At 52.4% G+C, this 56,436-nt stretch carries 62 protein-coding genes (1 of these 62 only partly in view); 21 read left to right on the top strand and 41 right to left on the bottom strand.

Going from position 1 to position 56,436, the window contains the following annotated elements:
* From A7P96_RS08995 to dcd, 8 genes are all read left to right on the top strand, one after another.
* On the top strand, positions 1–152 hold the end of the coding sequence (locus A7P96_RS08995) for a DNA ligase (RefSeq protein ID WP_067526456.1). The gene continues 655 nt to the left of window position 1, outside the view; 152 of the gene's 807 nt are visible here — the last part of the coding sequence; the start codon falls outside the window, past its left edge; it ends in the stop codon at positions 150–152.
* A gap of 178 nt (positions 153–330) precedes the next feature.
* Positions 331–1,926, top strand: a complete 1,596-nt coding sequence (locus tag A7P96_RS08990; RefSeq protein ID WP_067526804.1) for a glycosyltransferase family 39 protein — start codon at positions 331–333, stop codon at positions 1,924–1,926.
* Positions 1,927–2,136: 210 nt separating this feature from the next.
* Complete coding sequence (locus A7P96_RS08985) at positions 2,137–2,973, top strand: hypothetical protein (protein WP_067526455.1); 837 nt, start codon at positions 2,137–2,139, stop codon at positions 2,971–2,973.
* 78 nt (positions 2,974–3,051) lie between these two features.
* Complete coding sequence (locus A7P96_RS08980) at positions 3,052–3,408, top strand: hypothetical protein (RefSeq protein ID WP_067526453.1); 357 nt, start codon at positions 3,052–3,054, stop codon at positions 3,406–3,408.
* A gap of 812 nt (positions 3,409–4,220) precedes the next feature.
* A complete protein-coding gene (locus A7P96_RS08975; RefSeq protein WP_082887967.1) occupies positions 4,221–7,574 on the top strand; it encodes a PilC/PilY family type IV pilus protein in 3,354 nt (1,117 codons plus the stop codon).
* Between the two features lie 535 nt (positions 7,575–8,109).
* Complete coding sequence (locus A7P96_RS08970; protein ID WP_067526450.1) at positions 8,110–9,009, top strand: recombination-associated protein RdgC; 900 nt, start codon at positions 8,110–8,112, stop codon at positions 9,007–9,009.
* A gap of 64 nt (positions 9,010–9,073) precedes the next feature.
* The gene (locus tag A7P96_RS08965) at positions 9,074–9,484 is read left to right on the top strand and encodes a hypothetical protein (RefSeq protein ID WP_067526448.1); all 411 of its coding nucleotides are present in this window, start codon (positions 9,074–9,076) and stop codon (positions 9,482–9,484) included.
* A gap of 36 nt (positions 9,485–9,520) precedes the next feature.
* Positions 9,521–10,087, top strand: a complete 567-nt coding sequence (gene dcd, locus A7P96_RS08960; RefSeq protein WP_067442755.1) for a dCTP deaminase — start codon at positions 9,521–9,523, stop codon at positions 10,085–10,087.
* Between the two features lie 71 nt (positions 10,088–10,158).
* Here the strand turns inward: dcd and pncC are convergent, their stop codons facing one another.
* Genes pncC through A7P96_RS08945 form a run of 3 tightly spaced genes read right to left on the bottom strand, consistent with a single transcriptional unit; the run spans position 10,159 to position 12,630 of the window.
* Positions 10,159–10,632, bottom strand: coding sequence for a nicotinamide-nucleotide amidase (gene pncC / locus A7P96_RS08955; protein ID WP_067526446.1), 474 nt, complete (start codon positions 10,630–10,632; stop codon positions 10,159–10,161).
* Positions 10,633–10,669: 37 nt separating this feature from the next.
* Positions 10,670–11,155 carry a dihydroneopterin triphosphate diphosphatase gene (nudB, locus tag A7P96_RS08950; protein ID WP_067526444.1) on the bottom strand — a complete coding sequence of 162 codons (486 nt, stop codon included), beginning with the start codon at positions 11,153–11,155 and terminating at the stop codon, positions 10,670–10,672.
* Complete coding sequence (locus A7P96_RS08945; RefSeq protein WP_067526442.1) at positions 11,152–12,630, bottom strand: mechanosensitive ion channel family protein; 1,479 nt, start codon at positions 12,628–12,630, stop codon at positions 11,152–11,154. Before A7P96_RS08945 ends, nudB begins: the two co-directional genes overlap by 4 nt.
* Positions 12,631–13,068: 438 nt before the next feature.
* On the opposite strand from A7P96_RS08945, the gene A7P96_RS08940 reads away from it, so the two are divergent.
* The 4 genes from A7P96_RS08940 to A7P96_RS08925 all read left to right on the top strand — a co-directional run bounded on the left by A7P96_RS08940 (position 13,069) and on the right by A7P96_RS08925 (position 18,262).
* Complete coding sequence (locus A7P96_RS08940; RefSeq protein WP_067526440.1) at positions 13,069–14,637, top strand: serine/threonine-protein kinase; 1,569 nt, start codon at positions 13,069–13,071, stop codon at positions 14,635–14,637.
* Positions 14,638–14,715: 78 nt separating this feature from the next.
* Complete coding sequence (locus tag A7P96_RS08935) at positions 14,716–15,864, top strand: PP2C family serine/threonine-protein phosphatase (protein WP_067526438.1); 1,149 nt, start codon at positions 14,716–14,718, stop codon at positions 15,862–15,864.
* A 31-nt stretch (positions 15,865–15,895) separates the two neighbouring features.
* Complete coding sequence (locus tag A7P96_RS08930; protein WP_067526436.1) at positions 15,896–17,593, top strand: FHA domain-containing protein; 1,698 nt, start codon at positions 15,896–15,898, stop codon at positions 17,591–17,593.
* Positions 17,594–17,605: 12 nt separating this feature from the next.
* Positions 17,606–18,262 carry an FHA domain-containing protein gene (locus tag A7P96_RS08925; RefSeq protein WP_067526434.1) on the top strand — a complete coding sequence of 219 codons (657 nt, stop codon included), beginning with the start codon at positions 17,606–17,608 and terminating at the stop codon, positions 18,260–18,262.
* 221 nt (positions 18,263–18,483) lie between these two features.
* On the opposite strand, the gene A7P96_RS08920 is transcribed toward A7P96_RS08925, so the two are convergent.
* Together A7P96_RS08920 and A7P96_RS08915 are read right to left on the bottom strand one after the other, a co-directional pair.
* Positions 18,484–19,173, bottom strand: a complete 690-nt coding sequence (locus A7P96_RS08920; protein WP_067526433.1) for a pseudouridine synthase — start codon at positions 19,171–19,173, stop codon at positions 18,484–18,486.
* Positions 19,174–19,375: 202 nt separating this feature from the next.
* On the bottom strand, positions 19,376–20,200 hold the full coding sequence (locus A7P96_RS08915; protein WP_067526431.1) for a pyruvate, water dikinase regulatory protein: 825 nt from the start codon (positions 20,198–20,200) through the stop codon (positions 19,376–19,378).
* A gap of 271 nt (positions 20,201–20,471) precedes the next feature.
* Between A7P96_RS08915 and ppsA the strand changes: the two genes are divergently transcribed.
* The 5 genes from ppsA to A7P96_RS08890 all read left to right on the top strand — a co-directional run bounded on the left by ppsA (position 20,472) and on the right by A7P96_RS08890 (position 27,548).
* Complete coding sequence (ppsA, locus tag A7P96_RS08910) at positions 20,472–22,865, top strand: phosphoenolpyruvate synthase (RefSeq protein ID WP_067526429.1); 2,394 nt, start codon at positions 20,472–20,474, stop codon at positions 22,863–22,865.
* Positions 22,866–23,121: 256 nt separating this feature from the next.
* Positions 23,122–23,565, top strand: coding sequence for a hypothetical protein (locus A7P96_RS08905; RefSeq protein WP_067526427.1), 444 nt, complete (start codon positions 23,122–23,124; stop codon positions 23,563–23,565).
* Positions 23,566–23,612: 47 nt separating this feature from the next.
* Positions 23,613–24,695 carry a TerC/Alx family metal homeostasis membrane protein gene (locus tag A7P96_RS08900; protein ID WP_067526425.1) on the top strand — a complete coding sequence of 361 codons (1,083 nt, stop codon included), beginning with the start codon at positions 23,613–23,615 and terminating at the stop codon, positions 24,693–24,695.
* Positions 24,696–24,783: 88 nt separating this feature from the next.
* Positions 24,784–26,901 carry a methionine--tRNA ligase gene (gene metG / locus A7P96_RS08895; RefSeq protein WP_369799159.1) on the top strand — a complete coding sequence of 706 codons (2,118 nt, stop codon included), beginning with the start codon at positions 24,784–24,786 and terminating at the stop codon, positions 26,899–26,901.
* A gap of 140 nt (positions 26,902–27,041) precedes the next feature.
* On the top strand, positions 27,042–27,548 hold the full coding sequence (locus tag A7P96_RS08890; protein WP_067526423.1) for a hypothetical protein: 507 nt from the start codon (positions 27,042–27,044) through the stop codon (positions 27,546–27,548).
* A gap of 76 nt (positions 27,549–27,624) precedes the next feature.
* On the opposite strand, the gene A7P96_RS08885 is transcribed toward A7P96_RS08890, so the two are convergent.
* The 32 genes from A7P96_RS08885 to rplC all read right to left on the bottom strand — a co-directional run bounded on the left by A7P96_RS08885 (position 27,625) and on the right by rplC (position 45,175).
* Entirely contained in the window at positions 27,625–28,200 is a 576-nt protein-coding gene (locus A7P96_RS08885) for a hypothetical protein (RefSeq protein WP_156496316.1), read from the bottom strand.
* A 132-nt stretch (positions 28,201–28,332) separates the two neighbouring features.
* Positions 28,333–29,652: a deoxyribodipyrimidine photo-lyase gene (locus tag A7P96_RS08880; protein WP_067526417.1), complete on the bottom strand. Its 1,320-nt coding sequence runs from the start codon at positions 29,650–29,652 to the stop codon at positions 28,333–28,335.
* Positions 29,649–30,704, bottom strand: coding sequence for a lipopolysaccharide heptosyltransferase II (gene waaF, locus A7P96_RS08875; protein ID WP_067526413.1), 1,056 nt, complete (start codon positions 30,702–30,704; stop codon positions 29,649–29,651). Before waaF ends, A7P96_RS08880 begins: the two co-directional genes overlap by 4 nt.
* A 182-nt stretch (positions 30,705–30,886) precedes the next feature.
* Entirely contained in the window at positions 30,887–31,078 is a 192-nt protein-coding gene (locus A7P96_RS08870; RefSeq protein ID WP_067526412.1) for a zinc-finger domain-containing protein, read from the bottom strand.
* A 634-nt stretch (positions 31,079–31,712) separates the two neighbouring features.
* Positions 31,713–32,099: a 50S ribosomal protein L17 gene (gene rplQ, locus A7P96_RS10465; protein WP_067444105.1), complete on the bottom strand. Its 387-nt coding sequence runs from the start codon at positions 32,097–32,099 to the stop codon at positions 31,713–31,715.
* Between the two features lie 27 nt (positions 32,100–32,126).
* Positions 32,127–33,104 (bottom strand): DNA-directed RNA polymerase subunit alpha, encoded by a 978-nt coding sequence (gene rpoA, locus A7P96_RS08865; protein ID WP_067442718.1) that lies wholly within the window; start codon positions 33,102–33,104, stop codon positions 32,127–32,129.
* 30 nt (positions 33,105–33,134) lie between these two features.
* On the bottom strand, positions 33,135–33,755 hold the full coding sequence (gene rpsD / locus A7P96_RS08860; protein WP_067526411.1) for a 30S ribosomal protein S4: 621 nt from the start codon (positions 33,753–33,755) through the stop codon (positions 33,135–33,137).
* 17 nt (positions 33,756–33,772) lie between these two features.
* Entirely contained in the window at positions 33,773–34,168 is a 396-nt protein-coding gene (rpsK, locus tag A7P96_RS08855) for a 30S ribosomal protein S11 (protein WP_067447428.1), read from the bottom strand.
* Between the two features lie 13 nt (positions 34,169–34,181).
* A complete protein-coding gene (rpsM, locus tag A7P96_RS08850; RefSeq protein WP_067447427.1) occupies positions 34,182–34,547 on the bottom strand; it encodes a 30S ribosomal protein S13 in 366 nt (121 codons plus the stop codon).
* Between the two features lie 59 nt (positions 34,548–34,606).
* Complete coding sequence (gene rpmJ, locus A7P96_RS10460) at positions 34,607–34,720, bottom strand: 50S ribosomal protein L36 (RefSeq protein ID WP_049259016.1); 114 nt, start codon at positions 34,718–34,720, stop codon at positions 34,607–34,609.
* 19 nt (positions 34,721–34,739) lie between these two features.
* Positions 34,740–34,958: a translation initiation factor IF-1 gene (gene infA / locus A7P96_RS08845; RefSeq protein WP_049259017.1), complete on the bottom strand. Its 219-nt coding sequence runs from the start codon at positions 34,956–34,958 to the stop codon at positions 34,740–34,742.
* A gap of 24 nt (positions 34,959–34,982) precedes the next feature.
* A complete protein-coding gene (gene secY / locus A7P96_RS08840) occupies positions 34,983–36,254 on the bottom strand; it encodes a preprotein translocase subunit SecY (RefSeq protein ID WP_067526410.1) in 1,272 nt (423 codons plus the stop codon).
* 49 nt (positions 36,255–36,303) lie between these two features.
* Positions 36,304–36,744: a 50S ribosomal protein L15 gene (gene rplO / locus A7P96_RS08835; RefSeq protein ID WP_067526408.1), complete on the bottom strand. Its 441-nt coding sequence runs from the start codon at positions 36,742–36,744 to the stop codon at positions 36,304–36,306.
* Between the two features lie 6 nt (positions 36,745–36,750).
* On the bottom strand, positions 36,751–36,936 hold the full coding sequence (gene rpmD, locus A7P96_RS10455) for a 50S ribosomal protein L30 (protein WP_082881547.1): 186 nt from the start codon (positions 36,934–36,936) through the stop codon (positions 36,751–36,753).
* A gap of 1 nt (position 36,937) precedes the next feature.
* A complete protein-coding gene (rpsE, locus tag A7P96_RS08830) occupies positions 36,938–37,444 on the bottom strand; it encodes a 30S ribosomal protein S5 (RefSeq protein ID WP_067526406.1) in 507 nt (168 codons plus the stop codon).
* Positions 37,445–37,474: 30 nt separating this feature from the next.
* Positions 37,475–37,828 (bottom strand): 50S ribosomal protein L18, encoded by a 354-nt coding sequence (gene rplR / locus A7P96_RS08825; RefSeq protein WP_067442706.1) that lies wholly within the window; start codon positions 37,826–37,828, stop codon positions 37,475–37,477.
* 16 nt (positions 37,829–37,844) lie between these two features.
* A complete protein-coding gene (gene rplF / locus A7P96_RS08820) occupies positions 37,845–38,378 on the bottom strand; it encodes a 50S ribosomal protein L6 (protein WP_067447422.1) in 534 nt (177 codons plus the stop codon).
* Positions 38,379–38,411: 33 nt separating this feature from the next.
* Complete coding sequence (gene rpsH / locus A7P96_RS08815) at positions 38,412–38,804, bottom strand: 30S ribosomal protein S8 (RefSeq protein WP_067526404.1); 393 nt, start codon at positions 38,802–38,804, stop codon at positions 38,412–38,414.
* Positions 38,805–38,822: 18 nt separating this feature from the next.
* Positions 38,823–39,128, bottom strand: coding sequence for a 30S ribosomal protein S14 (gene rpsN / locus A7P96_RS10450; RefSeq protein WP_049259020.1), 306 nt, complete (start codon positions 39,126–39,128; stop codon positions 38,823–38,825).
* Between the two features lie 2 nt (positions 39,129–39,130).
* Positions 39,131–39,670, bottom strand: coding sequence for a 50S ribosomal protein L5 (rplE, locus tag A7P96_RS08810; protein ID WP_067442703.1), 540 nt, complete (start codon positions 39,668–39,670; stop codon positions 39,131–39,133).
* A 22-nt stretch (positions 39,671–39,692) separates the two neighbouring features.
* The gene (gene rplX / locus A7P96_RS08805) at positions 39,693–40,013 is read right to left on the bottom strand and encodes a 50S ribosomal protein L24 (RefSeq protein WP_067526402.1); all 321 of its coding nucleotides are present in this window, start codon (positions 40,011–40,013) and stop codon (positions 39,693–39,695) included.
* Positions 40,014–40,024: 11 nt separating this feature from the next.
* On the bottom strand, positions 40,025–40,393 hold the full coding sequence (gene rplN, locus A7P96_RS08800) for a 50S ribosomal protein L14 (protein WP_067442699.1): 369 nt from the start codon (positions 40,391–40,393) through the stop codon (positions 40,025–40,027).
* 190 nt (positions 40,394–40,583) lie between these two features.
* On the bottom strand, positions 40,584–40,847 hold the full coding sequence (rpsQ, locus tag A7P96_RS08795) for a 30S ribosomal protein S17 (protein WP_067442697.1): 264 nt from the start codon (positions 40,845–40,847) through the stop codon (positions 40,584–40,586).
* Complete coding sequence (rpmC, locus tag A7P96_RS08790; protein WP_035573964.1) at positions 40,840–41,037, bottom strand: 50S ribosomal protein L29; 198 nt, start codon at positions 41,035–41,037, stop codon at positions 40,840–40,842. Before rpmC ends, rpsQ begins: the two co-directional genes overlap by 8 nt.
* Positions 41,037–41,453 (bottom strand): 50S ribosomal protein L16, encoded by a 417-nt coding sequence (gene rplP, locus A7P96_RS08785; protein ID WP_003823806.1) that lies wholly within the window; start codon positions 41,451–41,453, stop codon positions 41,037–41,039. Before rplP ends, rpmC begins: the two co-directional genes overlap by 1 nt.
* Positions 41,437–42,132 (bottom strand): 30S ribosomal protein S3, encoded by a 696-nt coding sequence (gene rpsC / locus A7P96_RS08780; RefSeq protein ID WP_067444103.1) that lies wholly within the window; start codon positions 42,130–42,132, stop codon positions 41,437–41,439. The genes rplP and rpsC overlap by 17 nt, the downstream gene beginning before the upstream one ends.
* A 9-nt stretch (positions 42,133–42,141) precedes the next feature.
* Positions 42,142–42,471, bottom strand: coding sequence for a 50S ribosomal protein L22 (rplV, locus tag A7P96_RS08775; RefSeq protein WP_064083613.1), 330 nt, complete (start codon positions 42,469–42,471; stop codon positions 42,142–42,144).
* A gap of 8 nt (positions 42,472–42,479) precedes the next feature.
* Positions 42,480–42,755, bottom strand: a complete 276-nt coding sequence (gene rpsS, locus A7P96_RS08770) for a 30S ribosomal protein S19 (protein ID WP_003823801.1) — start codon at positions 42,753–42,755, stop codon at positions 42,480–42,482.
* Between the two features lie 5 nt (positions 42,756–42,760).
* A complete protein-coding gene (gene rplB / locus A7P96_RS08765) occupies positions 42,761–43,594 on the bottom strand; it encodes a 50S ribosomal protein L2 (protein ID WP_003823800.1) in 834 nt (277 codons plus the stop codon).
* 5 nt (positions 43,595–43,599) lie between these two features.
* Positions 43,600–43,914: a 50S ribosomal protein L23 gene (gene rplW, locus A7P96_RS08760; protein ID WP_023887662.1), complete on the bottom strand. Its 315-nt coding sequence runs from the start codon at positions 43,912–43,914 to the stop codon at positions 43,600–43,602.
* Positions 43,911–44,531, bottom strand: a complete 621-nt coding sequence (gene rplD, locus A7P96_RS08755; RefSeq protein ID WP_067442694.1) for a 50S ribosomal protein L4 — start codon at positions 44,529–44,531, stop codon at positions 43,911–43,913. Before rplD ends, rplW begins: the two co-directional genes overlap by 4 nt.
* On the bottom strand, positions 44,531–45,175 hold the full coding sequence (rplC, locus tag A7P96_RS08750) for a 50S ribosomal protein L3 (RefSeq protein WP_067442691.1): 645 nt from the start codon (positions 45,173–45,175) through the stop codon (positions 44,531–44,533). Before rplC ends, rplD begins: the two co-directional genes overlap by 1 nt.
* 311 nt (positions 45,176–45,486) lie before the next feature.
* On the opposite strand from rplC, the gene A7P96_RS11315 reads away from it, so the two are divergent.
* From A7P96_RS11315 to lysS, 3 genes are all read left to right on the top strand, one after another.
* Positions 45,487–45,822 (top strand): class II glutamine amidotransferase, encoded by a 336-nt coding sequence (locus A7P96_RS11315; protein WP_067526400.1) that lies wholly within the window; start codon positions 45,487–45,489, stop codon positions 45,820–45,822.
* Between the two features lie 69 nt (positions 45,823–45,891).
* Complete coding sequence (locus A7P96_RS11535; protein WP_369799158.1) at positions 45,892–46,170, top strand: class II glutamine amidotransferase; 279 nt, start codon at positions 45,892–45,894, stop codon at positions 46,168–46,170.
* Positions 46,171–46,547: 377 nt separating this feature from the next.
* Positions 46,548–48,068, top strand: coding sequence for a lysine--tRNA ligase (gene lysS / locus A7P96_RS08740; protein WP_067526398.1), 1,521 nt, complete (start codon positions 46,548–46,550; stop codon positions 48,066–48,068).
* Positions 48,069–48,141: 73 nt separating this feature from the next.
* Here lysS and secA read toward each other — a convergent pair whose 3' ends face one another.
* Positions 48,142–50,886, bottom strand: a complete 2,745-nt coding sequence (secA, locus tag A7P96_RS08735; protein WP_067526396.1) for a preprotein translocase subunit SecA — start codon at positions 50,884–50,886, stop codon at positions 48,142–48,144.
* A gap of 313 nt (positions 50,887–51,199) precedes the next feature.
* On the opposite strand from secA, the gene A7P96_RS08725 reads away from it, so the two are divergent.
* Positions 51,200–51,667: a DciA family protein gene (locus A7P96_RS08725; RefSeq protein WP_082887965.1), complete on the top strand. Its 468-nt coding sequence runs from the start codon at positions 51,200–51,202 to the stop codon at positions 51,665–51,667.
* 127 nt (positions 51,668–51,794) lie between these two features.
* On the opposite strand, the gene bioB is transcribed toward A7P96_RS08725, so the two are convergent.
* From bioB to mnmE, 3 genes are all read right to left on the bottom strand, one after another.
* Entirely contained in the window at positions 51,795–52,883 is a 1,089-nt protein-coding gene (gene bioB, locus A7P96_RS08720; protein ID WP_082887964.1) for a biotin synthase BioB, read from the bottom strand.
* A gap of 239 nt (positions 52,884–53,122) precedes the next feature.
* On the bottom strand, positions 53,123–54,442 hold the full coding sequence (locus A7P96_RS08715; RefSeq protein ID WP_067526393.1) for an MFS transporter: 1,320 nt from the start codon (positions 54,440–54,442) through the stop codon (positions 53,123–53,125).
* 424 nt (positions 54,443–54,866) lie between these two features.
* Positions 54,867–56,234 carry a tRNA uridine-5-carboxymethylaminomethyl(34) synthesis GTPase MnmE gene (mnmE, locus tag A7P96_RS08710; RefSeq protein WP_067526391.1) on the bottom strand — a complete coding sequence of 456 codons (1,368 nt, stop codon included), beginning with the start codon at positions 56,232–56,234 and terminating at the stop codon, positions 54,867–54,869.
* Positions 56,235–56,436 lie beyond the last annotated feature (202 nt).

The following is a 56,436-nucleotide window of genomic DNA, read 5'->3' as shown; positions in this document are numbered from 1 at the left end:
ACGAGACCGGCGAATTCCGCATCGGCTCCGGTTTCAAAGACGCCGACCGTCGCAACCCACCGCCAATCGGCAGCCACATCACCTATAAATACCGCGGCTTCACCGCCAAAGGCACTCCCCGCTTCGCCACCTACCTGCGCCGCGCCAACTGAACCCGGCAGGCTACCTGAAAGCCGGTAAACGCAGCCAAACGGCAGCACAGCACCACCCTGCTCTGCTATATGTTCACTTCGTAGCCGCTCCATTTTCAGGTAGCCTCCCGCCTATCCACCCCCACCCCGCACTTTGCTATACAATAGCGCCCAATTTGAATTTCCTGCCAAACATCCCATGCTAACCTACGTTCCGCCCAAGCAACGCCCCGCCCCGCCCACTTACGAGCGGCCCTGGCTCTTGCTGCTGCTGGCTTTTGTCTGGCTGTGGCCGGGCGTGTTTGCGCACGATTTGTGGCAAGACGAAATCTCGGTGTATGCGGTTATCCGGCAGGCGGCGGAGGGCGGGCAGTGGTGGCTGCCGCAGGATGGCGGGGCGCTGTTTTGGGATGTGCCGCCGCTGTATATGTGGCTTTCCCTGCTGTTTTTGAAACTGTTCGGCCATTTGCCGCCGTATGAGGCGGTGCGCATGGTGAACGCCTTGCTCGCGGCGGTGTCGCTCGCGGCCATGGGCGGCGCGGGGCGGATGCTTTTGGGGCGGCGCAACGGGCGTACGGCGGTGCTGGTGCTGATCGGCTGCCCGGGCCTGCTGATGATGAGCCACTTCATCGGCGGGCAAATCGTTACCCTGTGCGGCTTAAGCCTGAGTTTCTACGCGCTGGCGATGGCGCGGCAGAAAACGGTGAAGGCGATTGTACTCACGCTCTTGGGTTGGACGGTATTGTCGCTTTCAGGTAGCCTGCTGCCGCTGTTGGGCGTGATGCTCACCACGGCGCTGTTGCTGCTGGATTCACATTGGCACAATAAGCGCTTCTGGCTCACGCTGCTGGCGGCGGCAGGGCTGACGCTGCCTTTGCTGTTTGTATGGCCGCTGGTGCTCAATGGTTTGTCGCACGAGGCCTTCCTGCAATGGTGGCGGTATCACGCGCTCGCGCCGTTCGGCGGCTTTGCCCGCTTGGATTTCGGTTTTTCCGCCGCTTATTATCTGAAAAACCTGCTGTGGTTTGCCTTCCCGGCCTGGCCGCTGGCCTTGTGGACGCTCTACCGCCAACGCCGCCTGCCGCGCCAGGGCTGGAACAGCCTGTGCCTGATTTGGCTGGCTGTGTTCGGCCTCGTGCTGGCCGCCTCGCCGCAGCACATGGAAGACAATTTAATGCTGCTGTTGCCGCCTTTGGTGTTGGCGGCAGCGGCACAGGCCGACCAGCTGCGGCGCGGCGCGGCGGCATTTTTCAACTGGTTCGGCATCATGACGTTCGGCTCGCTGGCGCTGTTTGTGTGGCTCGGCTTTTTCGCCATGAACTTCGGCTGGCCGGCCAAGCTGGCTGAACGTGCAGCTTATTTCAGCCCGTATTATCAGCGGGATATCGATTACTTCCCGGTTATCGTGGCCGTATTGTTCACGCCGGTGTGGCTCTTGGCGATTACGCGCAAATATGTGCGCGGCCGGCAGGCGGTTACCAATTGGGCGGCCGGGCTCACGCTGTGCTGGTCGCTCATCCTCACCCTGTTCCTGCCCTGGCTGGATGCGGCCAAAAGCTACCGCCCCGTGGTGCGGCGGCTGGAAGCCGAGCTGCCGGCCGATGCCTGCGTTTCCGCGCAGCACGCTGTGGTACGCCACGCCTGGCAGGAATATGGCCGCTATCCCTTAGGCGAAAACTGCCGCTTCGTCGCTACCCTGCGCCATGAATCCGTGCCCGATGCCGCCGAACTCGCCAGCGCCAACCGCCCGCGCGAGAAGCACGAGGCATTTGTGTTGTGGCAGCGGCAAGAATAATTTAAAGGCTACCTGAAAATTCAAACGGACACAGCCATCATAACTATCGCCTTCTCATCTGCCTTGCGCTATGATTCGACATCCTGCCCGGCCGTAGCCAGATATATGCCTTCCCGCGCCCAATCCGGTAGATTAGGGGGCAGCCAAATAGCTGACAGGCTACCTGAAACCCATCAAACCCATTTCCCACAACGCCATAAAGCAAACTCCATGAAACTCAAAACCATCGCCACCCTCGCCGCCATCCTTCCCGCACTCGCCATCGCCGCTCCCGCCAAACCCTCATCCGGCCGTGCATCCCAATCCAAACCCGCGCAGAGCAGGTCTCAGGAGCGCGCCTCCTCCGGCAGAAACTCATCTTCCAAACCGCAAGACAACAAACCCCAGCACGGCCGCAACAGTCAAAACAGAACCCAAGACAGCAACAAACCAGCCAACGGCCGCGCCAATTCACGTCAGCAGCAGGATGCCAAACCCGCCCGCGGGCGCAACAGCCAAAGCAGGGAGCACGACAACAAGCCTGCTAACGGCCGTACACACTCACGCCAACAACAGGAAACAAAACCTGCCAACACCCGCACCAACGCCCGCCAGCAGCGCGATACCGGACACAACGCCACCCAATCCCCAATCCGGCACAGCCGGCCAACCCGCCGGCAAGATAACGAACAAGCTGCCTACACCCAAGAGCGCCCGCAGCCTAACCCCGAGCCACAAGACAACAGCCCGCAAGACAGCAACCAAGCTGCCGAACACGCCGCCGTAAAAGCCCAATGCCTGCGCTACGTTGTCGATGGCAACAACCTCTCCGCCTTCACCCAGGCCTGCCGTCCCGATGCCGCCACCGAGGAGCGCTACCAAACCGCCTTCAAAAACACCCAGACCCAATTTGAGCACGACAGCTGCCTAGACATCGTCAGCGAAGACGAAGCCCAAGCCGCCATCAATCTTGAACTCAAGCGGCTCGGTCAGACCAGCCGCCTGTTCTGCCCAGCCGTCAAAGACGAACTGCCAAGCATTGCCCACCGCTACCGCAACGTCAAATAACTCACAGGCTACCTGAAAAACTGAAAAGCAATTTTCAGGTAGCCTCTTCTTCCTAGCCACATACAAGGAACTCCTCCAATGAAACTCCGTACCCTAGCCCTCCTTACTGCCACTCTCCTCCCCGCCCTTGCCCAAGCCGAGCCCGTCCAAGCCAGCAAACAGCAATGCCTGGGCTACCTGAAAGATGGTTTCCAAATCACCATCCACACCTTTGCCTGCGACAGCACCGCCGCCCAAGACGAACGCTATAAAAACGCCTTCTTCGCCGCTATGAAACAGTTTGAGCAAGGCAGCTGCGAAAGTCTGGTGAGCAAAGCCGAAGCCCGCGCCTTCCTCAACAGCCAAACTGCAGGCAAAGACCACGAACAATACTGCGCTTCCATCAAAACCCCCGTACAGCGCAGCCTGCAACGCTACAACAGCAGCAACCGATAAACGTCTTGCCACCGCATTTTTCAGGTAGCCTCCACACTTGAATGAGGCTACCTGAAACCCCTTTGGGGAGAAAAAATGAACCCTGGTGCCCCAAATGTCGATGCCGCCCGATTGGCACAGTTTGAACTCGGCACTATCTGGCAATCAAGAATCAAGGCTGCCCAAAACCGGTAAGAATGGTTTCAGGCAACCTGTTCACCGCCTCTCCACCCCGCCCTTTCTGACAAACAACGGCAGGCAATCTTTGCAATATCCGCCATACGCCGTTTGCTAACAGCAAATTGGGCAAACCCACAGGTCAGAGTGACTCAATAAACAACCACAACACTCAGGCTCTCCGGCAATGGACAAAAAATCCTGACGCCCAAGAAAGGCAAAAACAGCAGATAACCAGAAAAGTTACCTATTAACCAAACTATTGCAACAACAACCCCGCCAAGCCTCAGCCGGTGGGTGAAGCGGGTTCGTAAACTTCCCAAGCCATCAGGCAATCTCCCAATCCTCCTGATTTTCTATACCTTACAAGTTTCCTAATTTAAGCCAACTTGCCAAAAAGACCAAGAACGCTTTATCATACTACTTATGTACCAGTTATTTTTAAAAATTTGTTAATCCTTCTATCCGCAAGCAGCATGGTATCGAAATTGCTTGCCATACAAGGTAGCGCATTCCGTTCTCGGTATGGCAGTTATTGGCTAAATTTAACAAAAATTCAATCAATCAAAATATAACGTGTTTACAGGACGCGCCGAATTCGCCCAGTAAGACTAGGGCTTACACGGTGTCTATATATATCCGCGGGAGTTTTAAAAATGAAAACCACAACGAGAAAACAGCAAGCCAACGTCGGAAAAAGAATCACCCCGACTTATCAGGCATTGGTAGCCGCCCTGATGGCGGTTTATATACCACAAGTGCATGGTGATACCCCTTTTAACGGCGTAATTGAAGAAAACTTTTCCGGCGGAACAACTACTAATAAATGGTTGATGCCGCTGCCGGGCGATGGCTTTAAAAATCCTTGGGATCCGTCCTCTCCCTCACCCACAGTAATTAATAGCGCTTGTCTGACTGCGGGAACTCAATCATCCAAACCTACAGCTACAGTTGCTGGCTCTCCTCCTAGATGTACTGGGGTTCAAGATAATCTGGGCAAAGGAGTCTTGCGCCTAACTCCTGCGCAAAACCAAGTAGTTGGCGGCATTGTTTCAGATTTCACTTTTGGCACCCAAGAAGGTGTGGAAATTACTTTTATTACCTACACATGGGGCGGTAGTGGTGCCGACGGCATGACCTTCTTCTTGGCCGATGGTAGTAAACCGGCTACGTTAGGGGCATCAGGGGGTTCAATTGGTTATTCATGTACCAATGAAAACCCGATTTTTAGTGGTGTTTATGGCGGATACATGGGTATCGGTATTGATGAGTGGGGTAACTTTGTTTACAAGCATGATAATACTACTACTGGTGCGCCAGGCTTGAGCCAACGGTTGCCAAATACGATTGGTATTCGCGGTGCGGGCTCCATTAATCATACCTATATCAGTAAACATTTGTTGCAGGAGATTTATACTAAGTTTGGGTGGGGTACTGTACCTGCATCCGTACAAAACAACTGGACTAACTTATGGACTTCTAAAGCTGGATTCGGGCAGTGGGCTATTAATGCTCCGTCTTATCGTAGATTTGTCAATGTATGCAAAACCGGTCAATTAACCATTGATTCCGCATACCTGCCTTCAGGCCAAGGGGCTCTTGTATTAAGTGATAAAGCAACAGATCCAAGATTAAAATTATATAATTATCAGTATTTTGCCCATAAACAACTACCTCGGCGATTTGCCACAGAATCTGCCCGTTCGCGTGACCAAGCAGTTCCAATGTTATATAAAATCCGTATCACGCCGAACGGCAAAGCTAGTGTATGGATTAGCTATAACGGTGGTGACTTCCAACCGGTAATGACAGATTTTGATATTGTGGCCGCAAATGGTCCATTGCCAAAAAGTTTCCGCTTTGGATTTATGGGGGCAACAGGTGGCGCTCATAACAACCACGAAGTCTTGTGCTTCAAAGCCACCCCGGCCACTCAATCTGAAGGTTCTGCAGACGTAAATCTGCCTGATGCAAAATTAGCATCTGATTCACAGGTTTATCTATCTTTCTTCAACAAAGTGCACTGGTATGGCAACTTAACGGCACAAAACATTCTCCGTAAACCCAATGGAACTTATGCGGTGCAGCCTGGTGCCAACTGGGATGCTGCGTGCGTTCTAACCGGCGGCCCATGCGAGAGAAAAGGTAACCGAATTGTTAATAAACAGCCCGTGCGTAAATTCTTTACTTGGACTGGTACAGCGGGTGCCGCATTGGAGTGGTCAAACATCAGTCCTTCGCAACAGGCTGCCTTGTCATCCCCTGGTGAGCCTGCCGGCATGGGCGAAGCCAGATTAGCCTATCTGAAGGGCGATACAAGCCGGGAAGTCGGTCAGCCCAACGGCGTCTTCCGTCCCCGCAAAAAACTGTTAGGCGATATCATCAACTCCAGCCCGGTATGGTTAGGGTATCCGAATAACAAGAATTATCTATCTGCTCCCCGTTGGCGCGATTCGCGTTATCTAGGTGCAGCCATGCAGGAAAACAATGGTCAACCTTACACCACCTTTGCCAATTCGAACCGCACACGCACCAATATTGTGTATGCGGGTTCGAATGACGGTTTCCTGCATGCCTTCCGCAGCGGTAGCTATAACGCAGCCGGGCAATTCCAGACCGCAAACAATGACGGTCAAGAAATGTTTGCCTACATCCCCGGTGCTGTACTATCACGGATTCACAATAAAACCAATGCAGGCTTGGATCTCTTCAGCCCACAATATGCCCACAACTACTATAACGATGCCCCTGTAGGCACTGGAGACGTGTTCTACGGAGGCTCATGGCACACTTGGGTTATGGGTGGCTTGGGAGCCGGTGGCGATACCATCTATGCTCTGGATGTTACCAACCCCGATTCCTTCAATGCATCCAATGTAATAGGCGAATGGTCTCGCTCTTCCGGAGGAGAATGGAACAATTTGGGTAACACCTACGGCACACCCGTCTTCGGCCGTTTCCATGATGGCAACTGGGGCGCTGTGTTCGGTAATGGCTGGTGTTCTACCACTGATGCTGCTAACGGTAACTGTACCGCCTCCAACGGTCCGGCTGGTATTTATGTAATGTCCATCAACCAAAGTACTGGTAAGCCTTCTTTCAAATTCATCAGTACGGGAGAAGCAGGCACACCTGATGCTCCCAACGGTATTGCTTATGTTACCCCTGTGGATTTGGATGGGGACAACATTTACGATTATGCTTATGCAGGTGACATAAAAGGCAATGTGTGGCGCTTTAACCTTCTATCCCAAAATAGTAATGATTGGACTGTGCAACCGCAGAAGCTCTTTACTGCCCCCCCTGTTCAACCAATTTCCACCAAAATTATTGTAACTCGCATGGGACGAAATGGTGCTTCTGGCGACGTTATTCTGAACTTTGGTACAGGCATGCGCAAAGAGGGTTACTTGGGTACAAAAACCACTTACGCCACCGGCCAACAAAGTATCTATGGTATCCGCGACAAAACGGCTTTGGCTTTTAATCCTGCTGCTGGAACCACTGTGGCTCAAGTAAATCATAGCCAAATGCAAGCACAAGTAATACATGAAGGTGGTAAAAAAGATCAGTTGAGTAATATGAACGTTGATTGGAATACCAAATCAGGTTGGTATTTAAACTTAACTCGAGTAACTATCAATGGCAAAGTTGAATATGAGCAAGTAATTTACAACCCCTACCTGGAGAGAGGTAAATATTTGATTGTAAATACTTTCATTGATGGTAGTAACCCGGCTTTATCTTGTAACGTAATTCAATCTTCTGGTTATACTTATCCGCTGAATGCGGTAACTGGCTCCGGCTTGAGAGGCTTCTTCGATGGCAACTTTAACGGCTCCTCATACCGCAAACAGCTGAATGCAGTGGGTTCTCCTCTCTTGTTGAAAACAACCGACGGTAAATTGCTGCTCTTAACAAAAGATAGCCAGGGTAATGTGAACTTACACGAAGTTTACTTGCCAGAAACCCCCTCAATCCGCCGTATCTCTTGGCGCGAGATTTTCTAAGGCTGTAGTAGTAGCAAAGCCGTCTGAACTATTCAGACGGCTTTTTTATATGGGAGGATACTTAAAATTACTGGGAGCATTAGCTAGCCTTGCCTGATTCTGCACTACTGCGGCTTGCCGTATTGTATGAAAAATTAGTTCAATGGACAAAAGGATGGGTTTTCCATCTCTTTTGTCCTTTCTCTAGCCATAAAATAAAATTATTATAAATAGTCTTTTAGTACATAATTTCATCCCAGCCTGATAGTGATTTTAGCCTTTATTTTCACTAAATTTTCTCTCCAATATATTGATAACGTTAGGCATCATCAGTTCCTTACTCTTTGCAAAATCACCCAGATACGGCAGGTTGCGTTTCAGGCTGCCATAAGCACCTCCCTCAGATTTTTGTAGGTGTAGCACCACTCTTCTTCCCCCGTTTTCACTTTGGTTTTTCTTCTCTTGCCGGTCTTAGTAATCATCGTTCCAAATAGCTTTCTAAGCCTGCTTGGCAGTATAATGCCGCGTTTTGAAACAAACTGAAACAGCAAGCAAAATGTGGTTTAAACAAGTCAGCTTTTATCCCCTAAACAAAGACAAACTGCCGGATTTGGAAACCTTGTCCTCCAAGCTGCAAGAGGCCGAATTTGCCCCGCCGCAGGGTTTGGACTGGTTTGGCGAAGGCTTTGCCCCACCGGAAGGGTTTTCGCCGGAATTGGTGTTTCCCGCCGATTTCACTTGGAGCGTGGCGCTGAAGAAATCCGAAAAAGTGCTGCCTGCCGGCGTGATCCGCGAGATTTTGGACGACAAAATCATCGAAATCCAAGAAGCCGAAGCGCGTACTGTGGGGCGTAAAGAAAAACAGGAGCTCAAAGAGCAAATTACGGACGACCTGCTGCCCCGCGCCTTCACCCGCAGCAGCAAAACGCAGGCCGTGTGCAACACGCGCAGCGGCTTCCTGCTAGTAAACCAAGCCTCAGCCACCCGTGCGGAAAACCTGCTGGCCAAGCTGCGCGAAGCCTTGGGCGGGCTCGAGGCCAAGCTGCCGAACACCAAACAATCGCCCTCCTCCCTGATGACCGAATGGCTACTCGCCGGCGCATGTGGCGGCGGCTTTGAGCTCGATGATATGTGTGAACTCAAAGGCACAGGCGATGCCGCACCCACCGTGCGCGTGTCAAAACAGGACTTGACCGCCGATGAAGTGGTGCAACACGTAAAAACCGGCAAAACCGTTACCCAGCTCGGCCTCGTGTGGCGTGATCAGATTGCCTTTGTGCTCACCCAAGATTTCACTCTCAAACGCATCCAGTATTTAGACGTATTGCAGGAAGAAGCCGAAAGCCACGGCGACGATGCCGCCAGCCTGGCCTTTGCCTCGCAAATCCTGATGGCCGAAGCGTTCTCCACTCTGCTGCAGGAATTGGTATCGCTTCTAGGCGGCTGGCAGGATTAAACACCCATTTTTCAGGTAGCCTGCTGCGCCAAAAGGCTACCTGAAAATAAAGAAGGGATCCGCTATGAGCTACTACACCCACGTTGAATGTACTTGGGACGATAGCAACTATGTGCAAGGCAATTTGTCGGTAGACGATATTCTGCCTGTGGCCGAAAAATGGCTGGAGCAAATGGATATCCACCCCGATGTGCTGGATGATGTAGCAGCCGCTGTTAATCAACCGATGGAGGCTGGCTTCAACGGCCTCTATTCTGGCCTGATTATCGACTTTGTTCGCCCACATCGCCCAAACCTTCCCCCGTATACATTTCTTCGTGCGCGGCGTGGGCGAAGAGTTTGGCGACATGCGGCTTGTGCGAGCTCAAACAAGGCGAACCGGTGCGGCAGCAGGATTTTTATCCGCCCAGCGAAGAAGCAGACGAAGAATAATAGAATAAGGCTACCTGAAAACTTCAGCAGCACTTTCAGGTAGCCTCCCCTCAAACTAACCCAACCCAGGACAAACACCATGAGCATCAAATCCGACCGCTGGATCCGCCGCATGGCCGAAGAGCACGGCATGATCGAGCCGTTCGAGCCCAAGCAAATCAAAGAGCAAGACGGCCGCCGCATCATTTCCTACGGCACATCCAGCTACGGCTACGATATCCGCTGCGCCAACGAATTCAAAATCTTCACCAACATCAACAGCACCATCGTCGATCCGAAAAACTTCGATCCAAAAAACTTCGTGACCGTGGAAGACGACTGCTGCATCATCCCGCCCAATTCCTTTGCTCTGGCGCGCACGATGGAATACTTCCGCATCCCGCGCAACGTGCTCACCGTGTGCCTGGGCAAATCCACCTATGCGCGCTGCGGCATTATCGTGAACGTGACCCCGTTCGAGCCGGAATGGGAAGGCTACGTTACCCTCGAATTCTCTAACACCACCCCCCTGCCCGCCAAAATCTACGCCGGCGAAGGCGTGGCGCAAGTCCTCTTCTTCGAGAGCGACGAAGTGTGCGAAACTTCCTATAAAGACCGCAAAGGCAAATACATGGGGCAAACCGGCGTTACCCTGCCCAAAGCGTGAGGCCGACGGCATGAATAAAGGCTACCTGAAATTTTCAGGTAGCCTTTTCCATTCCAATCAACCCTGCCGGGCTATCGCTCCAAATACTTTTTCATCAGTATCAGGGCAAAGCGCACGGCTTGGGTGCGGATGGCTTCGCGGTCTCCTTCAAAGTGCTGCTCTTTGGCCCAGATGCGCTGTTTGGTGGCCAGGCTGAACCAAACCGTGCCCACGGGTTTCTCTTCGCTGCCACCGTCGGGGCCGGCGATGCCGGAGATGCTGAGCGCATAGTCGGCTTTGGTGGTGATGAGTGCGCCCAGCGCCATTTCGCGCACGGTTTCTTCACTCACTGCGCCGTAGTGGCTGAGGGTGGCGGCGTTCACGTTGAGGAGCTGCTGTTTGGCGTGGTTGCTGTAGGTCACGAAGCCGGTTTCAAACCAGGCGGAGCTGCCAGGCAGGCGGGTGAGTGCGGCAGCAAGCAGGCCGCCGGTACAGGATTCGGCGCAGGTGATGGTTTCGCCGCGTTGGGCGAGTTGTTGGGTAACTTCTTGCAGCAGGGTATCCATAACAGGGCTCGTTTGGGGTGATGACTGCCATCATCTATCAAAGCGGTGGGGCAGTCAATTTTTCAGGTAGCCTGCCCTTGGTTTCGGCGGCCAGACGCAACAATGCTTCGCAGTTGGAAGGGGAAAAGGCAAGACTGGCGGCTTCGACCAGCGGCAGCCAGCGGTGGGCGCGGTGTTCGCGCGCGGAAAGACACACAGGGCTGGCAGCGGGAATGCGGGCGGAGAAGACGTGTTCGGTGTTGCGGGTAACGCCGGGGGCGTAGCGGTGGCGCCAGTGTTCGTAGATTTCGTATTCGTTTTGCGTGTGCCAGTCTTTGAGCTCTTCCGGCGCGAGCAGGATGCCGGTTTCTTCGGCCACTTCGCGCAGGGCGGTGGCAAACGGGGTTTCGCCTTCTTCCAGGCTGCCGGTTACGGATTGCCAGAAGCCGGGCGGAGAAACGCGCTCGAGCATCAGGGCGCAGCCTTGCCCGTCGTGCAGCACCACCAACACGGATTCCGGGCGTTTGTAGGAGGGGCTGCTCATGACTGAGAATCCTCTTGGCTTTCCGATGGCTCGGCAGGATCAGGGTTGGCGTTGGCAAATTCGTCGGAGGCAGTATCGCCCTGCGCCTGATAGCCGGCTTTGAGCAGGGCGGCAGCATCGGGCGAGAGGTCTTGGTTCAAAATGCGCACTTCACGCTGCGGGAAGGGGAATTCGATGCCTTCTTCGTTAAACCGCCGCCACACGGTGAGCAAAATGGCCGAGCTGAGGCCGAGGAAGCCGTTTTCAGGGTCGCGCACCCAAAAGCCGAGCCGCAGATTGATGCCGTTATCCGCAAAATCAATCAAATATGCCTTAGGCGGCGGGTCGGTTTTCACACGCTCCTGCGCGGCGGCGGCTTCTTGCAGAATCTCAATCGCTTGGGTTAAATCGGTATGGTAGGCTACCTGAACGTCTAAACTCTGCCACAGGGATTTGCCGGTGTAGGATTCGTTGATTACGGTGGAGGTGATGAAGGTTTCGTTCGGAATCAGCGCCTCCTGCCCGTTGCCGCTGCGCAGCACCACGAAGCGGGAAGTGATTTGTGTTACATAGCCGGTGAAGCCGTTTACCGTGAGCCGGTCGCCCGGGCGCACCGAGCGGTCGCCCAAAATAATGAAGCCCGACACATAATTGCTGGCAATTTTCTGCAAACCGAAGCCTAAACCTACGCCCAATGCGCCGCCGAACACGGAAAGCACGGTTAAATCAATGCCCACCAGCGGCAGCGCAATCAACACCGACAACACCAAAAGCAGCGAGCGCGTCAGTTTGGAAAGCACGATTTGCAGGTTCGGATCCAGCCGCGTGCTGCCTTTGAGCCGTGCATCGATGTAGCGCGACAGCCACATCGCGCCCACCAGCATCACGCCTACCCACAACAATCCGGTGAGCACGGTATAAAGCGAAAGCCGCGCCGAACCCACTGAAAACTGTAAGCCGCGCAGCCAGGCCAGAATCAAATCGTCAATGCCCGAAGCCCACAGCAGAAACGCGCCCCACAGTGCAGCGGCCAGCGAAGATTCCATCCGCTCGGAAAAACGGTTGGCCGGAATCGCCGAATGAAACACCGCCAGCACCACCCGAATCAAAATCATCCAACGCGCCGCCATCACCAGCAGGCGCAGCCACACCGCCGTTGCCCCGAAAAAGGCAAACCAGCCGCCCAAAGCCAACGCTCCACCCAGCAGCATCAACAGCGGCCAAGCAATGCGGCGCCCGATATGGCGTAAAAAATGCGGCTTGCCGTCTTCCGCCGGCATCTTGCCCAGCAGCCGGCTGGAAAGGAAATACGCCCCCACCAGCAAAGCTAACGCCAACACCAAATCCACCCAACCAAGCGTTTTGGATAAGCTGCCGAGCAGCTGGTTCAGCCCGAATTCCTCACGCGAAAACAGGCTGAGCAGAAAGGTGTGCAGATTAGTACCGAGTTGGTCGAGCCAATCGGCATTGGTGGCAACAGTGAGCAAAGGAAGCATGATGATTTTCCGTGCGGTGTGTGATGGCGTCGATTATATAGGCAACCGGTGGGGCTTCATATGGTGGCAGGATTAGCAGAGAAAGTAATGTTTAACTGAGGCATGAAATGGGAAGATGGGAGCAGGCTACCTGAAAAGTTTCAGGTAGCCATAACAATAATCGCTGCTAAGATGTAAAAACAGGAAACCTTTATCTTACCGCTCTTTCCCAATCAATACGGGGGCAGCATTACTCCTCTCCACAGCACTCCTGATGCCATCTACAGTACTCTGCCCTAATATTGGTCCATTGAGAACCTCTCTGTAGTCATTACCAGTTTCCAACATCCTAAAAATTAACCACTTTGCTTGACAGCGGAAATTGCCTTGTTTCAAGCTTCCTTTATATAATGCTGGGTAATGTGGATTATTTGCAGGTTTTGGTAAAGGATAGTGTTTATGACGCAGCAAAACGTCCAACGGGCAGACGCGCTGGTTGCAGGTAGCCAGCTTCACACTTACATCGTCCTCAAAGTGCTCGGCTCCGGCGCATTCGGCATCACCTATCTGGCCGAACATATCCATTTCGGCTCGCAACACGTTATCAAAGAATACCTGCCCGACAGCGGCGTTCGCGTTCAAGGGCTGACCATTCAAGCTAAAAGCAGCGGTGACCAGGAAATCTTCAACTGGGGCTTAAACGGCTTTTTCAACGAAGCCAAGCTGCTCTACGGCTTAAGCCACCCCAACGTAGTCAAGGTAACCGACCTGTTCGAGGCCAACGGCACCGCCTATTTTGTGATGCCCTATCTGCGCGGTATCACCCTGCACCAATGGATTAAAGAACACCCCAGCCCGAGTGAAAATGAGCTGGCCAGTATTTTTATCCCCTTGCTTGAAGGCCTGAAATATATTCACGAGCGCCAGCTGCTGCACCGTGACATCAAACCAGAAAATATCTTCATCACCGAAAACCAAACCCCGGTATTAATTGATTTCGGAGCCGCCCGGCAGGCTGTCGGCCAAAAAAGCCGACCACTTACCCAAATCCTTACCCCTCCTTTCGCCCCTATCGAACAATACCACTCACGCGATGTTTTCATGCCCGCTCTGGATTTATACAGTATCGGCGCCTGCATTTACCAATCCATTACCCACCAGCTGATTGAAGAAGCCCCCGCCCGCATCGCCGGCGAAGATACCCAACCCAAGCTGGCCGGCAGTCGCTATGAAGGCCGCTACAGCCATCATTTCCTTGCCGCCATCGACTACGCTCTCAACGTGCGTGCCGAAAACCGTTTCCAAAATGCTATGGATATGCAGCAGGCACTGCTTGGACTGGCAGAAATTCCATCTCAGGCTGCCTCCCTCCCCGAAACCGGCAATACCATCCAAGCCTCTTACCCAACACAAACCGCCGTGCACGGGGAAACACTACCCAAACAGCGTAAAACTGCTCCAGCAGCGACCAGCAGCAAATCGAAATGGCTGTTGTGGGGCAGCATCGTTGCAGCAATGTTGGTAGTGCTGGTTATCGCCGCTTCCGTCCTGATGCGCGACAGTGATAAAAACGGCGAACCTGCCTCCCCACCCACCGCCTCAACTGCTGCCGATACGCCGGTAGTACTGCCACCCGCCAGCCAAACCCAGCCTGAGCAGCCCGCTGAAAACGATAGCGGCAAGAATGACGGCACCGGTATCTCGGCTGCTTATCTCGACGAAATTAACAAACAGCTGCCACAAATGATCAGCGACGGCGTGCGTTGGGACAAAACCGTCTATGTCGAGAGTAGCAACGAACTGATAATGCAGATTACCATGACCGACCTGCACCTCCGTGACCTCAACAGCGACCAGCTCAACGAATTGCAGAGTTCTATCGGCCCAGCTATGGCCAAAACCTTCTGTACCGATCCCAATATCAGCCCGTGGCTGATCCAACATAACGGTACCCTTATCATTGCCTTCTACGACAAAAACGGCAAACACCTTGTCGATGGCACAGTATCCGGCAGCGACTGCCCATAAATCAGTCCCTTCTGCCACATAGTTTTCAGGTAGCCTGCCGCCCAATTGCGGTATCAGATGGCCGCTGAAGGAGTACCTATGCAGATCAATTTCCATCAAAGCCAGTACATCGGCCAACGTGAAGAACAGCAAGACGCACTGGGCAACCTGGTGCTTTCTCCCCAGCACAAACTCTATGTACTGGCCGACGGCATGGGCGGGCAGCGCGGCGGGCAAATTGCCGCCAAAACTGTGGTAGCTGCCTTTTTAGACTATTTTCAACAATATGGCCTACACGAAGCTGAGCAGGATTTGCACCGAGCCCTGCACCAAGCCAACCAGACCCTGTCCGACACCCTGCGCCGACAGCCAGAACTCGAAGGTATGGGCACCACCGTTATTGCCGTGGTGGTAGACGAAACCGACAACCGCTACAGCTACATCAGCGTCGGCGACAGCCCTCTCTACACCTACGACCAAGGCAGCCTGCGCCGCATCAATGCCAACCATGCCTTTGCCGAAGATCTCAAACGCATGATCGCTGCGGGGGAAATCAGCAGCGAAGCCGCCGACCGCCACCCCGCCCGTCATGCCGTAACCAGCGCCGTAATGGGCAAAGACATCGCCCATATCGATTGTGCCTCCGGCACACTCTCTCCCGGCGAATTACTGCTCTTGGCCAGCGACGGTGTGCAAACCTTAAGCGATGAGGAAATCGAGCAAACCCTTATAGCTGCTTCAGGTAGCCTCGAAGACAAAGTAAACACCCTACTGGCCCTGGTGCAGGCCAAACGACATCCGCATCAAGACAATACCTCGCTACTTTTGGTACAGGCAACTGCCAAACAAACCTCGCCCGCTACCCAAGTGCACGACCTGTCTACGCAAGCCCTCCCTACCACCGGCGAGTCCACGCTCTCTACCCAAATTTCAGGTAGCCCCCCGCCCGCACCATCCACCCCCAGCTTCCCAGCCAAAGGCCTTATCATTGGCTTTATTTTGGGTGCACTCTTAGTTGGCACCTGGTGGCTCACATCCAACCGCCACACCCAGCACATGCCGCCAAACGAGGATGTTTCCTCCGCATCCGCAACCTCTGCACCGGCCACATCCGAACCTTATACACCGGCCTCTCCTACCCCTGCATCTGAGCCACCCTCTGTCGTATCCAACCCGAAAAATCCACCCGCTGCTTCCGTGCCGCTACCACTGACGCCGCCTGACTCCTCTGCGCCGCAAACCCGATAACACCATCTGCACAATCAATTAAGGAACCTCTATGAAACACTTTTGGCGAAAATTTCTGCTGCTATCCCTTTTGATGCTGCCCTGGCAGGCCAGCGCCAATCAGCCCGATGTTTTGAGCGCGGCCAAATCGGTATACCGCCTATGGATAGGCGTGCCGCTGCCGACGCAAATCGCCTCGCAGCTGGTCAGCCCGCAGATGCTCTCGGAAATCAACAGCAACGGCTATGTGCGCGTTGCCGCACAAAACGGGCAGAACCTTACCCTCTTCAAACAAAACAGCCAAATCTACCTCTTTGCCGGCCACGGTTCGGGCTATTTGGTGTCGACAGAAGGCCACCTCGTAACCAATGACCACGTTGCTAACGCAGATGTGGGTGAGATGGCACAGCTGGGCAAGCCGGAAGTGTTTGTGGTGCGCACCATTGCCCCCCACCTAGAGCTAATTTCCACCCAGCAGATTTTCAGCGACAGTGCCAAAGATCTTAGCCTACTGCAAGTGCACGGCCTCACTGGCAAACCGCTGCCGCTGGCTGCCGAAAAATTCCTCCAACCTACCCTACCGGTGTTTTCCATCGGTTTCCCCGGTGCTTCCGATGATATTACCTCCGGCTTCGGCTTCGGCGACCCCAATGCCTACATCCAGCCGGTAATTGCCGAAGGTACGCTCAAACGCGAATTCAAAAACTACGAAAACCGCAGCTACTGGGAACACCACGCCCCCATCAGCGGTGGCAACAGCGGCGGCCCGCTGGTAAACCGCTGCGGCCAGGTGGTCGGCACCAACGAAGGTGCGCACAAAGAACAGGTTAATACTGTTATTGCCGTTTCCAATTCCGAACTTGTACCGATTCTGCAAAGCCACAACGTCAAATTCACCCAAATCAAGAACGAATGCGTAGACAGCGCCACCGCCAGCACTAAGCGCCAGCTCACCCTGCTTTATAGCGGCATGGGTTTGCTGATATTGCTGGCCGGCGGCGGCGGCGTGTATCTGCTGCGCCTGAAAAAACAGGTGAAAGCCGGCTCCAATCCGCCGATCAACTCCCAGTTGATCCGCCGCATCGTCGGCGCGCAGCAGGTACAACAGGCGCAGCCAGCCCAAGCCGGCATTTCAGGTAGCGTTACACTCTCTGCACTCTGTGGCGGCAGCAATATCGTCTTGCCGGCCGGCAAACCCACGATTATCGGCCGCAGCGCACCTGCCTCTGTCATCATCAATCAAGCGCAGGTATCCGCCCGACACGCACAACTGCTGTTCGACGGCCGCCAAGTACAGGTGGAAGACTTGGGCAGCACCAACGGCACCTATGTAAACGGCAGCAAAATCACCCGTGCCGTTTTGAACGCCGGTGATGTATTGCAGCTGACTGCCGACGAAAACATTGCCCGCTTCAGCATGGGCTCGCCACAAGCCGCCCAAATGCGTATCACCGCCACCCTGCAACCGCTCGGCACCGGCCTGCCCGCCATCGCACTCTACCACGGCCAAACCATCCGCATCGGCCGCAGTAGCGGCAACGACGTGGTGATCAACCGCCAGCAAATCTCCGGCAGCCACTGCCGTATCAGCGTAGACGCAGCCGGCAACGTTGTGTTGGAAGACCTGCAATCCACCAACGGCACCTTTGTAGACAGCCTGGAGCAGCGCATCAGCCGCACCACCTTGCGTTCCGGCCAAACCATCTATCTGGCCAACCGCGATATTGCCTACCAACTCACCCAATCATAAAAGGAACATAGCATGGCAATGACTCTCTGTGCTGCCGGTAAACACTACTACGACTCCGCAATACAGGCCGAGTGCCCCTATTGCGGAGACTCCGGCTTTTCCGGTAGCCCCTACAGTGTAGCCACCCCGGCTCTCGCCAACGAACGCACCCAAATGCTCACTGCCGATTCGCAGGGACTGGCTGCCCAAAGTGCCAAAACCCAAATCCTTGATAACACCGCCACCGAGGCAAGTAGCGCCCCTGCCTTGAAAACCCACATCATCGGCATGAGCAACCAACCCGATGCCGAAGCCCGCGCTAAAGGCATGTGCGAATTCCCCGTGGTCGGCTGGCTGGTTATTACCGAAGGCCAAGGGCGCGGCACAGATTTCCGCCTGATTCAAGGGGAAAACCGAATCGGGCGCAACGCCGACCTCGAAGTCTGCCTCGATTTCGGCGCGCAAAGCGACAACACCGTCAGCCACGAAGCCCATGCCGTCGTGGTGTATGACCATCACGCCAATGAGTTCTTCATCGAGCGCGGCAGCAGCCGCAACCTCGCTATGCTCAACGGCAGCACCATCCGTGGCGAGCCCACCCTGCAATGCAACGACATCATCCAAGTCGGCACCACCAAACTGCTGTTCCTGCCCTTCTGCGATCACAGCTTTAAATGGCAGGCAGACTGATTGAGAAGACGTGAAAAGGCTACCTGAAAAGCAGCACAGCAAGTTTCTGCGAAGCTGAAATTTTCAGGTAGCTTTTATTTACATCCACTTTTCGACACAAGCAGTAGGCCGTCGCGAATACAAGAGTACGGCAAAGCGGGCTAATGCCGTACAGAAGGGAAATACTTTCGTTATATACCCGCCCCAACAATGTTTCAGGTAGCCTCAAATACCCGAGCCACTCAATCCTCGGGCTGGATAAAGCGCCACTGCCCCGGCAGCAAATCATCACACTCCCAATCGCCGAAACGCAGGCGGTGCAGGGCTTCCACGCGGTTGCCGGCAGCGGCCACCATGCGTTTTACCTGGTGGTATTTGCCCTGGGTGATGGTGAGCAGCAGGCTATGCGGATTTTCCAATTCGGCAGCGGCAGCAGATACGGTTTTATTGTCATCGTGCAGCAGCACGCCTTGGCGCAGGGCGGCGCACAGCTCTTCGCCGGCAGGATGCTTGAGCGTGGCGCGGTAGAGCTTGCCCACATGGTGTTTGGGCGAGGTTTGGCGGTGGTTGAACACGCCGTCGTTGGTGATGAGCAGCACGCCGGTGGTGTCGGCATCGAGCCGGCCGATGGCTTGCGGCTCGGTGGCGCGGATGTGGTCGGGTAGCAGGGAAAACACGCTGGGATAGTCGCGCGGTTTGTGCGAAGTTTCGTAGCCGGCGGGCTTGTGCAGCAGGATGTAGTAGTGCGGCAGGGGGATGACAGCGATCTCTTCGCCGTCGATGGCGAGACGCTGCACTTGGTCGGGTTCGATTTCGGCAGCAGGCTGTTCGGCAGTTTCGTCGTTAATCGTAATGCGCCCTTGTTCGACCAGCTGGCGACATTGTTTGCGGCTGCCGATACCTTGGGCTTGCAGGTATTTGGTGAGTTGCATGGTTGGCGAATAGCGGATTGGATGCGGGGATTATAGCAAAGCAAGTTGGAGGCCTAGCTGTACTGCTAGAGGCTACCTGAAACCCAAAGGAACAGACGGAGCCCTATATCGGCATGGTAATGCCGACCTGCCATACAAAAGGCTACCTGAAAACAGTAAACCGTATTTTCAGGTAGCCTCTATCATATTGCAGCAGTGCAGTTTATGTGCGCCGTTGCAGTTTGCAGGCGAGCATAATGCCGGCGGCAAGCTCTTCCACGGATTTATGGGTGGTGCTGGTGTAGGGGATGCCGTGCTGGCGGAACATGGACTCGGCTTCGTGCACTTCGCGCCGGCAGTTTTCGGGGCTGGCATATTGGGAGTTGGGGCGGCGTTCGGTGCGGATATGGTGCAAACGGGCGGGATCGATGGTGAGGCCGAAGATTTTGGATTTGAAGGGCTTAACCATGCGCGGCAGGTCGGTGTTGCCCAAATCGTCGGGGGTGAGCGGGTAGTTGGCGGCGCGGATGCCGTATTGCAGGGCGAGGTAGAGGCAGGTGGGGGTTTTACCGCTGCGGGATACGCCCATGAGGATTACGTCGGCATCGGCAAGATCTTTGGCGGATACGCCGTCGTCGTGGTTGAGGGAGAAGTTTACGGCTTCCATGCGGGCATCGTAGCGCTCTGTGTTTTGGATGCTGTGGGTGCGTCCCACCTGCAATACGGCTTGGGTGCCGAGTTCTTCTTCAAGTTTATTGATAAAGGCATCGAAAAAGCTCAGGTGCAGGCCGTTGCAGTTGCGGATGATGTGGCGGATGTCCTCGCTGACGATACTGGTAAAGATAATGGGGCGCAGGTTGCAGCCGTCGGCAATTTTATTCACTTCGGCCACAATGCGTTCAGCTTTTTCGGGAGTATCAATGAAGGGGTAGGTGAAGCGTTTGAATTCGATGCTGTCGAACTGGTTGAGCAGGGCGTCGCCCATGCCTTCGGCGGTGAGGCCGGTGCGATCGGAAATGAAGATGGCGTGGCGTGTGCAGGGTGGCATTGGTGTTCCTTTCAGCTAGCCTAGTGGGATTCCTAATAAATTTTTGATGCGTAAATATGCTTAAAAACGACTTATTCTAGCAGCTTTTGCGATCCAGGTTTGGGTGTAGTTTTCCTACAAGGCAACGAGCCAACAGTACAGGCAGTACAGCAAGACGAGCCAACGCAGCAGGAAAAAAGCATGTGCTTCAGCTATAGCCCATGACAGAAACCCAGCCAGCGGCTAAAATACTGCCGCTTTCCCTTAACTACCCACAGGACGGAATAGAATCATGTCTGGCAACAATGTAATCTGGTTTGAAAATCTGCGTATGACCAACGTGGAACAGGTGGGCGGCAAAAACGCTTCCCTGGGAGAAATGATCAGCCAGCTGGCTGAAAAAGGCGTGCGCGTGCCCAGCGGCTTTGCCACCACGGCCGAAGCCTACCGCGCATTTTTGTCGCACAACGGCTTGAATGAACGCATTTCCGCCTCGCTGGCTGCGCTGGATGTGGATGATGTAGCCGAGCTGGCACGAGTGGGCGCACAAATCCGCCAGTGGATTCTGGATACTCCGTTTCCGGCTGAACTAGAAGCCGACATCAAAGCCGCTTGGGATAAACTGGTGGCCGACGCGGGCACCGACCAAATCTCCGTGGCCGTACGCTCTTCTGCCACTGCTGAAGACTTGCCGGACGCATCTTTTGCCGGCCAGCAGGAAACCTTCCTGAATATCCAAGGCCTGGAAAACGTGAAAGAAGCGATGCACCACGTATTTGCCTCGCTCTATAATGACCGTGCCATTTCCTACCGTGTGCACAAAGGCTTCGCACATGATATGGTGGCCCTCTCCGCCGGCGTACAGCGCATGGTGCGCTCCGACGCTGGTGCTTCTGGCGTAATGTTTACCATTGATACTGAATCCGGCTTCGACCAAGTGGTGTTCGTAACCGCCTCCTACGGCCTGGGTGAAACCGTGGTGCAAGGCGCGGTAAACCCCGACGAATTCTATGTGCACAAGCCCTCCCTGCGTGCCGACCGCCCCGCCATCCTGCGCAAAACCATGGGTTCCAAACTGATTAAAATGGTGTTCACCGACACCGCCGAAACCGGCAAATCTGTGCAGGTGGTAGACGTGGAAGAAGCCGAACGCAAACGCTTCTCCATCAGCAACGAAGAAATCACCGAATTGGCCAAATACGCGCTGATTATCGAAGAACACTACGGCCGCCCGATGGACATCGAATGGGGCCGCGACGGCTTGGACGGCAAGCTCTACATTCTGCAGGCTCGCCCCGAAACCGTGAAATCGCAGGAAGAGCGCAACAGCACCCTGCGCCGCTACCGCATCGAAAACAAATCTGCCGTATTGTGCGAAGGCCGCGCCATTGGCCAAAAAGTCGGTCAAGGTACCGTGCGCCTGATTAAAAACGCCGCCGAGATGGACCAAGTGCAGCCAGGCGACGTACTGGTGACCGACATGACCGATCCGGATTGGGAACCAGTGATGAAGCGCGCCTCCGCCATCGTTACCAACCGCGGCGGCCGCACCTGCCACGCTGCCATTATCGCCCGCGAATTGGGCATCCCGGCAGTAGTGGGCTGCGGCAACGCCACCGATGTGCTCACTCACGGCCAAAGCGTAACCGTATCCTGCACCGAGGGTGACACCGGCCTGATTTATGACGGTCTGTTAAAAGTAGAAGTAATTGATTTGGCGTTGGATAACATGCCTGCTTCGCCGGTGAAAATCATGATGAACGTTGGCAATCCAGAGCTCTCCTTCGGCTTTGCCAGCCTGCCCAGCGAAGGCATCGGCCTGGCACGTATGGAATTCATCATCAACCGCCAAATCGGTATCCACCCGCGCGCATTGCTCGAATTCGACCGCCAAGATGCCGAACTGCAGGTGCAGATTAACGAGCGCATCGCCGGCTACTCCTCACCGGTAGATTTCTACGTGGACAAACTGGCCGAAGGCATCGCCACCATCGCTGCCTCCGCCTATCCGAAAAAGGTTATCGTGCGGATGTCCGACTTCAAATCCAACGAATATGCCAACCTGCTCGGCGGCAATATCTACGAGCCACACGAAGAAAATCCCATGCTCGGCTACCGCGGCGCCGCCCGCTACATTTCACCCGATTTCAAAGACTGCTTCGCGCTCGAATGCCGCGCCCTGAAATACGTGCGCGACGAAATGGGTCTCACCAACGTGGAAATTATGATTCCCTTCGTGCGCACCCTGCACGAAGCCGAAGCCGTGGTGAAAGCACTAAAAGAAAACGGCCTAGAACGCGGCAAAAACGGCCTGCGTCTGATTATGATGTGCGAGCTGCCTACCAACTCCATCCTTGCCGAACAGTATCTGAAATACTTCGACGGCTTCTCCATCGGCTCCAACGACATGACCCAGCTCACCATCGGCGTAGACCGCGACAGCGGCGGCCCGATTGCCGGTACCTTCGACGAGCGCGATCCGGCGGTAAAAGTGATGCTGCACCTAGCCATCAAAGCCTGCCGCAAGCTGAACAAATACATAGGCATCTGCGGCCAAGGCCCGTCCGACCACCCAGATTTCGCCAAATGGCTGGTTGAACAAGGCATCGAAACCATTTCGTTGAACCCGGATACCGTGATTGAAACCTGGCTCTATCTGGCTAAAGAGCTGCCGCCTAAGCAGTAAGCCCGGCTAGCAAGCTATAGCAAAGGCTACCTGAAACGCCACACAGCAAATTTCTGCGTAGTGGGTTTTCAGGTAGCCTCAATTACATCCTACCCGTACGTAGGCAATCCGTGCTGCATTTTGCAGCAATATGCAAATTTTGCTGCCGCCGCAGGCAGCTTGGATTACAATGCCGCCCTGCGAAAGGCTACCTGAAATTTTCAGGTAGCCTCTGCACACACTCCTCCGGTTAAACACCCTCCCCCAATCCGACGCCATGCACGATTTCATCATCACCCCCTTCGAATCGGTAAACACCGGCTCGGCCGTTTTCCGTTTGGATGCCACGTTCGACAGCATCAACCAAGAATGGAGCGAGGCCTCGAAAATCCTAATCGACAACATCCTGCGCCAAACCACCGAATACCGCTCTGCCTGCGAGCTGGTGTATGAAAATCAGGGCAAGAAATTGAAATCCATCATCTGCAACAAGCACACCAACCCCACGCTAAACAGCCTGGCCGTGTTCTCTGCCGAGAGCATTGCCGCTTGGAAAGAACAATACGATTATGTGGAGAATAAATACTATCTCACCATTCCCGACTTGGGCATATGCATCGGCGGCATGGGCGGCAAGAAAATCCCCAAAGGCGAAGACCGGCTGGTCATTGTGTTTGCACGCAGCGAGATTGAGTATTACAAAATGTTTGTTCAGGTATAGCCGGTTTTTCAGGTAGCCCGTACACACCACCATAAGGATTCCCTCCCATGACCACCCATTTAGGTTTTCCGCTGGAAACCGTTGCCGTTTTCGTTGTCCTCTCCGTAGGCGCGATTGCCATCGATCTGTTTGCCCACCGCAGCGACAAGCCAATGTCGCTTAAAAGCGCCGCGCTGTGGTCAGTGTTTTGGGTTGCGGTGTCGCTGGCGTTCGGCGGCTATTTGTGGTTCCACCACGGCAGCGAGATGGCCAGCCTGTTTTTCACCGGTTATGTACTGGAGAAAGTGCTGTCGGTGGACAACTTATTCGTGATTATGGCCGTGTTTTCCTGGTTTAAAGTCCCAGGGGCCTACCGCCACCGCGTGCTGTATTGGGGCATCATCGGCGCGATTGTGTTCCGTATGGTGTTCGTGGCCATCGGCACCGGCCTGATGGCGCTGGGGCCGTATGTGGAGCTCGTGTTTGCCGTGGTGGTGGGCTGGACGGGCGTCATGATGCTGCGCCGCGATGAAGAGGAGGAAGCCAACGAAGACTACTCCGAACACCTGGCCTACCGCTGGGTACACCGTTTCTTCCCAGTATGGCCGCGCCTCTACGGGCACAATTTCTTCCTACACGGCCACGAGCTCACCGAAGCCTGCCGCCAAAACCCCGACGTGCGCCTCGAGCCGGCCGGCGAAGACCTGAAACATCCGGAGCAACACCACCCGCAGCCGGTAAAAAAAGGCGCGCTGGTGGCCACGCCGCTGTTTTTGTGCTTGGCTATTATCGAGATTTCCGATGTGATGTTTGCCTTCGACAGCGTACCGGCGGTGATTGCCGTATCCAAAGAGCCGCTGATTGTGTACAGCGCCATGATGTTCGCCATCCTCGGCTTGCGTACCATGTATTTCGTGCTCGAAGCCCTGCGCGGCTATTTGGTGCACCTGGAAAAAGCCGTGGTGGCACTGCTGTTTTTTATCGCGGTAAAACTGGTGCTTTCCGCCTCCGAGCACCTGTTCCAACACGGCTATGAAATTTCGCCCAACGCCTCGCTGGTGGTGGTGCTGGTGGTACTGGCCTTGGGCGTGGCCGCTTCTTTCGTGTTCCCGGAAAAAAGCAAAACAGAAGAGCAAAACAAACAGCCCTAAGCACACAGGCTACCTGAAAGCGCTGTTGCAATTCAGCACGGCAAAGCTCAATTTCAGGTAGCCTTTGCATCTGCTAAGGGCAGGCCCTTTGTGGCATAATACCACCCATTTCCATCTTTCCAACAAACCGCGAATCATGACCAAATCACTGCAACGTAAAATCTTGGTTACCTCCGCCCTACCCTATGCCAACGGCAGCATCCACCTCGGCCACATGGTCGAACACATCCAAACCGACGTTTGGGTGCGCTTCCAAAAACTGCGCAGCCACGAGTGCCACTACTGCTGCGCCGACGACACTCACGGCACGCCCGTGATGCTGGCCGCGCAAAAACAAGGCATCGCGCCCGAAGACATGATTGCCAAAGTACGCGAAGAGCACATCGCCAACTTCACCGGCTTCCACATCGGCTATAGTAATTATTACAGCACCCATTCACCTGAAAACAAACAGTTTTCCGAACAGATTTACCGTGCGCTGAAAGCCAACGGCAAAATCGAAAGCCGCGTCATCGAGCAGCTTTTCGACCCCGAAAAACAAATGTTCCTGCCCGACCGCTTCGTTAAAGGCGAATGCCCCAAATGCCACGCCCAAGACCAATACGGCGACAACTGCGAAGTCTGCGGCACCACCTATTCCCCGACCGAACTGATTAACCCGTATTCCGCCGTTTCCGGTGCCAAACCCGAATTGCGCGAATCCGAACACTTCTTCTTCAAACTGGGCGAATGTGCGGGCTACCTGAAAGAATGGACTTCCGGCAACAACCTGCACGACGGCAAGCCCCATCTGCAAGCCGAAGCCCTCAACAAAATGAAAGAATGGCTGGGCGAAGGCGAAGAAACCACCCTGTCCGACTGGGACATCTCTCGCGACGCGCCATATTTCGGTTTCGAAATCCCCGACGCGCCGGGCAAATACTTCTACGTCTGGCTGGACGCGCCCGTCGGCTACATGGCCTCGTTTAAAAACCTGTGCGACCGGATCGGCATCGATTTTGACGAATACTTCAAAGCCGACAGCCAAACCGAGATGTACCACTTCATCGGCAAAGACATCCTCTATTTCCACGCCCTGTTCTGGCCCGCCATGCTGCATTTCTCCGGCCACCGCGCCCCGACCGGCGTGTACGCACACGGCTTCCTGACCGTCGACGGACAAAAAATGTCCAAATCGCGCGGCACCTTCATTACCGCCAAATCCTATCTGGAACAAGGCCTGAACCCCGAGTGGATGCGCTACTACATCGCCGCCAAACTCAACAGCAAAATCGAAGACATCGATTTGAACCTGCAAGACTTTATCAGCCGCGTCAACAGCGACCTCGTCGGCAAATACGTCAACATCGCCGCCCGCGCATCGGGCTTTCTGGCCAAACGCTTTGAAGGCCGTCTGAAAGACGTTTCAGGTAGCCCGTTATTGCAAAAACTCGCTGCTGAAAGCGACACCATCGCCGAGCAATACGAAAACCGCGAATACGCCCGCGCCCTGCGCGACATCATGGCATTGGCGGATGTCGTGAACGAATACGTCGATGCCAACAAGCCGTGGGAGCTCGCCAAACAGGAAGGTCAAGACGAACGCCTGCATGAAGTATGCAGCGAACTCATCAACGCCTTCACCATGCTGACCGCCTACCTCGCCCCCGTGTTGCCGCAAACCGCCGCCAACGCCGCGCGTTTCCTCAATCTGGACGCGATTACCTGGGCGAACACGCGCGAAACCTTGGGTGGACACACCATCAACAAATACGAACATTTAATGCAACGAGTGGAGCAAAAACAAGTGGACGATTTAATCGAAGCCAACAAACAAAGCATTGCCGCCGCAGCCGCGCCTGCCGCCGAAGAAAGTAAATACGAAAAAGTTGCCGAACAAGCGAGCTTCGACGACTTCATAAAAATCGACATGCGCGTCGCCAAAGTATTAAACTGCGAAGCCGTCGAAGGCAGCACCAAACTCTTGAAATTCGACCTCGATTTCGGTTTTGAAAAACGCATCATCTTCTCCGGCATCGCCGCGTCTTATCCCAACCCCGCCGAATTGAACGGCCGCATGGTCATCGCCGTCGCCAACTTCGCCCCGCGCAAAATGGCAAAATTCGGCGTATCCGAAGGCATGATCCTCTCCGCCGAACTGCCAGACGGCTCCTCCCGTATCCTCAGCCCCGATACTGGTGCTCAGCCCGGGGATAAGGTTTGCTAAATGCGGAAAGGTTATCTGAAAATTGTTAGCTTCGCAGAAACTACACTGTGCTGCATTGAAACCTTGCTTTCAGATAGCCTTTTCTGATACATTCTACTGCCGTTTCTTGCTGAAGCAACTCTGCTAGAGGAATCAATATTATGAAAAAATCCCTCGCCCTCCTGCTACTGGCCCCCTTCGCCGTGCCTGCCTTTGCTCAAACCCGGCCAAGCACCGACCATGCCTCACTAGCTGCCGAGTGCGAGCAGCTAATTAAAGATACCAACACCTTGGCCAACGGTACGCTCTGTTATCGGGAAAGCCCTGAAGCATCAAGCTATTTCAACGATTTATCCATGATACTGCTGTTTAACCACCCCAAAGTGGATCAATGCCGCCAGCAAGCTAGGCAATCTCCAAATCAAAGCCATACGGCCCGCCCCACCAACGCTGATTTGGGCAAACTGTGCGCCGAGAGCCGAGTCGAACGCGCCCGTCTGCGCCGTGAGATTGAAACCTATCTCGACAGCAAAATGGTCGAATACGCCGCTGCAGAAGCCCCCAAACGCGGCATCTCCGCTGCAGAACTGCTGCACCAAACCCGCGCCAAGGAAACCGAGCGCCGAGCCAAAGTGGACGCCGCCATACGCCGGATAGACGGCCGTTAAGCAGCATATACCTGCAAGCAAAGGGCTACCTGAAAATTTGTTTTCAGGTAGCCTTTTCATATGCTCAAGCAGCCGTTTATTTCTGTTGCTGTGGCGCGCTCATCTGCTCCTGCCAGCGCTGCATATTCTGCTCCAATTGCGTTTGGTTGATGATACCGGCCGAAGCAAACAATACCATAACGACCATGGCCGTTACCAATAAAGTACAGAAACCGGCAAAATAGCCCAGCAACACCTGCCACAGACGCACGCCGCAAAGGCGGGCATAGCCCATCACACCCACGGCAAACGCCCAAGCCATCCAAACTTGCAGCAACAGTGCCAGACTGGGTACGTACAGAATCAACAAAGCAGGCAAAGAGAGCACTTCAGTAAGCAGCGTGTAGCCCCACAAAGATTGCCGCCGGCCACCGAGTGCACCCATCAGCCGGGTCATCACGCCGGCAAACACCGGCCATTTCACCAAATTTAGGCAAAACACAAACACTATCATGCCGTATTGCCCGGTCAGCACGGGCGAAAGCATCGCTGTGTTCACGGCAGCCACCATCACCAGCGCGCCCAGGCAATCCGGTAGTGAGTAGGCATATTCTTCGGCAGGGCGCAATCGCAGCCGCATCAGGTTGGCAGCATCGCTCATCAATCGGTACATGGCAAGCAGTCGTTGGTTGTGTAAAGGCGGAATTATAGCGCCAAAGCCATAAAGTTCGCGCCAAAGCTAGAGGCTACCTGAAAGCGGCAACGAAGTTAACCGTTTTTCAGGTAGCCTCTTCATCGCCCTGCCCTAGCGCGCCCGATAATCTACTACCGGCGCCGGGTAGCCGTTGGTGTTCACTTCCGCTGTGGCCAGCCACGGGGCATGGATACGGCGGCTATCGAGATGTGCCAACTGCGGTAGATGGCGGCGGATGAATTGGCCGTCGGGATTGAGCTTTTGTGACCAAACCACGGGGTTGAAGGGCTGCCGTTCAACTCGCTTACCACCCAAGCCGGCAGCCAGCTGCCAGTTGCCGCTGTTGGCGGCGGGCTCAAAATCCAGCAACTGGCGGGCAAACCAGCCGGCACCATCCTGCCAGCGGCCACCCAGCACGTGGCAGAAAAAAGCGGCGCAGAAATGGCGCAGGCTGTGCGGTAACCAGCCGGTGTCGCGCAGCAGGCGCATGGCGGCATCAACCAGCGGGTAGCCGGTTATGCCTTGCTGCCAAGCGGCCATCAGCACTTGGTTGGCCTGCCCGGCTGCGGCACGGTGTTCGGGCAGGCCTTGCTGCAGCACATCGGGATATTGGCGGAAATAATGCCGCCAAAATTCGCGCCGGGCCAAAGCTTCGCGCCAGGCAGTAGCATCAGGCGAGTTGCCGGCCACCGCCCACACCCGGCGCACCGACAGCGTGCCAAACACAAGATGCGGCGAGAGCTGCGAGCTGCCGTGTTGGGCGGGCAGGCTGCGCAACACCGGGTAATACGGCAGGCGCGGCAAAAATTCGGCCAGCTGCCGCCGGGCGGCGGTTTCGCCGCCGGGAATGGTGAGCACGGCACGGGGGACAGCAGGCAGCGCGGCAGTTTTCAGATTTTCAGGTAGCCTTTTCTGCTGCGCGGCCAAATCCGGCGGCGGCCAGGCCGGTGCTTGCCAAGCGGCATATTGTTCGGCACATGCGGCCTGCCAGGCTACCTGAAACGCGGCAAAGGCCGGCTCATTGAAATACGGCGAACGGATAAATTGGAAGGGCGGCTGCAACAGGCCGTCGGCCACGCCGTGCAGCCGGCAGCCCTGCTTTTCCAGCACGGCGCGTAATGCACCCTGCCCTGCCCCGTCGCTTGCACACACCACTTCTGCCGCACGGCAATATGCCGCCATTTCGGCCACCGCCTGCACGGGATTACCTCCGCGCACATGCAGCGGAATACCGCATTCGGCCAGCCGTGCCTGCAAATCGCGCAGGCTCTGCCAAATAAAATAGCGTCGCCTCGCCGTGAGTGCACTGTCGTTCGGCCACACATACAGGCCGAGCAGCAGCCGGCCGGTGCGGGTGGCGGCTTGTAGGGCAGGCTGGTCGTCGGTGCGCAGGTCTTGCCGGAACCAGATTAAGGTAGTGGGTACGCTCATTTTGCTGGAGTTTCAGGCGTTTGTTCGGGGAAGCGGGAGCAGATAGCACGGCAGCCGGCTTGGTACACCAAATCCGGCTCGAGCTTGTTGAGGCAATCGGTGTGGCCGAGCGGGCATTCACGCTTGAAGCAGGGGCTGCACTCGAGGTGCAGGCTCACCACCTGCGCATGCAAGCTCAGGGGCGGGGTATGCTCTGGGCTAGACGAGCCGTACACGGCAGCCAGCGGGCGATTCAGCGCGGCAGCCAGGTGCATCAGGCCGCTGTCATTGCACACCACGATTTGCGCCAGGGCGAGCAAATCGATGGCTTCGGAAAGGCTGGTCCGTCCACACAAATTGGTGCAAAGGCTACCTGAAAGCCGCTGTACTTCTTCGGCGGTTTCGTGGTCTTTGGTCGAGCCGAATAACCAAATCTGATAGCCTTCAGCGGCGTAGCGTTTAGCCAATGCGGCAAAATGGCGTGGCGGCCAGCGTTTAGCCGGGCCGTATTCCGCACCGGGGCAGAAAGCGGCCGCGGGGCGGTCGTGCCTCAAACCATGGGCATGCATGGCGGCTTCGCTGGCGGCAGCGGAAACGGCAAGCCGGGGAAAATCGTTGCGGCGTGGCTCGAACGGCACGCATTTCGGGTAGGCCAAGGCAGTGTAACGATCGGCCATCAGCGGCAGTGCGGCCTTGTCCAACTTGCGAATGTCGTTAAGCAGCGGATAGCGGCTCTCGCCCACATAGCCGGTGCGCTGCGCAATACCGCCGGCGCGGGCAATCAGCGCAGATTTAAATGAGCCGGGCAACACGATCACTTGGTCATAGCCGCGCCGCGCCAGCTCCTTGCCCAGCCGCCAACGCTCGCGCAGCCGCAATGCGCCGTGAGCGAAGGGGTTTTCCAAAATCCGGTTGATTTCGGGCATGCGTTCGAACACGGCCATCGACCACTTGGGCGCAAATATGTCAATCCGGCAGCCGGGATGCAATTCGTGCAGGTGGCGGTAAAGCGGCTGCGTCATCACGCAATCGCCAATCCAAGAAGGAGAGATGATGAGGATATTTTTGGGCATGGCAAGGAATCGGCGGGATATAGCGAATGAATCTAACGTTCGCTATAGAACAGCGGCGTAGACATTTTTCAGGCAGACTCTGGCGGCTTTGGTATGCCGTTATAGAGGGATTCCTGTAGTAATGCTAAGAGGGCCAAGGCGGTAACAGTTGCGAACTGCCCCACTATACTAAAACCAGAGCGTTAGTAATGCCCACCTACTTCGCCGTTGAGCTGATAGATGCTGCCACAATACGAGCATTCGATGCTGCCGTTGGAGGTAATCGGCAAAAATACACGCGGTTGGCCATCCCAGGCTTCGTGCGTGGGGCCGCTGCAATGTAGAAGCAGATCAGCAGGCGTGATAACGATGGGAAGCTGTACTTGGTAGGGCATGGTGGGTATCCTTATTAGATAATTGGTGTGTTGGTTGCAGGAAAGCATTTTGTACACAGGGTTGCTAGCAAATTAGCCTAGTCTTGGCTATGTATTAGCTTGCTATACTGCCTTATATTGGGAATGTATTTAGCCGGCCGATTGGTGGATCTGGCTAACCTTAAGGGATTATACCGATGCTTGGATAGGAGGTGTAGCAGATAGCTATTGCGGGGGTAGATTAGTATCCGCAGCTGGAATACGAACAAAGCTGCCTGAAAATAGTGTGCCAATCATAAGAATTGAGAGCACTGAATAAACGGGATTAGTGTCCTGTCCATCAAGATAGGATACTGCACCGAAGTTCAGCAAAAGTAGCGGAGTTGTGCATGATTCCAAATATGGGACGATTAGATTCAACGCCTTTCAGAAGAGAGCTTTGAAGAAAGAAGGAGTTGGCCATTTAATTGTTACATAAATAGAATATAAATTTAGTTTGCTTTGCCACACTCCTCTGTGCTGTCCGCAACTTACCACCTTGTCTCATCCCTATTTGAAACAAATATAAAGCTTAATTCAAAGCCCAACAAATAAAAAAAGCCGAATTCTATGTAATCCACAGAATTCAGCTTTCAGCAACAGCTCAATCAAACAGTTATGCAGCCTCAGTATTTGAGTCTTCAGCGGCTAAATCGGTCAATTGCACCAATGCTAACGGCGCATTATCACCTTTACGGAAGCCATATTTCAAAATACGAACATAACCACCATTGCGGCTGGCAAAACGAGTACCCAACTCATCGAACAGTTTCACTACAACATCTCTGTCGCGAGTTCTGTTAAAGGCAGTACGACGATTAGCCAAAGAAGGCTTCTTACCCAAAGTAATCAAAGGCTCTACTACTCGTCTCAACTCTTTAGCCTTAGGCAGAGTAGTTACAATAGTTTCATGGGTTAAAAGCGAATTAGCCATATTACGCAACATCGCTGCACGATGGCTGCTTGTGCGGTTTAATTTGCGGTTGGCATTACCATGACGCATAATTTTATTATCCTTTTCAATTAAATATTAAGGCTTATCTAAACCAACAGGTGGCCACACATCCAATTTTGAGCCCAAGGTCAAGCCTTTTGAAGCCAATACTTCTTTAATCTCGTTTAAAGATTTTCTGCCAAGATTCGGGGTTTTCAGCAATTCGGTTTCGGTTCGCTGAATCAAATCACCAATATAGTAGATATCTTCAGCTTTCAAGCAATTCGCTGAACGAACAGTCAATTCCAAATCATCTACTGGGCGTAGCAGAATCGGGTCGATATGCGGAGCTTCTTCTTTAGACTCTTCAACCGGTGTCCCTTCCAAGTCAGCAAATACCGACATTTGATCAATCAGTATCCGAGCTGCTCGACGCACTGCCTCTTCCGGATCAATTGCACCATTGGTTTCAATATCTAAAACCAAACAATCCAAGTCCGTCCGCTGCTCCACACGAGCAGCCTGAACCTCAAAGCTAACACGATGAACAGGAGAAAAGTTGGCATCCAAATGAATAGCGCCAATTTGCTTGTGGTCATCATCCCTGCTACTAACAGTTTGATAGCCACGACCCTTTTCTACAGTAATTGTCAGTTCAATCTTGCCATTATCAGACAAGCGGCAAATAACATGTTCTGGATTAATTACTTCCACATCATGCGGCAATTCCAAATCAGCAGCAGTTACTACCCCACTACCTGATTTATTTAAGCTAACCTGGACCGAATCACGTCCCTGAAGCTTGAATACCACTCCTTTAATATTCAGCAATATGTCTACAACATCTTCCTGAACACCATCTAAAGTAGAATATTCATGCAGTGCACCGTCAATTACCACCTCTGTAGGTGCAAAACCATTCATTGATGATAGCAATATACGGCGCAACGCATTGCCTAATGTATAACCAAAACCCCGCTCAAATGGCTCCATAAAAACTTTTGCACGCGTTGCAGACAAAGCATCTACATCAATCTGTCGCGGCTTCAGAAATTCATAGGTGCTGTTTTGCATTTAACTGCCCCCTTTTTTGAGCCAATGAAATTATTTTGAGTAAAACTCAACCACTAACTGCTCGTTAATATCACTATACAAGTCAGCACGGTCAGGCATATTTCTAAATACGCCCTCTTGCTTATCGACATCTACAGAAACCCAGCTTGGCAAGCCAATTTGAGCAGCCAATTGCAATGATTCTTGGATACGAACCTGTTTTTTAGCTTTTTCCCGCACAGAGACAGTATCTCCCGCTTTTACCTGGAAAGACGGGATATTAACTACTTCGCCATTCACCAAAATTGCTTTATGGGATACCAACTGACGAGCTTCCGCACGAGTAGAACCAAAACCCATGCGATATACCACGTTATCCAAACGTGACTCAAGCAGCTGCAACAACAGCTCGCCAGTCGCACCCCTACGACGTGAGGCTTCAGCAAAATAACGGCGGAACTGTCTCTCTAACACACCATATAATCTACGGATTTTTTGTTTCTCACGTAGCTGAATACCATAGTCAGACAAACGACCTCTTCTTGCACCATGCTGACCAGGAGCGTTTTCAAGTTTACATTTTGACTCAATAGGACGGCGCGCACTTTTCAAAAAAAGATCGCTACCTTCACGACGAGCTAATTTGCATTTAGGGCCAATATAACGTGCCATAAGTTAATTACTCCAGATTAAATACGACGTTTTTTAGGTGGACGACATCCATTATGAGGCAATGGAGTAACATCAGTAATACTTACAATCTTAAAACCGATAGCATTTAGAGAACGAACAGAAGACTCTCGACCAGGCCCAGGCCCTTTAATGCGAACTTCCAAATTTTTCACACCATATTCCTGCGCAGCCTTACCAGCTGCTTCAGCAGCTACCTGAGCGGCAAAAGGGGTGCTTTTGCGAGATCCTTTAAACCCTGCACCACCAGATGTAGCCCAAGACAGAACATTACCCTGTCGATCAGTAATGGTAATTATAGTATTATTAAAAGAGGCATGAATATGGACAATACCATCATTCACTACTTTCCGTACTTTTTTACGCGCACGCGCAACTGTAGTTGCTTTAGCCATTTAACTTAATCTCCTAACCCTTTTTGCCTGCAATTGCCTTACGAGGACCTTTTCTAGTACGGGCATTAGTCCTAGTACGCTGCCCACGACATGGCAAACCACGACGGTGACGAAACCCACGATAACAACCCATATCAATCAGTCGTTTGATATTCATAGTAATTTCACGACGCAGATCACCTTCAATTTCATACTGCGCAACCTGCTCACGCAAAGCATCTAACTGCCCCTCTGTCAAATCCTTTACCTTAATATCAGGAGCAATAGCTGCATTATTACAAATCAATTTTGCGCGACTGGCGCCAATACCATAAATTACCTGCAAACCAATTACAACATGGGCATTATTAGGAATATTCACTCCTGCAACACGAGCCATTCTTCGTTTCCTTTTAAGACGAAAAGCTACACAAGCATAGCATATTTTATTTTAAACAATTAGCCTTGTCGCTGTTTATGACGTGGATCTGTGCAGATCACTCTCACAACGCGATTGCGACGAATAACCTTGCAATTGCGACAAATCTTCTTTACCGATGGTTGAACACGCATTTATTTTCCTTTTCATGATTTAACGAGCTCGAAAAACGATACGAGCACGGGATAAGTCATAAGGTGTCATTTCTACAGTAACCTTATCACCAGGTGAAATCCGGATATAGTGCATTCGCATCTTCCCAGAAATATGTCCTAATACTTCATGGCCATTTTCCAGTTTAATTTTAAAGGTCGCATTAGGCAAAGTCTCCAATACCTCGCCCTGCATTTGTATAGTATCTTCTTTAGCCATAATCTCTTTACTTACATAGTACAATTACTTCTTAGCTGAACCTTTCCTCATTAAATGCTCATACTGCTGATTCATACGATAGGAAGCAACCTGAGTACCAAAGTCCATAGTAACAACAACCAAAATAAGAAGAGACGTTCCACCCAAATGAAATGGAATGCCGAGCACTCCCGTAACAAACTCTGGAATCAAGCAAATAATAGTTATATACAACGCACCAAAGAAGGTAAGGCGCATAACCACTTTTTCCAAATAATTTGAGGTTTGTTCACCTGGCCGAATACCTGGGACGAAAGCCCCACTTTTCTTCAAATTCTCAGCCATTTCTCTTGGGCTAAATACTAACGCAGTATAAAAATAGCAGAAGAAAATTATGGCCGCTGCAAATACTACCAAATATAAAGATTTACCTGGGGAAAGATTAGCAGCGATAAAATCAACAAATACATTACCATCCACTCTTTTATCCAACCACCCAATAATTTGAGACGGGAATAAAATTACGCTAGATGCAAAAATTGGAGGAATCACGCCTGCCATATTTATTTTAAATGGCAAATGGGTTTTCTGTCCTTGTACAATTCGGTTCCCGATTTGTCGACGCGCATAATGAATAGGAATCTTACGCTGAGCACTCTCAATATAAACAACTATATAGATCAGGCACAACCCACCGAACAATACAAAAAGAATTACCCCATAGCCACTAGCACCAGTAATTGCCAGATTCAACAAGTTACTAACCGCGCCAGGGAGAGCAGCCACAATTCCTGCTGTAATTAATAATGAAACACCATTACCAATACCACGCTCAGTCATCTGCTCTCCAAGCCACATCAAGAACATGGTTCCGGTTACCAGACACGTAATTGTAGAAATGTAGAACTCTGACCGTCCAATCACTACAAGATCTGGTTGCTGATAAACAAACGCCGCCGCTGTAAATGCTTGTACTATCGCAACAATCAGAGTTCCCCAACGAGTATATTTGGTCAAAGCTCGGCGTCCCGCTTCCCCTTCCTTTTTCAAGGCCTTTAACGATGGTAGTACCTCAGCAACCAATTGAATAATAATAGATGCTGAAATATATGGCATAATTCCTATGGCAAAAATACTAAACCTCTCTAAAGAACCGCCAGAGAAGAGATTAAGCATCCCCAAGATACCGGCATTACCTTCCTTAAAACTATTAGCGAGTGCTGCAGCATTGACTCCAGGTACAGGAATATGAGCCCCTACCCTAAAGACGATAAGAGCCCCGAGCAAAAACAACAGGCGTCTTCTCAAATCATTCATTCTTGCTAAATTCCTAATTACAGCCACCTCTCGGTATTTTCAACAAATATCAAGACAACTCTACAACCCCACCAACAGCCTCAATAGCTGCCTGAGCACCTTTGGTAACCTTAACGTCGCCACGAACAGTAAGTACTTTAGCGATAGACCCAGTAGCAACCACTTTAACCGCGCTCACCTCAGAGTTTAATAAGCCGTTTTGTTTTAATATTAGGATATCAACCTCTTTACCATTTACTTTATTCAAGTCAGACAAAGTAATAACTGCTGCTTTCAAAGAAGAGATTGGCTTAAAGCCCCTCTTGGGAAGGCGGCGCTGAAGAGGCATCTGCCCGCCTTCAAAACCAACCTTATGAAATCCACCAGCACGGCTTTTTTGCCCTTTATGTCCACGACCACACGTTTTACCAAGACCACTACCAATACCACGTCCAACACGACGCTTAACATGGATAGAGCCTGCAGATGGTTGAATTGTATTCAAAAACATAAATAATTAGCCCCCAACCTTCAAGAGATAACTTACTTTATTAATCATTCCACGATTTTCAGGAGTATCTAACACTTCAACTGAATGATGCCGATGGCGCAAACCCAAGCCCTGGACACACTGCCGATGAGATTTAACCGTACCAATCAAACTCTTAGTAAGCGTTACAATAATTGTCTTTTGCGTACTCATCTTAAACCCCCAACTCTTCCACAGACATACCGCGTTTAGCTGCCACCTCACTCGGGGCATATAATTTTACCAAACCGTCTAAAGTGGCTCGAACGATATTATATGGATTAGTAGAACCATGTACTTTTGCAGAAATATTATGAACCCCCATTGCTTCAAAAATTAGTCGCATTGGGCCACCGGCTTTTACACCACTACCTTCTTTTGCAGGCTGCATAAACACCTTTGTAGCACCATGTTTACCAACCACCTCGTGGTGAATAGTTCCATTATTCAATGATACCTTAATCATTGAACGTCTAGCCTGATCCATAGCTTTCTGAACCGCAGCAGGTACTTCTTTAGATTTACCTTTACCCATTCCGATACGGCCATCACCATCACCAACCACTGTCAGTGCTGAAAACGCCATGATTCGACCACCCTTAACTACCTTGGTGACACGATTAACAGCAACCATTTTTTCAATCAAGCCATCATTACGTTCTTCAATATCTTGCTTTGCCATTATCTGATCCTCAAATCTGTAACTATTATCCTAGAAATTCAGGCCATTTTCACGAGCGGCCTCTGCCAATGCTTTGACACGCCCATGATACTGAAAACCAGATCTATCAAAAGCAACTCTTTCAATACCTAATGCTTTAGCTTTTTCCGCAATTCTTTTACCCACTAAAGATGCAGCTTGAACATTACTGCATGAGTCTAAGCTTTTTCTTACCTCTGACTCTACTGTAGAAGCCTGAGACAAAACAATACCACCACTCGCATCAATTATTTGTGCGTAAATATGGTTATTACTTCGAAATACGCACAACCTAATCTCTCCAAGTTGCTTTATGCGCGCACGCGCTTTATGCGCGCGACGAGCTCTTCTAGTATACTTATCCATGAATGTAATTCCTTAGCTATTTTTTCTTTGCTTCTTTCAAAACTACCACTTCGTCCAAATAGCGTACACCCTTACCTTTATAAGGCTCAGGAGGTCGAAAACCACGAATTTCAGCTGCTACCTGCCCTACAATTTGCTTATTGGCGCCCTTCAGCGCTATCTCCGTGGGAGACGGTGTCTGAACAGACACACCTGCTGGCATATCATAAACAACAGGATGCGAGAATCCCAAAGAAAGATTTAAGGTAGAGCCCTGGGCCTGTGCACGATACCCCACACCAACCAACTGTAACCTTTTCTCAAATCCTTCAGCCAACCCTTTAACCATGTTAGCTGCAATCGCCCGAATAGTACCTGACATTGTATCTGCTTCTTTAGTATCAGTAACAGCAGAAAATACTAACTGCCCATCAGCAAACTGAACCAAGATACTACTAGGCACTGCAACACTTAACTTGTCACTCTTATTCTTTATTACCAACTTACCAGCCCCAAGCTCAACATCAAGACCAGCAGGGACATGCACTGGATTTTTTGCTATACGAGACATTTTAAATAAAGCTCCTTAATTGGCCACTTAAAGTTAAGCCACGATGCACAACAACTCACCACCCACACCTGAGGCAAGAGCCTTATGCCCAGTCATCACGCCCTTGGATGTACTAACGATAGCAATACCCAACCCATTCATAACTCGCGGAATTGAATCTGCACCCTTGTACACCCTTAAGCCGGGACGAGAAACTCGCTTAATCTGCTCAATTACCGGCTTTCCCAGGTAATACTTCAACTGAATTTCCAAAACGGGCTTCACACCAGAAGACACCGAAAAGCTATCAATATACCCTTCCTCTTGCAGAACTTTAGCAATTGCACATTTCACCTTAGAAGAAGGCATAGCAACGGAAGCTTTATTTGCACGCTGCGCATTACGAATGCGAGTCAGCATATCAGAAATAGGATCATGCATACTCATTACCATTATCCTTAAAATTTACCAGCTGGCCTTAATAACACCAGGAATCTCACCACGCATCGCAATCTCGCGAATCTTAGTACGCCCTAAGCCAAACTTACGGAAGGTGCCACGTGGTCGCCCCGTTAAAGCACAGCGTCTTCTTTGACGAATAGGTGATGCATTTCGAGGAATAGCTTGAAGCTTTAAACGAGCCTCAAATCGCTCTTTATCACTTACCCCTGCATCATTAATTACTGCAAAAATTGCAGCCCTCTTTGCAGCATACTTTTTTGCAAGCGCAACGCGTTTAGCTTCTCGATTAATAAGAGCTTTTTTTGCCATGATTATCCCTTAAATGGAAATTTAAAAAGCGAAAGCAATGCTCTTGCCTCTTCATCCGTTTTCGCAGTAGTAGTAATCGTGATATTTAACCCACGAAGTGTATCAATCTTATCGTACTCAATCTCAGGGAAAATAATCTGCTCACGAACACCCATATTATAATTACCTTGACCATCAAAAGATTTACTATTCACCCCTCGAAAGTCTCTAACACGCGGCAAAGCTACAGAAATTAATCTATCCAAAAATTCAAACATCCTCTCCTTACGAAGAGTAACCTTGCAACCAACCGGATAGTCATCACGGATCTTAAACCCAGCAATTGATTTTCTAGCCAAAGTAACAACAGGCTTCTGCCCAGCAATTTTTTCCAAATCGCTAACAGCATGCTCCATCACTTTTTTATCAGCAACTGCCTCACCAACCCCCATATTTAATGTTATTTTTTCAATACGAGGAACCTCCATGATGGACTTATACCCAAACTGCGACATCAACGCAGGAACAACCGTCTCAATATAAAACTCTCTCAACCGTGCCATACCTAAATTTCCTTAGCTCAACTTAAGCCAACTCAGTACCGTTAGACTTAAACACTCTCACACGTCTAACCTTGCCATTCTCATCAATCAACTTAATACCAACTCGATCCGCTTTCTGCGTCTCTTTGTTATAAATAGCGACGTTTGAAATGTGAATAGGCATATTTTTAACAACCACACCACCCTCAATATTACGCATAGGATTAGGCTTTTGGTGCCTCCTAACAAGATTCACTCCCTCAACAACCACCTTATCACCTAACAAACGGGTAACTTGCCCCTGCTTACCTTTATCTCTACCCGAGATAACAACAACATGATCGCCCTTAATAATTTTACTCATAATCTTATCTCTCAGATCACTTCAGGAGCCAACGAAACAATCTTCATAAACCGCTCAGTACGCAATTCACGCGTTACCGGCCCAAAAATGCGTGTACCCATAGGCTCAAGCTTAGTATTCAGCAGTACAGCAGCATTATTATCAAATTTAATTAACGCACCATCTGCACGACGAATGCCTTTAGCTGTACGAACAACAACAGCATTATATACATCACCTTTTTTCACTCGGCCACGTGGAGCCGCATCCTTAACCGATACCTTAATAACATCACCAACGCTTGCATAACGGCGCTTAGAACCACCAAGCACCTTAATGCACATAACGCGACGAGCACCAGAGTTATCAGCCACATCCAAAATAGTCTGCATCTGAATCATGTCATTACCTTTTTAAAACCAACTTAACCTATCATTAGTCTCAAATAGATGACCAGCATCTACCAAAATAGATCAGTTTTGGCCCCGACAGGGAGAAACTCCTAGGAAACTAGAAGCTAGAAAGGCGAGGAGTTTACAGCCTTTTCTTTCCTACTGCAAGACCTCGCCTACAAAAATACCAAAATTACAACTAAATTTCTTGAGACTTCTCAAGCAGGCTTTGGACAACCCATGACTTTGTCTTGGACAAAGGGCGACCCTCAGCAATTACCACCACATCACCCACTTTGCACTCATTTCGCTCATCGTGAGCGTAAATTTTAGTGGATCGCTGGATAATCTTACCATACAAGGGGTGTTTTACTCTGCGCTCAATCAAGACGGTTACTGTTTTATCCATCTTGTCGCTGATCACCCTACCTTGCAAAGTTCGAATAATTTTGGCATCACTCATTGCCAACCCCTTTCTCAGCTAACTTGGTTTTTACGCGAGCAATATCACGACGAACGCGCTTCAGCTCACTATTCTTGCTTAGCTGGCCAGTAGCATGTTGCATACGCAAACTAAATTGCGTCTTTAACAAACCAACCAGATCAGCCTCCAGCTGCTCCAATGATTTGTCTTTTAAATCAATCATTTTCATCATTTACCTACCTGCCGGGACACAAATGTTGTACGTATAGGCAATTTTGCAGCCGCTAAAGCAAACGCCTCTCTAGCCAAGGATTCTGATACTCCATCCATTTCATAGAGCACTTTGCCAGGCTTGATTTCAGCGACATAATACTCTACAGAGCCTTTACCGCCACCCATACGTACTTGGATTGGTTTTTCAGTAATAGGTTTATCTGGAAACACACGAATCCAAATACGCCCACCACGCTTAATATGACGAGTCATAGCACGTCGAGCCGCTTCAATCTGTCGAGCCGTTAATCTGCCACGACCAATTGCCTTCAAACCAAAATTACCAAAGCTGACATCGTATCCATTAGTAGCGACACCAGTATTGCGACCTTTATGCTGCTTGCGATATTTCATTCTAACCGGCTGTAGCATGGCGGCCACCTCCTTTTCTACGCTTATTCTCAGTGTTGGTATTTTCCAACAACTGTCCAGTCTCGCCCTTATAAACCCATACTTTCAGGCCTATAACACCATAGGTGGTATGAGCCTCGCTAGTGGCATATTCAACAGCTGCTCGCAAAGTATGCAACGGCACACGACCCTCACGATACCACTCGCTACGAGCGATATCCGCGCCATTCAGACGCCCTGAAGTCATAATTTTGATACCTTTAGCTCCAGCACGCATAGCATTTTGCATAGCGCGCTTCATTGCGCGACGGAACTGTACACGTTTTTCCAACTGCTGAGCGATACCATCAGCAATAACTTGCGCATCCAATTCAGGTTTACGAATTTCTTCGATATTCACATGAACAGGAACACCAAGCAATTGGTGCAAATCTTGCTTCAATACCTCAATATCCTCGCCCTTTTTACCAATCACGACACCAGGGCGTGCAGTATGAATGGTGATGCGAGCAGATTTAGCCGGACGCTCAATCACTACGCGGCCTACTGAAGCATTGGCTAAGCGCTTATGCAAATAATCACGCACATCGATATCCTGCTTCAATACAGCAGCAAATTCTGTGCTCTTAGCAAACCACTTAGATGACCAGTCTTTATTTACAGCTAGGCGAAAGCCAGTTGGATGAATTTTTTGTCCCATAGCTTTTCCTTAGTTTCCTACTGTCACATTAATATGACACGTTTGTTTTTCAATACGGTTGCCACGACCTTTTGCCCGGGCACGGAATCGTTTTAAGCTCGGCCCCTTGTCCACAAAAATCGTTACAACTTTAAGCTCATCAATGTCAGCGCCTTCGTTATGCTCAGCATTAGCGATAGCAGACTCTAATACCTTTTTAATCAGCTCAGCACCTTTCTTTGTGCTAAATGCCAAAATATTAAGAGCTTGCTCTACCTCTTTGCCTCGAATTAAATCAGCAACTAACCGGGCTTTTTGAGCAGAAATACGGGCATTTTTATGTTGTGCAGATACTCTCATAATTCACCTTATTTCTGAGCCTTTTTATCAGCCAAGTGTCCTTTAAAAGTACGAGTAAGCGCAAACTCACCCAACTTATGGCCAACCATATTATCGCTAATAAACACAGGCACATGAGTGCGGCCATTATGTACCGCAATAGTCAACCCAATAAAATCGGGGAGAATTGTTGAGCGGCGAGACCATGTTTTAATAGGACGCTTATCATTACCGGCGCGAGCAGCATCAACCTTTTTCAGCAGGTGCAGGTCGACATATGGACCTTTTTTCAATGAACGAGCCATATCAATTAACCTTTATTTGAATAGCGGCGACGAACAATCATATTATCCGTACGCTTATTATTACGAGTTCGGTAACCCTTAGCCGGAGTACCCCATGGGCTGACAGGCTCACGAGCCTCACCGGTACGACCCTCACCACCACCATGTGGGTGATCCACAGGGTTCATTACCACACCGCGAACGGTCGGACGAATACCACGCCAGCGATTAGCACCAGCTTTACCAATTTTCTTCAGACTTTGCTCTTCATTACCAACTTCGCCAACAGTGGCACGGCAATCGATATGGATCTTACGCACCTCACCTGAACGCAGACGAACTTGAGCGTAAACACCTTCTTTAGCCAGCAAAACCGCGGAAGCACCAGCCGAACGAGCAATCTGAGCACCTTTGCCAGGTTTCATCTCGATACAGTGGATGGTGGTACCAACCGGAATATTACGAATCGGCAAAGCATTACCAACTTTGATTGCAGCTTCTGCGCCAGAAACCAACACGGCACCCGCTTGGATACCGCGAGGAGCAATAATATAACGGCGCTCACCATCAGCGTAGCAAAGCAGCGCAATGAAAGCAGTACGGTTCGGATCGTACTCAATACGCTCAACTTTCGCAGGAATATTATCCTTATCGCGTTTAAAATCTACTACGCGGTAGTGATGTTTATGCCCACCACCTTTATGACGAGTAGTGATATGACCGTTATGGTTGCGGCCAGCGATAGAGTTTTTCTTCTCCACCAGCGGCGCATAAGGAGCACCCTTATGCAGACCCTCTGCAACCACGCGAACCATGCCGCGGCGGCCTGCAGAAGTCGGCTTCATTTTTACAATAGCCATAATATTTATTCCTTATCTGCAGCTGCTGCAACAGATTCCAAATCCAGCTCCTGTCCGGCAGCCAAGCTGACATAAGCTTTCTTCACATTACTGCGGCGACCCAGAGTGCGACCAAAACGCTTTACTTTCCCTTTGATTGCAACTGTAGTCACAGAGGCTACCTGAACACCAAACAACAATTCAACAGCAGCTTTAACTTCTGCCTTGGTTGCATCAGGCAACACTTTAAAAGTCATCTGGTTGCGTTTCTCAGCCAACAAATTGCTCTTTTCAGAAACAACAGGAGCCAAAATTACTTTCATCAAACGTTGTTGATTCATACCCATTGCTCCTCAAGTTGTGCAACCGCTTCCTTAGTTACCACTACTTTTTTATAGCGAAGCAAGCTGTACGGATCAATCTGCTGAGCTTCCAGAACCAACACATTTGGCAGGTTACGTGAAGACAGATATACGTTTTCGTCCAGCTGATTGGTAACAAACAAAACCTGCTCCATACCCAAATTTTTCACTTGCTCAGCAAAAGCTTTGGTTTTAGGAGTAGCAACAGACAGCTCTTCAATCACAAACAAGCGCTCATCACGCACCAACTGGGACAAAATAGTCGCCATACCGGCACGGTACATCTTACGATTAACCTTCTGAGTAAAGTTTTCATCGGGTTTGTTTGGAAACGCACGACCACCCCCTCTCCACAACGGAGAGGAAGACATACCAGCACGAGCACGACCTGTGCCCTTCTGACGCCACGGCTTTTTGGTGGAGTGTTTTACTTCAGCACGAGTCAGCTGTGCACGGTTACCAGAACGGGCATTTGCCAAAAAAGCAGTAACCAGCTGGTGGACCAATGCCTCGTTATACTCACGGGCAAACAGCGCATCGGAAGCAGCAAGGCTACCTGAAACCTGGCCTTTAGCATCAATTACTTTTAATTCCATTACGCACCTACTTTCATGCTGGGGCGAACAACCACATCACCATTGGCGGCACCAGGAACCGCACCCTTAACCAACAGCAGATTGCGTTCCGCATCCACACGAACCACTTCCAAACGCTGCACGGTCGCAGTGGTATTACCATACTGACCAGCCATACGTTTACCCGGGAACACACGACCCGGATCTTGGTTCATACCGATAGAACCAGGAACACGGTGAGAACGGGAGTTACCGTGAGAAGCACGTTGCGCACCAAAGTTATGGCGCTTGATAGTACCGGCAAAGCCCTTTCCTTTAGAGGTGCCAGTTACATCCACAAACTGGCCAGCTTCAAAAATAGCAACAGTTACTTCGTCGCCCACTTTCAATTCAGCCAATTTTTCTTCAGTCAAAGCAAACTCATGCAAACCACGACCTGCCTCAACACCTGCTTTCGCAAAGTGGCCGGCTTCCGCCTTGTTTACACGATTGACTTTCTTCTGACCAAAGGTAACCTGAACAGCAAAATAGCCGTCGGTATCTTTGGATTTTACTTGAGTGACGCGATTAGGAGACATTTCCAACACGGTTACCGGCACGGAAACACCTTGCTCAGTAAACACGCGAGTCATGCCCACCTTTCGCCCAACCAGACCTAAAGTCATGATTCTTCCTTATATAACAACGGGTCCGCTACGATTGGCCGACCTTTTGAACAAAACAAAAACTTGGCCAAAAATGCCAAGATACTAACTATACTATATTTTCACCAAAACTTTCAAGTAGAAACTTTGCCTTAATCCCACACAGTAAGGCTACCTGAAATTAATGCATGCCTTCCAAATGCAAGCATATAACCACGCGTTATATCGACATGGCAACAGAACAGGTTTCAGGTAGCCTCAAGGCCGTTGTTAAAATAACCATAGCGGCATAACGCCTGCCAGTTTCACCAACTAATCTCAAGGAACTCATCATGTACAGCTTGGGGGGCATGAACTGCAACACCCCAATCGACATCGTTTTCTCCTTTGAAGAATTCCGCTTGTGCGGCAGGCCTACCGATCGACACGACGATAAGCCCTGCGCCAACTCGCCGATGGCCGAGTTTGTGGTAAAAACCTACCAAATCAAATCCACCAACGTCATCGCCCACATCCGCAAGGCTACCCAAGACAGCGTCGGCCTGGCCAACACCCACCCCTTCATCCGCGAAATATTGGGCAAATACTGGCTGTTTGCCCACAACGGCCACCTTGGTGGTTTCCAACCTAAAGAAGGCAAATACTACCGCCCCGTTCGGCAACACTGACTCCGAACGTGTTTTCTGCTTTGATATTAACTGGAACAACTGCACAGCCGTTTTGAGCACAAACTGCCGATGGGCAGACTATTTACCGAAGTGGCCACATTCACCGCCCAAATCCGCCACCACGAATTATTCAATTTCATGCTGTCCAACAGAGAAATCCTGTTTGCCCACGCCAGCACTCTGCTGTATTACATCATCCGTATCATCCGCCCCCTTCGGCGAAGCGCACCTTATCGACAACGACGTAACTGTAGATTTCGCCGCGGCGACTACGCCCACGACTGCGTGACCATTATTGTCACACAACCCCTGACCGCCAACGAACCCTGGACGCGAATGCCCCGATAACCCGCGCTACCTCAGCCAGCAAAAGGCTTGGCCATCGCCCGCGCTGCCGATATGGCCGCATAAATCCTTTTGCGCCGCAGTAATCTAGTTGTTCTGCAGACAGATTGTTTTCATTATTGCCACACCTCAAGCATTAACACTTGAAAAAATTTTGATTTACCCGCTTGACATACACCTCGCCTTTCCTTTACTTTACAGCCATGCCTTTGCGTAAAGCTGTGAGGTTTGCCGCAAATGAATGTACAAACATTGATCCTCGTCAACCTCGCGGTAAGGGCGATTGATGCAACGGCATCTTCAGAAATGAAGTTCTTCAACCACAGAGACAGACCGTCTGCCCGAGACCGCTGCTTCTCATTAATATATGGATGGATATCATGAATGAATCTCAACATACCGACACCCCCCAATTAGACGAAAGTCAGGTCATGGCAGTTCGTCGCGAGAAATTGGCAGAAATCCGCAAGCATGGCGTAGCATTCCCGAACGACTTCCGCCGCAATGCTTTTGCTGGTGACCTGCAGAGCCAATACGGCGAACTGTCTAAGGAAGAGTTGGAAGAAAAGAACGTAACCGTCAAGGTGGCCGGCCGCATGATGCTGCAACGCGATATGGGTAAGGCCAGCTTCGCCACCCTGCAAGACGTTTCCGGTCAAATCCAGCTCTACGTAAATGACCAAGGTGTTGGTGAGAAGATTCACGAAGAGTTCAAGCACTGGGACTTGGGCGACATCCTCGGCGCAGAAGGCGTGCTGTTTAAAACTAACCACGGCGAGCTGACTGTACGCGTAAGCCAAATCCGTCTACTGGCCAAAGCACTGCGCCCCCTGCCCGACAAAGTGCACGGCCTGAAAGACCAGGAAACCCGCTACCGCCAGCGTTATGCTGATTTGATCGTGAATGCCGAATCACGCGAGATCTTCAGAAAACGTGCTCGCATTATCCAGACTATCCGCAACTTCATGATCGGTGAAAAATATCTGGAAGTGGAAACCCCGATGATGCACCCGATTGCCGGTGGCGCAGCGGCTCGTCCGTTTGTTACCCACCACAACGCTCTGGACATTCCGCTGTTTATGCGCATCGCTCCTGAGCTCTATCTGAAACGATTGACTGTTGGCGGCTTCGAGCGCGTGTTTGAAATCAACCGCAACTTCCGCAATGAAGGCGTGTCTGCCCGCCACAACCCCGAGTTCACCATGATGGAGTTCTACGAAGCATTCTGCGACTACCACCGCATGATGGACATGACCGAAGGCGTGATCCGCGCTTGCGCCAAAGAGGTTTGCGGCAGCCTGCACGTTCCTTACAACGGCAAAGAAGTGGATTTGGAAAAATGCTTTGACCGCCTCACCATCGTGGACGCGATCAAAAAATACAATCCGCACTACACCGACGAGCAGCTGAACGATGAAGAATGGCTGAAAAAAGAAGTGGTAAAACACGGCGAAGACCTGCCTGCCGCCCCCGGCATCGGCAGCCTGCAGCTGGCCTTGTTTGAGGGCTGTGCCGAAGGCAAGCTGTGGAACCCCACCTTCATCATCGACTATCCGGTTGAAGTGTCTCCCTTGGCTCGCGCTTCCGATACCAATCCGAAGCTTACCGAACGTTTCGAACTGTTTGCAGTAGGCCGCGAACTGGCCAACGGCTACTCAGAGTTGAACGACCCGGAAGACCAAGCTGCACGCTTCAAATCGCAAGTGGCACAGAAAGAAGCCGGCGACGACGAAGCCATGAACTACGACGCCGACTACATCCGCGCCATGGAATACGGCCTGCCGCCCACCGGCGGTTGCGGTATCGGTATCGACCGCTTGGTAATGTTGCTGACCAACGCCCCAAGCATCCGCGACGTTATCCTGTTCCCGCATATGCGTCCGGAAGAAGGCCAGAACTAATCCTTCAGGCTTAATCAAAGGCTACCTGAAATTTCAGGTAGCCTTTATTTTTACCTAGTTTAAACAGAGTAGTTTAGTCCAGTTTGCCGTGGCATTGTTTGTAGCGTAGACCGCTGCCGCAAGGGCAGGGGTCGTTGCGGTGTACCATTTGGCCGCGGGCAGTAAGGGCTTCGGGGCTGAAGTCGTCCTCGGCAAAATCAGCAGCTTCGGCAGTACTGCCATTAACAGCCAAGTAGCTGATATCCGGCGCTGGAGCATGGTTTTCTTGATAGGCCATTTGCACGGGAGCACTTTCCTTGGCCACCAGCTCATTCTGCTCGAAACGCACTTGCGACAGGAGCCTGGCGGTTTCGCCGCGAATGCTCTGCCACAGGTTTTGGAACATCTCGAAAGATTCCATTTTGTATTCCTGCTTCGGATTCTTCTGGGCATAGCCACGCAGGTGTATGCCTTGGCGCAGGTAGTCCATAGCGGAGAGGTGTTCACGCCATTGGCTATCCATCACTTGCAGGAAGATATTGCGTTCGAACTGATGCATCAACCCGGCGCCTACCATATCGGTTTTGGCGGCGTAGTCATCTTGTGCCAGTTTCCAAGCGCGCTCTTTCACATCTTGGTTGTCAAGAGTGGGGTCTTGCTTTAGCCACTCGGTAACCGGGGCGTGAATGTGGAAGTCGGCAAACAACTGTTTCTCCAGCGCCACCAAATCCCACTGCTCTTCGATGCTGTCGGCGGGCATATACAAATCAACTAAGTTATCGAGCGCTTCTTTGCGCATCTCGGTCATCATGGCAGAGTTGTCTTCAGTCTCCAGCACTTCATTGCGGCGGCTGTAGATAACCTTGCGCTGGTCGTTGGCCACGTCGTCGTATTCCAACACCTGTTTGCGCATATCGAAGTTGCGGCCTTCCACTTTGCGCTGGGCGCTTTCAATCTGACGGGTGAGCAGATTGGCTTCAATCGGCACACCACGTTCCGGCGCCAGTTTATCGAGCAAGGCAGCGTGGCGATCGAGCGCGAAGAGGCGCAGCAGCGGGTCTTCAAACGAGAGATAGAAGCGGCTGGAGCCGATGTCACCCTGACGACCTGAACGGCCGCGCAACTGGTTGTCGATACGGCGGCTTTCGTGGCGCTCGGTGCCGACAATGTGCAGACCGCCGGCCGCGATTACGCGGTCGTGCTCTTCCTGCCAGCCATCTTCCAGCTCTTTGATGCGGGCGGCTTTTTCTTCTTCACTTAAATCGGGATCGTTGCGGATGATGTGGCTGAGGTGTTTCACGTTGCCGCCGAGCACGATGTCGGTACCGCGGCCGGCCATATTGGTGGCCACGGTAATCATGCCGGTTTTGCCGGCCTGCGCCACGATGTCGGCTTCGCGGGCGTGTTCTTTGGCGTTCAACACATTGTGTGCCAAACCGGCGCGGGAGAGCATATTAGACACCAGTTCGGAGTTTTCGATGCTGGTGGTGCCCACCAGAATGGGCTGGCCTTTGGCATGGCGCTCTTTAATATCGGCCACCACGGCTTCGAATTTTTCTTCGGCGGTGCGGAATACCTGGTCGTTGAAGTCTTTGCGGATCATCGGCCGGTTGGTGGGGATGATCACGGTTTCCAGGCCGTAGATGCTTTGGAACTCGTAGGCTTCGGTATCGGCGGTGCCGGTCATGCCGGAGAGTTTGCTGTAGAGGCGGAAGTAGTTTTGGAAGGTAATGGAGGCCAAGGTTTGGTTTTCTTGGCGGATTTCCACGCCTTCTTTAGCTTCCACGGCCTGATGCAGGCCTTCCGACCAGCGGCGGCCGGTCATCAGGCGGCCGGTGAATTCGTCCACAATCACGATTTCGCCGTTTTGCACCACATAATGCTCGTCCAAATTAAACAGGCTGTGGGCGCGCAAAGCGGCCATCAGGTGGTGCATCAGGGCGATGTTGGCGGTGGAATAGAGCGAATCGCCTTCCTGCAGCAGGCCCATTCTGGTGAGGATTTGCTCGGCATGTTCATGGCCGGCTTCGCTGAGCAATATGGTGCGGTTCTTCTCGTCCACCCAATAATCGCCCTCGCCCTCTTCTTCTTTTTGGCGTACCAGCTGGGCGGGCACTTTATTCATCACCAAATACAGATCAGTGTTGTCGTCGGCCTGGCCGGAGATGATAAGCGGGGTACGGGCTTCGTCGATCAGAATGGAGTCCACTTCGTCCACCACAGCGAAGTTCAGCTCGCGCTGCACTTTGTCGCTCAGCTGGTGCACCATATTGTCGCGCAGGTAGTCGAAGCCGAATTCGTTGTTGGTGCCGTAGGTGATGTCGGCGTTGTAGGCTTCGTGCTTGGCGGCCTGATCCATATTGGCCACAATCACGCCCACTTTCATGCCGAGGAAGTTGTAGAGAGGGCCCATGATATCGGCATCGCGGGCGGCGAGGTAGTCGTTTACCGTTACCACGTGCACGCCTTTACCGGCGAGCGCGTTCAGATACACGGCCAGCGTGGCTACCAGGGTTTTGCCTTCGCCGGTGCGCATTTCGGCGATTTTGCCTTGGTGCAACACCATGCCGCCGATGAGCTGCACATCAAAATGGCGCATGCCCAGTGTGCGGCGGGAAGCTTCGCGGCACACGGCAAAAGCTTCTTCCAAAATGTCGTCCAAGGTTTCGCCCTTGGCGAGCCGTTGTTTGAATTCTGCGGTTTTGGCTTGCAGCGCCGCATCGTCGAGCTGCTGGATATCTTTTTCCATGCCGTTGATGCGTACCACGGATTTGCGGTATTGTTTCAGAAGCCTGTCGTTGCGGCTGCCGAACACTTTTTTGGCCAGTGAAGTAATCATAAAATATTTAATCCCTTATGCGGTATTGCTGTTGCCCCGTGTGCTCGATTCAAACCGCGGCGGCATTCGCCTGCCGGCTTATTCCGGTTCAAATCTAATCCACTGCGATAGTAAAATAACGGGTAATTCTAGCATAATCAAACCTGTTCGCGCTTGGGAATATGGCTCGCCCTGGCAGGATTTCAAGCGCATCGGGCAGGCTTTTTTATCGGCAGCGGCAGTTTGCCTGTTTTCAGGTAGCCTCTTGATGAGGTTTTTAGGTGTATCCTGCCTGCTTTGCCGTTGCCCAACCCCACTTTTCAGGTAGCCTTTCATGTCCGACCTCAACCGCCTCAACCCCGGCCGCCACAGCCTGCACAGCCGCGACAGCCTCAGCCGCGGCGAATCGCGGTTGCACGACCTGATTATGCAGGCCGAGAGCTGGCGGCATACCGCCCAAGCACTGGAAGCACGGCTGCCAACCAAGCTACAACAACATTGTCAGGCAGTACGGGTGCGCGAAGGGGTTTTGGTTTGGTATGCAAGCAACAATATGGCAGCGGCACGGCTGCGGATGCTCGCGGCGGGGCTGCTGCCGGCCTGGCGTGCGGTGTGCCCGGAAGTGCGCGAAGTGCAGGTGAAAATCAGCCCGCCGGAACAGGAACGGCCGAAAGAAAAACAGGCCAAACTGAGCCGCACCGCCGCCAAACAATGCTTGGCCGCTGCGGATGATTTGGCACACCACCCGGAGCTGGCAGCGGCGCTGCGGCATTTGGCAAGGCATGCAGAGGAAAACGAATAAGACTGCTATCAGTTGGCAGACAACGGCAGCAAATATCTTTCAGGTAGCCTCTCTACATATAAAAACAGCATGACGCAACATCATGCTGTTTTTTGTTTTCCACTTCAGGCTACCTGAAATCTGAAACTCAATGCGCACAGCCGCAATGTCCGCCGCCGCAACCGCCGACTGCGTGGTGGTTTTCAGGTAGCCTTTCCGCCGCCTCGTCAGATTCGGCATGGTATACCAGCGGCACCAAATCCAGCTTAGCCATCAGTAGGCGGTCGCCGTCTTCATTGGGGTTTTCCGTGGTTAAGAGCTTATCGCCGTAAAAAATCGAGTTCGCGCCTGCCATAAAACACATCGCCTGCATGGATTCGGGCATATTGCTGCGCCCGGCGGAAAGGCGCACGAAACTGTGCGGCATGGTAATCCGCGCCACGGCAATGGTGCGGACAAACTCCGTCCAATCCAAATCTTCGGCATCGGCCAGCGGCGTGCCTTCCACTTTCACCAGCTGGTTAATCGGCACGCTTTCCGGCTGTGGGTCGAGGTTGGCGAGGCTAGCAATTAGTCCGGCGCGCTCGGCACGGGTTTCGTTCATGCCCACAATGCCGCCGCAGCAGATTTTCAGGCCGGCATTGCGCACTTTGCCCAAGGTGTCCATTCGGTCTTCGTGTTTGCGGGTGTGGATGATGTCGTTGTATCGCTCGGGGTCGGTGTCGAGGTTGTGGTTGTAGTAGTCCAGGCCGGCTTTTTTGAAGTCTTCCGCCATGCCGTCTTCGAGCATACCGAACGTGCCGCAGGTTTCCATGCCCAACCCCTTCACGGCTTTGATGATTTCGGACACCACGGCCACATCTTTCGGCTTCGGCCCGCGCCATGCCGCACCCATGCAGAAACGGCTGGCACCGCGCGATTTGGCGATTTTGGCTTTTTCCACGATTTCGCCCACATCCATCATCTGCTCTTTGCCCAGATTGGTATTGTGGTGCGCCGATTGCGGGCAGTAGGCGCAATCTTCGGGGCAGCCGCCGGTTTTGATGGAAAGCAGGGTGGAAAGCTGGATTTCGCGCGGGTTGAAATTTTGGCGGTGGATTTCGGCGGCACGGAATACGAGGTCGAGAAAGGGCAGCCCGAACAGGGCTTCCACATCGCATTTTTTCCAATACTGCGCAGTGGGATGCGGCTTAGGCTCGGTTTGACGGCGCAAAGCCACCGGGGAGAGGGTGGTCATAGGAGTGTTCCTTCAATAAAAGTTTGCGGCAGCGCAATGTCGCCGACGGGCAAAGCCGGGTCACAATGTCCACGGCCTGCCCTGACTGGTCGGAAGCTTGATTCCGAAGGCGGCAAGTGTAGCCAAAAACCAAACGGCAGGCTACCTGAAAGAGAAGTTTCAACGCAGTTAAAAACACAATACAGCAAAGTTTCTGCTCAACCAAAATTTTCAGGTAGCCTTTATAGCGCTCCACCCCATCAATTCGCACTGATTTCCTCCAGCGTGCGCCCCTTCGTTTCCTCACCCAGCAGCACGATCACCATCACCACCGCCGCCAGCACCGCCGCAAACATCACGAAAATCCGCGCGAACCCGCCGCTGCCGCTCATACCGGCCACCACCATCGGCGCCACAATCCCGCCGATGCGCCCCACCGCGCCCGCCCAGCCCGAGCCAAACGCGCGGAAGCGCACCGGATAAAGCTCCGGCGTGTAAGTGTAGAGCACGCCCCACGCGCCCAGGTTGAAAAACGACATCAAACTGCCCCACAGCATAATTTCCAGCGTAGAGCCGCTTTGGCCGAAGCAATAGGCACACACCGCACACGCGCCCAAAAAGCCCGCCAGCGTGGCCTTGCGCCCGATTTTCTCCACCAGCACCGCCGCCGCAAAATAGCCCGGCAGCTGCGCCAGAATCATCACCAGCACATATTCAAACGTTTTCACCACCGAATAACCCTGCCCCGCCAACAGCTTGGGCAGCCAAGTGAAAATCCCGTAATAAGAAAACACGATGCCGAACCAAATCAGCCACAGCATCAGCGTGCGGCGGGCAAACGGCGGCCGCCACAGCTGTGCGAGGCGGATTTTCTCCTTCTTCTGAACGGGCGGCACAATCATTTCCACCGCCTGCGCCACGCCCGATTCCGCCTCCAAACGGCACACCAATTCGTGCGCCTCCTCCGCCCTGCCCGCCGCAATCAGATAAGGCACCGATTCCGGCAACCGCTTCCACACCGCAAACGCATACAAAAGCGGCACCGAGCCCGCTGCAAACGCGCTGTGCCAGCCGAATTTCGGAATCAGGAAATACGAGGCCAGCGCCGCCGCCAGCCAGCCCAAGCCCCAAAAACTCTCCAGCAGCACGATAAACCGCCCGCGTACCTTCGGCGGCGCATACTCGCTCACCAGCGACACCGCCACCGGCAGCTGCCCGCCCAAGCCGAAGCCCACCCAGAAGCGGAAAAACAGCAGCGCGTCCAAGTTTGTCGACAACGCGCACAAACCCGTGGCCGCGCCGTAGAGCACCATGGTGCCGGCAAACACATTGCGCCGCCCGAAACGGTCGGCCGCCCAGCCGCTCAACACCGCGCCCAGCGCCATGCCCACAAAGCCGATGCTCACCACCCAACCCGACTGCTGCGCACTCAAGCCCCACTCTTTAGCCAAAGTAACCAACACAAACGACACCATACCCGTGTCCATCGCATCAAACAGCCAGCCCAGCCCGATTAAGGCCAGCAGGCGGCAGTGGAAACGACTTAAAGGCAGAGCATGAAGGCGCGACAAAATATCCATTGGGTTTCTCCTCGTGAAATGTGGAAAGACTACCTGAAACACAGCGGCGCAGTTTGAAAACATCGAAATGATATAGCTGAATTTATTTCAATTTCCAACAGGTCGTATCGCTATATAGTTGGCGTAAAAACAGAATATGAATTGAGAAATTTAACTGCATAAAAATAATAATAGCTTGCATTATAGCGAGCTGCTTCGGGGCATGCCAGCCATGTGCCGGAAGCTTGCGGCAGCCAGCTCATTCCATTATCCCATCATCACCATAAAGAATAAATTTATATAATATCAATCATTTAATTAATAAAAATCCCTTCCAAAACAGTTATGCCACGCAGAAAGGCTACCTGAAAATTCAGGTAGCCTTTTTCTTACTGCAAGCGGGAAACAAGTCCACAACGTGTGGTTTATTCGCCTTCCAACCGCTCTATTTGCCGATACAGAAGCGACTGAAAATCACGCCCAGAAGGTCATCGGCGTTGAATTCGCCGGTGATGGTATTGCAGGCGTTTTGTGCCAGGCGCAGGTGTTCGGCGAAGAGTTCGAGCTGCTGGCGGCCGCACAGGGCGGCGAGTTCGAGCTCAGCTTGGGCGGCTTCCAGCGCGCGCAGGTGGCGGCTGCGGGCGAGAAACAGGCTTTCGCTTTCGCCCTGCCAGCCGATTTGCCGCAGCAGCGCCTGTTTGAGCAGGTCGAGCCCGGCGCCGTTTTTGGCGGAAAGTTTGATCAGAGTGTCGGCGCCGCTGGGTTGGCCGCTTTGCTCGCAGCTTTCCGCTGCTTCGCCGCTGAGGTCGATTTTATTGCGGATTTCAATACGTTTGAGCCCGGGCGGCAGCTGAGCGAGGATTTTACAGGTAGCCTCGTTCAGCCCTTCGTTCGGGTCGATGAGAATCAAGGCCACATCGGCCTGCTGCACGGCTTGGCGGCTGCGCTCGATGCCGATTTGCTCCACCGGGTCGGTGGTATCGCGCAGGCCGGCGGTGTCGATGATGTGTACGGGGATACCTTCGAGCGTAATCTGCTCGCGCACAGTGTCGCGGGTGGTGCCGGCAATGTCGGTAACGATGGCCACGTCCTCGCCGGCCAAAGCGTTGAGTAGGCTGGATTTGCCTACATTGGGCGCGCCCACCAGCACCACGTTCATGCCTTCGCGCAAAATCGCGCCCTGCTCGGCTTGGGCAAGCACTCGGGCAAGGCGCTCCTGCAAGGCGGCAAGGCGCTCATCCACTTTGGCTTCGGCCAGGAAATCGATGTCTTCTTCGGGAAAATCCAGGGTGGCTTCCACCAGCATGCGCAGGGTGATGAGTTCGTCCACCAGCTCGTGAATCTGCTGGGAAAACGCGCCTTTGAGCGAGCGCACGGCCAGGCGGGCGGCGGATTGACTGGCGGCATCTATAAGGTCGGCCACGCTTTCAGCCTGCGCCAAATCGAGCTTGCCGTTTAAGAAGGCGCGTTTGGTGAATTCGCCCGGCTCGGCCGGCTGCGCGCCCAGCTCGAAGCAACGTTGCAGCAGCATTTGCAACACCACGCGCCCGCCGTGGCCGTGCAGCTCGATCACGTCTTCGCCGGTGAAGCTGGCGGGCGCGGGGAAATAGAGCAGAAGGCCGTTGTCGATGGCTTCGTCTGCAGCATCGACAAAATCGGTGTGGAGTGCACGGCGCGGCTGCGGGGTTTTGCCGCCGCTGATTTGCTGCGCCAGCGGCAGCAGCTGCTTGCCGGAAAGCCGGATAACGCCCACCCCGCCCTGCCCGGCGGCAGTGGCGATGGCGGCGATGGTGGAAGTGGATGGCGATGACATAAGGCTACCTGAAACCGTAAAAATAAAAAGCAATATAACACAACCACAAAAGGCTACCTGAAAACTTGAAACACGGTTTTCAGGTAGCCTTTTATATGATGGGGCTTATTCGTCTTCGTCCTCTTCCTCGTCGCCCAAATCCACTTCCTCAAGCGGAATCACCCGGGTGCGGTAGCGCAGTTTGTGGTAGAGGTAGAAACCG

Source organism: Eikenella sp. NML03-A-027, assembly GCF_001648395.1.
Lineage (GTDB): Bacteria > Pseudomonadota > Gammaproteobacteria > Burkholderiales > Neisseriaceae > Eikenella > Eikenella exigua.
Note: the sequence above shows the minus strand (reverse complement) of the source record. Positions and strands in the feature narration are given on the sequence as shown.

Excerpts from the sequence above, each read along its gene's own strand:
- A7P96_RS11535 (WP_369799158.1), top strand. The coding sequence starts at position 45,892 with ATGGGCAGACTATTTACCGAAGTGGCCACATTCACCGCCCAAATCCGC.
- A7P96_RS08940 (WP_067526440.1), top strand. The coding sequence starts at position 13,069 with ATGACGCAGCAAAACGTCCAACGGGCAGACGCGCTGGTTGCAGGTAGC.
- rplX (WP_067526402.1), bottom strand. The coding sequence starts at position 40,013 with ATGAGTAAAATTATTAAGGGCGATCATGTTGTTGTTATCTCGGGTAGA.
- rpsK (WP_067447428.1), bottom strand. The coding sequence starts at position 34,168 with ATGGCTAAAGCAACTACAGTTGCGCGTGCGCGTAAAAAAGTACGGAAA.
- rpsQ (WP_067442697.1), bottom strand. The coding sequence starts at position 40,847 with ATGAGTGATGCCAAAATTATTCGAACTTTGCAAGGTAGGGTGATCAGC.
- A7P96_RS08970 (WP_067526450.1), top strand. The coding sequence starts at position 8,110 with ATGTGGTTTAAACAAGTCAGCTTTTATCCCCTAAACAAAGACAAACTG.
- A7P96_RS08980 (WP_067526453.1), top strand. The coding sequence starts at position 3,052 with ATGAAACTCCGTACCCTAGCCCTCCTTACTGCCACTCTCCTCCCCGCC.
- rpsM (WP_067447427.1), bottom strand. The coding sequence starts at position 34,547 with ATGGCTCGTGTTGCAGGAGTGAATATTCCTAATAATGCCCATGTTGTA.
- A7P96_RS08715 (WP_067526393.1), bottom strand. The coding sequence starts at position 54,442 with ATGGATATTTTGTCGCGCCTTCATGCTCTGCCTTTAAGTCGTTTCCAC.
- rplQ (WP_067444105.1), bottom strand. The coding sequence starts at position 32,099 with ATGCGTCATGGTAATGCCAACCGCAAATTAAACCGCACAAGCAGCCAT.
- rpsH (WP_067526404.1), bottom strand. The coding sequence starts at position 38,804 with ATGAGTATGCATGATCCTATTTCTGATATGCTGACTCGCATTCGTAAT.
- A7P96_RS08900 (WP_067526425.1), top strand. The coding sequence starts at position 23,613 with ATGACCACCCATTTAGGTTTTCCGCTGGAAACCGTTGCCGTTTTCGTT.
- rplV (WP_064083613.1), bottom strand. The coding sequence starts at position 42,471 with ATGAGAGTATCTGCACAACATAAAAATGCCCGTATTTCTGCTCAAAAA.
- A7P96_RS08890 (WP_067526423.1), top strand. The coding sequence starts at position 27,042 with ATGAAAAAATCCCTCGCCCTCCTGCTACTGGCCCCCTTCGCCGTGCCT.
- A7P96_RS08935 (WP_067526438.1), top strand. The coding sequence starts at position 14,716 with ATGCAGATCAATTTCCATCAAAGCCAGTACATCGGCCAACGTGAAGAA.
- A7P96_RS08915 (WP_067526431.1), bottom strand. The coding sequence starts at position 20,200 with ATGCCACCCTGCACACGCCACGCCATCTTCATTTCCGATCGCACCGGC.
- pncC (WP_067526446.1), bottom strand. The coding sequence starts at position 10,632 with ATGGATACCCTGCTGCAAGAAGTTACCCAACAACTCGCCCAACGCGGC.
- rplF (WP_067447422.1), bottom strand. The coding sequence starts at position 38,378 with ATGTCTCGTATAGCAAAAAATCCAGTGCATGTCCCTGCTGGTCTTGAT.
- rpsE (WP_067526406.1), bottom strand. The coding sequence starts at position 37,444 with ATGGCAAAGCAAGATATTGAAGAACGTAATGATGGCTTGATTGAAAAA.
- A7P96_RS08965 (WP_067526448.1), top strand. The coding sequence starts at position 9,074 with ATGAGCTACTACACCCACGTTGAATGTACTTGGGACGATAGCAACTAT.
- rpmD (WP_082881547.1), bottom strand. The coding sequence starts at position 36,936 with ATGAGTACGCAAAAGACAATTATTGTAACGCTTACTAAGAGTTTGATT.
- A7P96_RS08945 (WP_067526442.1), bottom strand. The coding sequence starts at position 12,630 with ATGCTTCCTTTGCTCACTGTTGCCACCAATGCCGATTGGCTCGACCAA.
- rplR (WP_067442706.1), bottom strand. The coding sequence starts at position 37,828 with ATGGATAAGTATACTAGAAGAGCTCGTCGCGCGCATAAAGCGCGTGCG.
- rplN (WP_067442699.1), bottom strand. The coding sequence starts at position 40,393 with ATGATTCAGATGCAGACTATTTTGGATGTGGCTGATAACTCTGGTGCT.
- bioB (WP_082887964.1), bottom strand. The coding sequence starts at position 52,883 with ATGACCACCCTCTCCCCGGTGGCTTTGCGCCGTCAAACCGAGCCTAAG.
- rplC (WP_067442691.1), bottom strand. The coding sequence starts at position 45,175 with ATGACTTTAGGTCTGGTTGGGCGAAAGGTGGGCATGACTCGCGTGTTT.
- ppsA (WP_067526429.1), top strand. The coding sequence starts at position 20,472 with ATGTCTGGCAACAATGTAATCTGGTTTGAAAATCTGCGTATGACCAAC.
- rpmC (WP_035573964.1), bottom strand. The coding sequence starts at position 41,037 with ATGAAAATGATTGATTTAAAAGACAAATCATTGGAGCAGCTGGAGGCT.
- A7P96_RS08985 (WP_067526455.1), top strand. The coding sequence starts at position 2,137 with ATGAAACTCAAAACCATCGCCACCCTCGCCGCCATCCTTCCCGCACTC.
- rplE (WP_067442703.1), bottom strand. The coding sequence starts at position 39,670 with ATGGCACGGTTGAGAGAGTTTTATATTGAGACGGTTGTTCCTGCGTTG.
- rplD (WP_067442694.1), bottom strand. The coding sequence starts at position 44,531 with ATGGAATTAAAAGTAATTGATGCTAAAGGCCAGGTTTCAGGTAGCCTT.
- rpsS (WP_003823801.1), bottom strand. The coding sequence starts at position 42,755 with ATGGCTCGTTCATTGAAAAAAGGTCCATATGTCGACCTGCACCTGCTG.
- secA (WP_067526396.1), bottom strand. The coding sequence starts at position 50,886 with ATGATTACTTCACTGGCCAAAAAAGTGTTCGGCAGCCGCAACGACAGG.
- A7P96_RS08905 (WP_067526427.1), top strand. The coding sequence starts at position 23,122 with ATGCACGATTTCATCATCACCCCCTTCGAATCGGTAAACACCGGCTCG.
- A7P96_RS08870 (WP_067526412.1), bottom strand. The coding sequence starts at position 31,078 with ATGCCCTACCAAGTACAGCTTCCCATCGTTATCACGCCTGCTGATCTG.
- A7P96_RS08880 (WP_067526417.1), bottom strand. The coding sequence starts at position 29,652 with ATGAGCGTACCCACTACCTTAATCTGGTTCCGGCAAGACCTGCGCACC.
- nudB (WP_067526444.1), bottom strand. The coding sequence starts at position 11,155 with ATGAGCAGCCCCTCCTACAAACGCCCGGAATCCGTGTTGGTGGTGCTG.
- A7P96_RS08930 (WP_067526436.1), top strand. The coding sequence starts at position 15,896 with ATGAAACACTTTTGGCGAAAATTTCTGCTGCTATCCCTTTTGATGCTG.
- rpsN (WP_049259020.1), bottom strand. The coding sequence starts at position 39,128 with ATGGCAAAAAAAGCTCTTATTAATCGAGAAGCTAAACGCGTTGCGCTT.
- rpoA (WP_067442718.1), bottom strand. The coding sequence starts at position 33,104 with ATGCAAAACAGCACCTATGAATTTCTGAAGCCGCGACAGATTGATGTA.
- lysS (WP_067526398.1), top strand. The coding sequence starts at position 46,548 with ATGAATGAATCTCAACATACCGACACCCCCCAATTAGACGAAAGTCAG.
- rplO (WP_067526408.1), bottom strand. The coding sequence starts at position 36,744 with ATGTTTTTGAATACAATTCAACCATCTGCAGGCTCTATCCATGTTAAG.
- A7P96_RS08990 (WP_067526804.1), top strand. The coding sequence starts at position 331 with ATGCTAACCTACGTTCCGCCCAAGCAACGCCCCGCCCCGCCCACTTAC.
- rplP (WP_003823806.1), bottom strand. The coding sequence starts at position 41,453 with ATGCTACAGCCGGTTAGAATGAAATATCGCAAGCAGCATAAAGGTCGC.
- A7P96_RS08975 (WP_082887967.1), top strand. The coding sequence starts at position 4,221 with ATGAAAACCACAACGAGAAAACAGCAAGCCAACGTCGGAAAAAGAATC.
- A7P96_RS11315 (WP_067526400.1), top strand. The coding sequence starts at position 45,487 with ATGTACAGCTTGGGGGGCATGAACTGCAACACCCCAATCGACATCGTT.
- rplB (WP_003823800.1), bottom strand. The coding sequence starts at position 43,594 with ATGGCTATTGTAAAAATGAAGCCGACTTCTGCAGGCCGCCGCGGCATG.
- dcd (WP_067442755.1), top strand. The coding sequence starts at position 9,521 with ATGAGCATCAAATCCGACCGCTGGATCCGCCGCATGGCCGAAGAGCAC.
- A7P96_RS08925 (WP_067526434.1), top strand. The coding sequence starts at position 17,606 with ATGGCAATGACTCTCTGTGCTGCCGGTAAACACTACTACGACTCCGCA.
- rpsD (WP_067526411.1), bottom strand. The coding sequence starts at position 33,755 with ATGGCACGTTATATTGGCCCTAAATGCAAATTAGCTCGTCGTGAAGGT.
- A7P96_RS08725 (WP_082887965.1), top strand. The coding sequence starts at position 51,200 with ATGTCCGACCTCAACCGCCTCAACCCCGGCCGCCACAGCCTGCACAGC.
- secY (WP_067526410.1), bottom strand. The coding sequence starts at position 36,254 with ATGAATGATTTGAGAAGACGCCTGTTGTTTTTGCTCGGGGCTCTTATC.
- waaF (WP_067526413.1), bottom strand. The coding sequence starts at position 30,704 with ATGCCCAAAAATATCCTCATCATCTCTCCTTCTTGGATTGGCGATTGC.
- rpmJ (WP_049259016.1), bottom strand. The coding sequence starts at position 34,720 with ATGCGTGTTCAACCATCGGTAAAGAAGATTTGTCGCAATTGCAAGGTT.
- rpsC (WP_067444103.1), bottom strand. The coding sequence starts at position 42,132 with ATGGGACAAAAAATTCATCCAACTGGCTTTCGCCTAGCTGTAAATAAA.
- A7P96_RS08885 (WP_156496316.1), bottom strand. The coding sequence starts at position 28,200 with ATGTACCGATTGATGAGCGATGCTGCCAACCTGATGCGGCTGCGATTG.
- A7P96_RS08920 (WP_067526433.1), bottom strand. The coding sequence starts at position 19,173 with ATGCAACTCACCAAATACCTGCAAGCCCAAGGTATCGGCAGCCGCAAA.
- rplW (WP_023887662.1), bottom strand. The coding sequence starts at position 43,914 with ATGAATCAACAACGTTTGATGAAAGTAATTTTGGCTCCTGTTGTTTCT.
- infA (WP_049259017.1), bottom strand. The coding sequence starts at position 34,958 with ATGGCTAAAGAAGATACTATACAAATGCAGGGCGAGGTATTGGAGACT.
- mnmE (WP_067526391.1), bottom strand. The coding sequence starts at position 56,234 with ATGTCATCGCCATCCACTTCCACCATCGCCGCCATCGCCACTGCCGCC.